Genomic DNA, 57,671 nt, shown 5'->3' with positions numbered 1-57,671 from the left:
GCGAGCTATGGTGCGCAACTCGTCGCGGCTCGCGTCGATACAGGTCAGGTGTGGCGCTGCGATGAGGCCGGTACGCTCCTTGATGTCCTTGATCACCTTGTGGGTGCGATCCCGGGTACCCGAGTTGGCCCCATAGGTCACAGAGACAAACTTGGGCTCAAGCACCTTGAGACGCTCGATGGATTGCCACAGGGTCTGCTCCATGCTCTCGCTGCCCGGCGGGAAGAACTCGAAGCTGACCGAAATATCACCGCTCAGATCGGCGATGCTCTGGTTGAGGGCTTCAACCTGACGTGCGCTGTGAAATCCCATCTGCTCTCTCCCTGTACGACACGACTCAAAAATGGATGTTTAGACGTCCAAACGTCTTTATATCCTGCCCGGTTTCCCGGGGATGTCAACCTGTCTGTCATCTTTTCTCACCAGATTAACCCGCAAACGAAAGAAAAATTTTGCGTTATCTGATTGAACCCCATCCCCAAGAGTTCGGAATCCAGTTATGATGTGTGCAGAACGTTATACGTTCTGAATCTGCGTGTGATTGTTTGGCCGGAGTCTCTCCGGCCCTTCTTTTATGTAGAGCCGCCACTCCCTGCCGATAACCAGATTGGTTCAAGCTTGTGAGGAGTCCCCCCATGGAGACCCACCCCGCCATCTCCACCGATCTGCTGTTTGACAGCTATCAGGGTCTCATTCAGCGTCATTCCGACTACTGGGCCATCTCGACTCCGGAGAGCCCGGACTACTACTTCGGTAACTATCTGCTGCTGCCACGCCCACCCGATGACAGGGACAAGGGATGGCTGGAGCAGACGTTCGATCGCCTCATCGGTCAGGACCCCCGCATTCGCCATCGCACCTTCCTGTGGCCACTGGACGAGGGGCTGAGTCGCTGTCCTGGTGCCTTCGTCGCCTGTGGTTACCACTATATGGAATGTCTCGCGCTCTCTCTGACCCGAGAGCGTCTGATCCCCCCCGATGGTCCCCTGCCCCTCCCGGTTCGCCCCTTTACCCCGGATGACTGGCCTGCCTGGGTCGAACTCGAGTTAAGGGAACGCAATCCGGCCCATGAGGCGGCGCACTATCATGAGTTTCTCCTCTCCCGCGTGCGTCTCTATCGGGCCATGATAGCCGATGGTCTGGGCCAGTGGTGGGGGATGTGGGACGGTGTGAGCCTGGTTGCCAGCTGTGGTCTCTTCTTCACCGAGAGCCTGGGGCGTTTTCAGTGGGTCAGAACCCGGGAGGCCTGGCGCAACCGCGGCCTGTGCCGTCATCTGCTTCATGGTGTCGCTCGCCACGGGCTGGGGAGAGTGGCGGAGCTGATCATAGTGGCAGACTGCGACTATCACGCCCAGCGTGTCTATCGCCGACTCGGCTTCGAGCCTGTCGCCCGTACCGGCAGCCTCTGCCGCTGGGAACAGGGCTGAAACGAGAGCGGGGAGGCCAAGCCTCCCCGCTCTCGGGGTTACTGCGAAGGGAGTGGCGCTGCGCTTCGCTCCAGCTCCTGGGACAACGCCTCCTCAGTCTCACCCGGCGCAACCGGTGCGGCCTCTGTGGTCGGCGCCACGGCAGCCGGCGCGGGTTCGTTTGATGCCACGGCAGGAGCAGTGACCGGCGCCACAGGGGCGCAGTCACACTCGGCTGCGGCATCACGCTTGCCCTTCGGCTTCTGCTGCGGGCCATACCAGCTGGTCAACCCTTTCTGCAGTTGCTGCGCAGCCTCACCGGGGCTCTCCTTGCCCAGCAACACGGCCTGGCTCAGCTCGGCAAGCTGATCACCCAACTTGGGCGTCCCCCGCGAAAGGATCTGGGTCGCCACCCGAATGGTGGAGTCGCACTGGTCACGCCACTCCATCATGGCCTTGGCCGCCGGGTTACTCACCTCAAAGAAGTGATTGGAGAGGGAGAAGAAGCCAGGCAGGGCGTTGGTGTAGAGCTCCGCAAACTCTGGCGTGGTGAGCCACTGCAGGAACTGCATTGCCTCTTCCTTGTTCTTGCTGGCCGCATTCATCCCCATGCCGATGTCCGTGTGATCGGTGAAGAAGCAGCTATCCCCACTCTTGGCGACCGGCGGCCGTAGCACCCCGAAGTCCACCTTGCCGGTGAAGGGCGCAATCTCCCAGGAGCCGGCCACATACATGGCGGCCTTGCCCGAGGTAAAGAGCTGGTTGCTGGTCCCATAGTCGCGGCTCTGCGCCCCCTCACCCAGATAGGGTCGCCAGCGTGCCAGCTCCTCAAACACCTGCACGAAGGGACGGGCATCCATCCGCTCACTGCCATTGATGAGAGCCAGGCGCCCATCCTCCCCCTTCCAGTAGTTGGGACCTATGTTCTGGAAACCAAGTTCGGACGCCACCCAGCTCTCGCTACCACTCATGGCGAGTGGCAGGTAGCGACCATCGGCCTTCACCTTGTCGAGGGCAGCAAAGAAGGCATCCCGGGTCTGGGGAGGCTCGATGCCGAGCTCCTTGAAGATACCCTTGTTATAGAAGAAGCCGTGAATAACCGACGCCATGGGCACGCAGAAGGTCTGGGCACCGGAATCGGTCTGCCAGGGCGATTGGGCAAAACTCGGGAAGTTTTCCATCCCGGCCATTTCGGTCACCTCGGCCAGGTGGCCGGCCTTGAACAGCGCAAGGGAATCGTCGAAGGGACGACAGGTGATGAGATCTCCTGCCTTGCCTCCCTTGAGATTGTCGAGCAGGGTCGGCATGTAATTGACGTTTTGCACCGGATGGAAACGCACCTTGATCCCGGGATGGCTCGCCTCGAAGGTGGGAATGATCTTCTGCTCCCACAGGGCCTGGTCATCGGTACGCCAGCTCTCAATCACCAACTCACTGGCTACCAGCGGGGCCGCACACAGGAGCCCAAGCAGCCCTAACCATTTATTCGACATAGGGCCTCCTAGACCTTGAAGTGAGCGATCAGTTGTTGCTGTTGCGAGGCGAGATCGGCCAGCACCTCGCTGCTGTCTGCCGATTGACGGGCCTCACGCTCGGTGTCAAACGCCACCTCTGCAATCCCCGAGATGTGGCGGGCGACCCCCTGGCTGACGGAGATCTGCTCGGTGGCGGCATGCGCCACCTGATCGGCCAGCTCCTTGATAGTACTCATGCGCCCGGCGATGGCCTGGAGCGCCTCATCGAGTTCACGGGTCTGGGCCACACAACCCCGGGTCTGATCCTGGCTGCGCCCCATCACCTCCACCACATGGCGGCTGGATGCCTGCAGGTTCTCGATCATCGCCTGGATCTCTTCGGTACTGGTTTGAGTCCTATTTGCCAGCGCACGCACCTCGTCGGCCACCACGGCAAAGCCGCGGCCCGCATCACCAGCCCGCGCCGCCTCGATGGCGGCATTCAGCGCCAGCAGATTGGTCTGCTCGGCGATAGCACGGATCACGTCGAGTATGCTGCCAATGTTGTCGCTGAACTCGCCCAGCTTGTGGGTGATGCCAACCGCCTCCTCCATGGCCTGCTCCAGGGATTCGGTGATGCGCCGGGTATCGGCCACCTTGCGTCTCCCCGCCTGGGTCTCGTCGTTGGCCAGGGCAACCTCATGCTTGGTGTTGTCTGTGGTACGAGCCACCTCGCTGGCACTCACCTCCAGCTCGGTGATGGCGGCTGCCACCTGATCGGTCTGGCTCTTCTGCTCCTGCACCCGGGCCATGGCGCGCTCGCTGATCTCGGCGGCGCGAGAGGCCTCATCCACCAGATGGCGGGAACCGGCGTTGATCTGGGAGAGCAGATCGCCGGTCTTGCTGGCCAGCATGTCGATGGAGCGGGAGAGGGCACCAAATTCGCATCCACTCTGATAGTTGATACGGCGAGTCATGTCACCGGCGGCCATGGCGTCGAGCTCGCGATTGATCATCTGCAGCGGCCGCTGGATGCTGCGCGCCGTGGTATAGCCGATCACCAGCGCAACCAGCGCCGAGACGGCGGCCACTGTGATGATCCAGAAGCTGGCACTGCTGACCGCACCGTCGGCACTGCTACGACTGCTGGAAGCCAGCTGACCGGCGCTGGCGCTGAATTCGTCGAGCAGGTTCAACACCTGTGCCATGGAGGCATCGAGGCGTCCATTGAGATCGGCGAGAGAGGCGTCGAGTTGTTGCTGATTACGCATGCTGGCAAGCAGACCCTGGGGGCCGAGCGCCAGCTCCTCGAGCTTGCCGAGGTTGGCCAGATAGCGCGCCTTAACATCATCGGCGACGGCAACCCGCTCGAGACGTTTACGAGCCATCTCGATGTCGGTGGTGAGCACCTTCTCCAGCTTGGCCAGATCGGTTTGCCGGTCGGCACGCCGAATATTCTTCAGGTCCCGGGCGATCCCCGAGGTGATGAGCTCAGCCTTGTTACGCATGGAGCGCTGGCTGGAAGCCTGTTGCAACAGCAGATCGGCGGCCCACTGATAGGTATCTTCCAGACGGATGAAGCCCTTGTTGAGCTCCGCCAGACGATCCTGCGCCTCGACCGCGCGACGATGCTGCTCGAGCACCTGGCCGGCGAGGGAGAAGAACTGGTTGGCACCCTGCTCGATCTGACCGAAACGACCGCCATCATCGTGTCGTTGCAGCGCCTCGCGGCTCTTGTCGAAGCGCTGACGCTGCTCCTCATAGCGGCTGGCCAGGGCACTCAGTGCTCCCGCCTCCTCACTGGTGCGATACTCCAGCACCCAGCGGTTGGCATCCTGCAGATTGCCCTTGATGGTGGCGGCGGCCACCAGCAGGGGAGTAGAGCGCTCGGTCACGTCCGTCAGGCCCGCGTTGATACCGCGAATCTTCAGGGCACTGACGGTGCCGAGCAGGATCAGCAAGAGGAGCATCAACACGAAACCGGCAATGATCCTTTGCACAATGGAGAGACTCATGGAGCTGTCCTCAATATGGGGGGATGTGTTCAACATAGTGCTTATCGACCACCCACAGGGAAACTGGAGCCAGGAACGCTCTTATTCCATTGATGTAGAACACATTTTCGGGGTGATTAGGTAACGAAGTGTAAGAAGTTGGCTCCTGTCGAGAAAACAGGAGCCAATGAGGACCTAGCGATGTGCTGGATAGTGTTTGGCAACCCAGGCTTCAAAATCGGCGAACATGGCCGCCTCCGACTCACTGTTATCGGCGATCGGTTCATTGCCATGGACGACCCGGATCACGGCGTTGAGGGGCGCCCCCTCCCCCGGTGCCGAACGACCTGCAGCGGCGGCCATACAGGCCTGGGCCTCCTGCCACGCCTGCGCCACCGTCTGATTGCACGCGTCGGCCAAGTAACGGGCATTGAACCCCTCTCCGGTGAGGCTCTGCAGGGTCTCGTCATGGCTCTTGCCGTTACCGGGCGCCCAGTAATGAGCGGCCAGATCCGGCCCGATCTTCGGGTTATCGGTCAGATAGCCGTCGCGACGCAGGAAGAAGGCGCGGGTCTGCTCGACCGCCATCTGCGCCAGCAGGTAGCCGTGATAGGCGCAGGCCGACTCCTGGTTAAGCAGGTGCGGGATCGCCAACAGGGGACGCGGACTCTCGACCCCCAGGATGCGCAGCTCCCACTCCCGAGCCAGGGCAATCACCCGCTCACCGGTCAGAGCCTCCTCCTCCAGACGGTAGAGATCCCACTCGAAATAGGCCACCAGGGCGATCTGACGCTCGTTGAAGGCGCGCATCGGCTGGCTGGTCTCGATGAGACGGTGGATCAAGGAATCCGGAATCGCCTCCCCGGCGGCACTGCGGGCATAACGCTTGAGCCAGTCGGCATCTCCCAGCAGGCTGTCGCAGAACATGGACTGGGTCTCGGCATAGGCCATGGAGGTGGGCGGGAACTCCTGAGAGAAGCAAGGAGAGTTGCCGGTCACGTTGGCAAAGTGCGCCGCGTGCCCGCCTTCGTGGAACAGGGTGTTGAGGCCACTCCAGCCGCTACCCACCTGGTTCGGCTGGGCCAGGCTGGTGAAATTGACCGTGGCAGGAACCCAGGTATCTCCCTGCCAGTGGCTCGGAACCGGGCCGTGGCAGAAGCCATTCTCAAACTTGCCGCTGCGCTCGAGCAGATCCAGGGTCAGGGTCGCATCGCGGAACTGGATGCCGAGACGGCGGAAGCTCTCGACCCAGTCACGCAGGGCACGAGAGAAGGGCACATAGGCGTCGAGCTCCCGGATCACATCCCCTCTGGAGAAGTAACGCAGGTTATGGGGCAGCAGCGCGGCCTCCCCCTTGCTGTGCCTGAGCTCGGAAAGACTGGCAAAGCAGCGCTCGTCGGTGCGCGCGATAAAGTCGTCGAGCACGGCAAAGAGCTGCTCCGGGCTCATCTGCTCGTTCTTGTGCACCTTGTAGTCGAAGTAGTTGCGATAGCCCATGGCCCGGGCGAAGCGGTTACGCAGCCGCACTATGTCGAGAAAACCGTGGTCGACCACCCACAACTCCAGGCTGCGAAACAGGGTCAGGGCACTCTGGCGCGACGCCTCGCTTGAGCTGGTCCCAATCAGGGTGGAAGCGGTCGGCAAAGAGCCCGGCAGAGTCTCCCCCTGCTCGCCCACCAGGGTCAGAGCCAGCTCGCGGCGGGCGGCAAACAGTTGCGACTCCTCGACCACTAGCTCGTCCATCAGACGGGCGGCCTCCTCGTCCTCAATCACATTGCACTCGAAGAAGGCGAGCCAGCCCTTGAGGCCGGCCAGCAGTAGCGGGTCGTCACCCGCCTGCTCGATGGCCGCCCTCAGCTCGGGTAGCCGCACCGGGTTGGCGCAAAACCCCTTGTAGGCCTGTTCGGCCGCGGTGAAACCGGCGTGATCGTCGCTGGTGCCCATGTAGGTGGACCAGAAGAGCTCCTCCTTTCGTCTGTGCACGGCAAGGTAATCACGGTTCAACTGGTCAAAATAACTCCTGGCAGACATCAATTCCCTCTTTATATCTGTTGTTGTGAACCCTTGACCCGAGATGTGATCCTGCTCCCATCCCCGATTGGACACATGGTCGGACCATCATCAAGACTTAGACTCAATAGAGCAACAATCATCCAATAAGCTCGTCGACGGTTCTGCAGAAACCCAGTCAAGGAGGATCTATGTTAAGGCTCGGGAATATTGCCGTCAGCCACAAATTGTGGCTGATGCTGGCGCTGGCCCTGTTCGGCTTTCTGGCCATGCTGGCCATTTCGGCCAGCAGCCTGCACGACAACCTGCTGGCAGAGCGCCAGGCCCGGCTCTCCGCCGTACTCGACCTGGCTCGAACCCGCATCGCCCACCTGGCCGCCACCCAACCCAGGGAGATCGCCCAGCGCGAGGCCAGGGCCATGATCGACAACATGCGCTTCGACGGGAATAACTACCTCTTCGTCATCGACGAGCAGCGCCATATGCTGGTCCACCCCCTCAAGCCTGAGCTGGTAGGCCAGCAGATGGGCAGCGGCAGTGCGGCCACCCAAGGTGATCACTGGAATCAGATGGTGACCCTGGCACAGGGGGGCGGCTCCGGCACCCTGGAGTATCCCTGGCCCTCTCCCAACGGTGAATCCCTGCTCAAGATGAGCCGGGTCACCGGCTTCCCCGAATGGGGGTGGATCCTGGGATCCGGCATTCTGATCCACGACATCCAGTCCACTCTGTGGCATGAGTTCCTGCGCATGGGGGGGGCCGCACTGATCATCGCCCTCTTGATGGGATTACTCGGCCACGGCATCAGCCGCTCCATCGTCAATCCGCTGGCCGCCATCAACCAGGCCATGGCCCGGGTCGCCCGGGGTGATCTGGTGGTGACGGTACCGGTGCAGGGAAGCGACGAGCTGGGGCAACTGGCCACCTGCACCAATCAGAGCCTCTGCGCCATTCGTGGCGCCCTGCAAGAAGCCAGCCAGGGGGCCAGAGAGGTGGCGGATGCCGCCTTGCGGATCGCCTCCTCTGCCGAGCAGACCAGCCAGGCCGTCACCAACCAGCGCGATCAACTCTCGCAACTGGCCACTGCCATGAACGAGATGAGCGCCACCATCGCCGATGTGGCGGGTCATGCCGAGAACACGGCCCAGGACACCAAGGAAGCCACCGACGAGGCCGGTCTGGGTAACCGGGATGTGAGCGCCAGCGTCAGCGGCATCCAGAGCCTGGCTCGGGAGGTAGAGCAAGCCACTACCCAGGTCAACCAGCTCAAGGAGGGGGTAATGCAGATAAGCGAGGTCACCGCCGTCATCAGCGCCATCTCGGAGCAGACCAACCTGCTGGCGCTCAACGCCGCCATCGAGGCGGCCAGGGCCGGTGAGCAGGGGCGTGGCTTTGCGGTGGTGGCCGATGAGGTACGCCAGCTGGCCGGCCGCACTCGCCACTCGACCGAGGAGATACAGAGCACCATCAGCGAGTTACAACAACGGGCGCTGAGCGCCGCCCAGGCGATGGAGGCCAGTCGGACCCTGGCAGAGAGCAGCGTCACCCAGTCGGAAAAGGCAGGGGGAGATCTGGACCTCATCGTTCATCACATTCGTCATGTCAACGACATGGCGACCCAGATAGCGACGGCGGCCGAAGAGCAGAGCGCCGTGGCCGAGGAGATGAACCGCAACGTCCTCGGCATCAATGACTCGGCCCAGGAGATGGCCCAATCGGCCAGCTACCTGGCGCAAGAGAGCGAATTGCTGGCCGACCTCTCGCGTAATCTGGATCAACGCCTCTCGGACTTCCGGCTGCACGAGGATCAACCCGCCGCCCCTTCACACCACTAGGGCCAGGGGATAGAAAAAAGCCGTCACAGGGTGACGGCTTTGCTGTTTCAGGCTCCGAGTGCCAGCCCGACAGAGAGCAGCAGGCTGTAGAGGAACGAGCCCATGGCCGTACGCTTGAGGGCGCCGGTCAGCACCTCACCATCCCGGGTTTGAGAGAGGGTGCGCGCCGCATCGGTCAGTGGCTTGAGTGCCGGCAGGAAGATCCAGGGCCAGGCTCCGCCGCCATGGATCAACAAGAAGATCAGCGTCAGCAGCACGGCCCCTCCCAGCAGCACCCAGTGGTAGGCGATCGCCTTGTCACGGCCGAGGCGCACCGCCAGGGTAATCTTGCCGCTCGCCGCATCGCTCTCTATGTCCCGCACGTTGTTGATGTTGAGGACGGCGGTGGCGAGCAGACCGCAGGCAGCCGCCGGCAGCAGCAGCTCCCAATTCAGACTGTGGGTAAAGAGGTAGAAGGAGCCGAGCACCCCGAGCAGACCGAAGAAGAGGAAGACAGAGATATCTCCCAACCCACGGTAGCCGTAGGGGGTCTTACCCACCGTATAGGTGATGGCGGCAATGATGGCGAAGCCACCCAACGCAACAAACAGCAGCACATCAAGCCAGTTATGGCCAAAGGCGGTGATGAGCAGCCCCAGCCCGCTCGCTACCGAGCCCAGCGCCACCAGCGCCATGGCCCGCACCATCTCGCCCCGGGTAATAAGGCCCGAGACCACGGCCCGCTGCGGACCGATTCGATCCCCGTTGTCGGCACCCGACACGGCATCCCCGTAGTCGTTCGCCAGGTTGGAGAGGATCTGCAGCAGGATGGCCGTCAACAGGGCCAGCCCCATGATGGCCCCGTCGAAACTGCCACGGCTGGCCGCCAGGCCACTGCCCAGCAGGATCGAAGAACAGGCCAGGGGAAGGGTTCGCAGACGAGCTGCCATCACCCAGGCATTGATTTTTTTACGCATATTCGATGGCCAAACGACCGGTTCTTGATCCCGTCGATGTTCAGGGAGAGACCCCTTGCCTATACTGGGCACGCTCAGGATTAGATGTCCGGACAATTTACATGGAAGAATGGGCAGTTAATATATATGAATTGTCCGCCTTTTGGCACAAAGTAGGCCCTCGAATCGCTATCCATGTTGGCACCCACTCATCTCATGCAACAGCTGGACGCCTTGCGTCATGAGGCAACCTGCGGTTTCGTGCGGTTGCGCGTGCCGGCTCGCGTAGACTCTTTTCTCGGCTGGCTCTCGTCCCAGCCCCTCTATCCCCGCATCTATTGGCACGCCCGTGGTGACGATCGACCCGAGTACGCCACTTTGGGATGCATTAGAGAGATCCGGGATCCGGCCAGGCTGGACGCCCTCTGTCATCAGACGTCCCTCTCCAGTGCCGACTCTCCTCGTTACTTCGGTGGACTCGCCTTCGATCCCGACGGGGAGGGCTGGCCCGGCTTCGGCCCCTGCCGCCTGATCCTGCCGCGCATCGAGCTGGTACGCCGCGGGGAGGAGGTGAGCCTCTGCCTCAACCTGCTGCTCGACGAGGGGGAGCGGGAGCAGGAGATCGCCCGCGCCGAGCAGGCGCTGCAGGCACTCTGCCCGGAGCATCCCCTGACGCCGATGCAAGGCCAGGGCTACCTGCGGCACGACACCCCGGACTTTGCCACCTGGCACAACCTGGTAGAGCGGGTCACCGCCCCCGACTTTCAGGCCCACACCCCCAAGGTCGTGCTCTCCCGCGCCAGCCGGCTCGAGACTGCTCACGCCGTCGATCCCTGGCAGATGCTGGAGTCCTGGCGAGCCAGGGCACAGGGCTGCTTCCACTTCGGCTTTCAGTTTGAAAAGGAGCAGGCCTTTATCTCCTGCTCACCGGAGCGCCTCTATCGCCGTGAGGGGCATCATCTCTTCACCGAGGCCCTCGCCGGCACCATACGACGCAGCGGTGACGAGGCCATCGACGCGGCTCTCGCCCACGAGCTGCTCAGTGACAACAAGAACCAGCTGGAGAACCGGCTGGTTCACGCCGATATCCTGAGCCGCCTCGCCCCCCTGGCAGAGCAGACCAGCCTCACCGAGCCGCGCATCCTCAAGCTGCGCCTGCTGCAACACCTCAAGTGCGATATCGAGGCCGAGCTGCACCCCGGGGTGGAGGATTGGCAACTGCTGGCGGCCCTGCACCCGACCCCGGCTGTGGGCGGCGCCCCCCGCGAGGCGGCCATCGACTTCATCCGCCGCCACGAGCCCTATCGCCGTGGCTGGTACGCCGGCGCCTGTGGCATGCTCAGTCGCGACACCAGCGAATTCTCGGTGGCCATCCGAAGCGCCCTGCTCGACGCCAATGCCGTCACCCTGTTTGCCGGAGCCGGTATCGTCGCCGGCTCCGAGCCCTCGGCCGAGTGGGCCGAGCTGGACAACAAGATAGACAATGTCCTCTCCCTGCTGGCGCAGGACTAACCCGGAAATCATCATGTTCGATCCCTGTCACGCCACCTTTAACCATGTCTGGGCCGCCCTGCTGCTGGAGGAGCTCTACCGCCTCGGCGTCCGTGACGTGGCCCTGGCACCGGGTTCTCGCAGCGCCCCCCTGACCATGGTGGCCGCCACCCACCCGGGGCTGCGAACCCACCTCCACTTCGACGAGCGGGGGCTGGGTTTCTTTGCCCTCGGGTTGGCCAAGGGGAGCGCACGCCCGGTTGCCATCATCACCACCTCGGGCACCGCCGTGGCCAATCTCTGGCCCGCCGTGGCCGAGGCCCAGCTGACCGGGGTGCCACTGGTGATCCTCTCGGCAGATCGGCCGGCCGAGCTCATCGACAACGGCGCCAACCAGGCGATCGATCAGCAGGGGATCTTCGCCCGCTACCCCGTCTATCAGCTCAACCTGCCGAGCCCGACGCCCACCATAGCTCCCGCCTTCGTGCTGAGTGCCGTGGATCAGGCCATCGCCATCCAGCGGCAAACTCCGGGGGTCGTGCACTTCAACTGCATGTACCCCGAGCCCCTCTATCCGGATGGCGCATATGGGAACTATGGCGACTACCTGGCCCCCCTCGGTGACTGGCTGAACGGCGATGCGCCCTGGAGCCCCTGGCAGGCCCCGCTGCACAGGGTCGATATCCAGCCTGACTGGGAACACTTCGCCGGCAAACGAGGGCTCATCATCGCCGGCCGTATCGAGGATCCTGCCGAGGCGACTGCCGTGGCCGAGCTGGCCGAGCGGCTCGGCTGGCCTCTCATCGCGGATCTTCAGAGCCAGCTGCGCTTTCACCCCCACAGCCTGCTGCACACGGATCTCGCCCTGCACGATCCTCGCTTTCGCGAGGCGCTGGGACGGGCCGAGGTGCTGCTCCAGTTTGGTGCCCGCCTCATCTCCAAGCGCCTGGGTCACTTCGTGCGCGACCAGGCCTGGCAAGATTACTGGCTAATCGATCCCAAGCCCGCTCGCCTCGACCCCGACTACCGGCTGCGTCGCCGTCTGCACTGTACCCCCTGCGCATTTGTCGCCAGCCATCCGGTGACCACCCCAGCCCGGCGCTGGGACACCCTGAGCGAGCCCCTGGCGCGCACTGCCGCCCTGATCGATGCGGCCAGCCATCGCTTCTCCGAGCTCGGGGTGTGTCATCGCCTCAATGCCATGGTCGAGGGGCAACTCTTCGTCGGCAACAGCATGCCAGCCCGTTTGATGGACATGCTGGGCACCCCGGGCCAGGGCCCAACCAGGGTGATGACCAATCGCGGAGCCTCCGGCATCGATGGCCTCATCGCTACCGCCTGCGGCTTCGCCGAGAGCTTCGATGGACCGACCACCCTGCTGATCGGGGATCTCAGCGCCTTGCACGATCTCAATAGCCTGGCCCTGCTCACCAAGCGCCCTCACCCTTTCGTGGTGATCCTGCTCAACAACGACGGGGGCAGCATCTTCAACATGCTGCCGGTCCCCACCGAGGCGGGTCTGCGCGACACTTACTATCGCCTGCCCCACGGGCTCGACTTTGCCCACGCCGCCGCCATGTTTGGCCTTGGCTATCATGCTCCCGAGACCCTGGCCAGCTTCGAGCAGTTGTATCGTGAGGCGCTGCGTGGCGGCGTCACCCTGCTGGAAATCAGGGTGCCGAGCGACGAGGTGAGCGAGGATCTCAAGACTCTGGGGAGCCGGCTGCGTGGCTGAGGTGAGCACGGTTCTGCTGCACGGCCTGCTGGGCAGCGGTGACGACTGGTCGGTCGTCACCGCCGCACTCCCCGGCCCGCTACTTCCCCTCGACCTGCCGGGGCACGGTGCCAACAGAGGGGTGCGCGTCGCCGGTTTCGCCGAGTTCGACGACTGGCTTTGCCAACAGTTACGCCAAGCCGGTGTCGAGCGCTACCGGCTGGTCGGCTACTCCCTCGGAGGACGCCTCGCCCTCTATCACGCCAGCCAGGAGCCGAGCGGGCTCGAGGCCCTCTGGCTCGAAAACTGCCATCCCGGGCTCGAGCTGGTGCGGCGCCCTGACCGCCTGGCCCGCGACGAGGCCTGGGCCAGACGCTTTGAGGAAGAATCCCTGACCCGCGTGCTGGACGACTGGTATCGCCAGGGGGTGTTCGCCGATCTGGACGAGACGGCGCGCACCGCCCAAATAGCCCGGCGCCGCCATAACGACGGCGTCGCCATCGCCGCCATGCTGCGGGCCACCTCTCTCGGCCAGCAGCCGGATCTGCGTCCCTGGCTGTCGACCACCCGTCTGCCGGTCACCTACCTCTCGGGGCGGCGGGATCACAAATTCCATACCCTGGCTTGCCAGCTGGCAGGGCCGGGCTCCACAATCGACCATCGGACTCTGGAGGGCGGGCACAACCTGCACGCCACCCTGCCCGAATCTTACGCCCGCGAGCTGGCTCGCTGGGCTTCACCACCAGAAGAGAAGAGCCATGATTGAAGGTCTGACCGAAGCGCAACTCTATGCCCCCGTCGAGTGGCAGGACTGCTCCAGCGGTTATGAGGACATCCTCTACCACAAGTCCAGCGAGGGGATCGCCAGGATCACCATCAACCGTCCCCAGGTACGCAACGCATTTCGCCCGCTGACGGTGAAGGAGATGATTCAGGCCCTGAGCGACGCACGCTACGACGACCAGGTGGGCGCCATCATCCTCACCGGCTTCGGCGACAAGGCCTTCTGTGCCGGCGGTGACCAGAAGATCCGCGGTGACTACGGTGGCTACCGTGACGACACCGGCGTGCACCACCTCAACGTGCTCGACTTCCAGCGCGACATCCGTACCTGCCCGAAACCCGTGGTGGCCATGGTCGCCGGCTACGCCGTAGGCGGCGGTCATGTGCTGCACATGATGTGCGATCTCACCATCGCCGCCGAGAACGCCATGTTTGGCCAGACCGGCCCCAAGGTGGGCTCCTTCGATGGTGGCTGGGGTGCCTCTTACATGGCACGCATCGTCGGCCAGAAGAAGGCCCGGGAGATCTGGTTCCTGTGCCGCCTCTACGACGCGGCCCAGGCTCTCGATATGGGGCTGGTCAACACGGTCGTGCCCCTACCCGAGCTGGAGCGTGAGACGGTACGCTGGTGCCGCGAGATGCTGCAACACAGCCCCATGGCACTGCGCTGCCTGAAGGCGGCCCTCAATGCCGATTGCGACGGTCAGGCCGGCCTGCAGGAGCTGGCGGGCAACGCCACCATGATGTTCTACATGACCGACGAGGGTCAGGAGGGACGCAACGCCTTCAATGAGAAGCGCCGCCCCGATTTTTCCAAGTTCAAACGGAACCCGTGATCATGCTGGCCCTGTATCGCTACCGCCTCGCCTTTACCCAACCCCTGACGTTCCATGGCCGGGTCGAGACGGCACGTCAGGGCCTATTGGTGCGCATCGGCAATGGCTGGGGGGAGATTGCCCCCCTGCCCGGCTTCTCCCGTGAGACCCTGGATGAAGCGCAAGAGCAGGCCCTGGCCTGCCTCAAGGGAGTGGCTCGGGGTGAGATGGTGACCGCCACCCTCCCCTCGGTGCAGTTCGGTCTCGACTGTGCACGCCGCAGCTGGCCCGATGCCGGGCAACCCCTGCCCGAGCCCTATCCGCTGATCCAGGGCTCCCCCCAGGAACTGCTCAAGCATTGGAAGGAGTGGCTACACAAGACACCGGCCAAGGCCAAGCTCAAGGTGGCTCGTTACCCCATGCGCGACGAGCTGGCCCTTATCCACTTGCTGCTCGATCGCCGCCCGGATCTCAAACTGATCCTCGATGCCAACCAGGGGTGGAGCCGGGAGGAGGCCTGGGCCTTCTGCCAACATCTCGACCCCGCGCGCATCGAATATCTGGAAGACCCCTGCGGTGATTTCGACGATATCCGCTTCGTTGCCGCCCGCACCAACATGCCGATCGCCCTCGACGAGCTGCTGGCCCAGGGCAAGCCGTGGGAACCCATCCCTCAACTGCGTGCCCTGGTGCTCAAACCCACTCTGCTAGGATCCCTCTGCCGCTGCGAGGCGCTGGTCAGCCGGGCCAGTGAACTGCGTCTCAAGGTGATCGTCTCCTCCTGCTTCGAATCGGGCCTGGGCCTCGGCCAACTGGCCCGCCTCGGGCAGCAGTGGGCCCCGCAGCAGGCTCCCGGCCTCGATACCCGACGCTGGCTGGCCGAGGATCTGCTGGCCGCTGACGGAACCCTGGACCTCACTCGCCTGACCCAGGTCTGGCAACATGACTGAGTGTTGCCCGGTACGGCGCTGGGCTCAGGAGTGCCCGGCGCAGCCGGCCATCCTGGGCCCCGAGCCTCTCGACTATCGACACCTAGATCGCCGTCTCAATGCCCTGTGTGCCCGGCTTGACGCTCAGGGCATGCATCGTGGCATGCGCCTCGCCGCACCGGTGCGAGGCAATCTGGAGGACGTTCTGCTGGCCTGGGCCTGCGTGCGTCTCGGCCTGATCTTCTGCCCTCTCAATCCCGCCTTCCCCCCACTCCGCCAGCAGGCGTTGGCCGAGCGACTGCGCGTCGACGGGGTCTGGGGAATCGACGCGATGGGCCCATGGCGTAAGCTTCGGCTCGACGTCGAAAGCGAGCGGGAGGAGAGCGGCGACTGGCCCCTCGACCCCGAGCAGCCGAACAACCTGATCCTCACCTCGGGCTCCAGCGGCGAACCCAAGGCGGTGCTGCACCGTCTCGCCAACCATCTCGCCTCGGCCCGGGGGGCGAGCCGGCTTCTCCCCCTCGATCACGACTGCGGCTGGCTGCTCTCCCTGCCTCTGTTCCACGTGGGGGGCTACGCCATCCTGTTTCGGGTCTTCCTGGCCGGCGCCACCCTGGTGCTGCACGATCGCAACCGTCCGCTCAAGACTCGCCTGGAGTGTGAGCCCATCACCCACCTCTCTCTGGTGCCGACCCAGCTATGGCGACTGCTGGCGGAGGGGTTCGATCCCGCCAAGACCCGGCTGCGCGAGCTGCTGCTGGGGGGAGCAGCCATCCCCGCGCCATTGGTGGCACGCCTCACGGCTCTGGGGCTCACCCCCAGGGTGAGTTACGGCCTCTCCGAGATGGCGAGCCAGGTCTGCACCGCGACCCCCACCCTGCCGGGTCGGGTGGGCTTCCCCCTGCCGGATCGGGAGGTCAAGATCGAGGAGGGGGAGATCTGCGTGCGCGGGGAGACCCTGTTTATGGGCTATGACACGCCCGATGGGATCGATCCTGCACGTGATGACGAAGGGTGGTTCCATACCCGTGACCGGGGCGACCTGATCGACAGCGGCGAACTGGTGGTGGAGGGGCGACTCGACAATCTCTTCATCTCGGGAGGAGAGAACATCCAGCCCGAGACCATAGAGCAGCGTCTGGTGGATCACCCTGCGGTAGCCCAGGCGCTGGTCGTGCCGGTGCCAAGCGAGGAGTGGGGGGAGCGCCCCGTCTGCTTTATCGAGTGGCGAGACGCCCCCGCCCCCCAGGCCGAACTGGAAGAGTGGATCCGCGGCCAACTGCCCGGCTTTATGGTGCCGGACCACTGGCTCCCCTGGCCTGACGGCGGAGGAGAGCTCAAGCCCAGGCGCAATGAATGGCGGCTAAACGCCCTCGACGTCCTACGACACAAACTGTCATAACATGCCCGTATAAGGGCACCCCGATCACACTGTGGGTGCCAATTTATCCCTTTTCGCTTCTCTCACTCCTCTCGACAGCCCATAACACTTACTATTCCGGGTCATGTCGCTCACTTTACGAGCGAATATCTGTCTATTTAGGTTGAGAGAATAATCACTACAGAGTGAAAGATTGTAACCAATTGAAAAACAAAGTCTTTATAGAATAACCAACATTTGAACAACCTAATTACGATGGTAAAATGTGCGCCTTGGTAGGAAAAAGAGTCACTGATGATTAACACCTTCTACAAAATTGCGGAGGATATTCTGTTTTTCCCCGCAGTATTCAGGTTGGCCAAGGGAGAGCGAGAGGTAAAACTCAGTAACAAAGAGACTGAGCTTCTGGAGATCCTGTGTAATGAAGCGGGCGCTGTCGTCCCGAGAAACCAGCTGCAAGAGGCCTTGTGGCCCAATCAGGAGAGCACGGACACCAATCTGAACCGGCAGATCCTCTCCCTGCGCCGCAAATTTGAGGCCTTCGGGGTGATGGATGCTATCGATACCATCCCTCGCGTGGGATACCTGTTTACCGCCGCCGTCGAACCCGGTTACAGAGAAGAAGAGACACCTCAGGAAGATCCGGCGGCACCTGTAGTCTATCGTCGCCGCAAGAGCGATCGCCTCTTCTCTCGCAAGCGGATCCTCATGGCGTCGCTACTCTTGCTCACCCTGTTGCTGGTCGCCTATTCCGCCTATCGGGTCGCCACCGCCAACAGCCTGAAGTCGATCGATATCAGCAACGTCTCGCTCTACATGACTCGCTATGCAGAGCAGACCCATGGCACCTCGATCGATCTCCTGGCCAGGCAGCTGGGCCAGGGCACAGGCAAGAGGGCCTCGATCCTGATCGGGCAAGAGGCCATCTCCTATGTCACTTTCGATCCCCAAGGCAGGCTTCGCAACGAGAATGTCTTCTTGCTGCGCGACGGCAGTAAGATAGATAGCGAGTTACGCTGTGTTCTCGATACCATGGCGGCGGCAAGTGATGCGGTCAGCGCCGATTACACGGCACTCACCACCACCACCCTGCGTTTTCATCAGGAGTGCCGGGCGGGTGATGAATGGGTGGAGATCAGCCAGCGCAGCCATCTGCTCAAGGGAGGCAAGGGACGTGAGATCATCGTCGCAGCCCTCAGCGCGGTGGATAGTCAGGGTCGCCGCCTCTTCACGGTCGATACCGTGGGCGATGTGGATAAGATCGATGAAGACTTTGTGGTGGAGATCAGCAACACCACCCTCGGCAATATCAATCATGAGGTACTGCTGAGCAGCCCGCTGGTCGCCACCATGATGGCCGCCTTTCGTTCGCCCAAGCAGAAGGCACACTACATCTTGTTGCCTGACGGCCTCTACTTCTCCAGCTACCTGGGAGGGGTGCTCACCTGGAGCAGCCAGGAGAGCCTGAAGGGACCTGAACCTCACTCATAGGCGACGACAAAGTTCGCCACTGCGCCGTAACTGCCCGGTGTAATGGTGCGGTTGATGATGGCATCCGGGTGTCCCTCTACCCTGGCCGAGAAAAGCAGCTCGTTCTCGCTCCCTCCCGAGAGGGTGTAACCATGGGTCGGCTGACCCAACTCTATCTTTCCCTGTCTGTCGTCATAGAGACGCAAACCGGCCCCGGCCGCACTGCCCTGGGTAAACCCGAGCGCACCGCTCATCACCCCGTCCTCCTTACCGCTGAAGGTGACCCTGGCAGCCTTGAAGATACCGGGTTTGCAGTTATCGAGCCGAATGGTAAAGGGGATATAGGCGCCACCACCGTTGGCATACAGCTCTCGCACATCGACCACTCCCATATCCACCGTCTGATCGAGCGAGTCGGGCGCTATGGTACAGGGCTGATCGATGATTCTGCCGTGCAGCCTCACCTCGTTACCCAGCAACTCCAGATCATCGCTCCTGCCACTCATCGCCATCACGGCAACAGGCAACAACACCAACCCTATCCAGAAAATACGCATGCGGGCCCCCTACTGAAATGCGGCCACTATGGTGGCGGTTGCATAGAAGTCACCGGCAGCCACGGCCCCATTGCCAACCGGGGCGGCGATAAAGCCCCAGTCACCGATGTTGCCTTGCATGGAGACAGGGTAAAACTGGTTGATATTCAGAGGAGAACCGTCGAGTTGACGAAATTTTATCCCCAGATTGTCGATGACGCTGGCGCTCTGGTAGCCATCCTTGGTGGTACGCAGGTAATCCTGATTGAACGAGGCGCCACGCCCCGAGATCCCCAGGTTGATCTTCATGCTGACGCTGCTGTCAAAAGCGCCCCCTTCACAGCGAAAGCTCAGGGGCACAGTACGCTCGTAGTTATTGCCATCGAGCCCGGTACCCGGCATGTCACCGAACTCGACCTCAATCGTCTGGCCACCGTTGATGATGCACTTCTCCGGTACGTAGAGGATGGCGGAGGTGATGGTGATCCGTGACATGGGCACGTTGTTGAAGTCACTCACCGTATTCCCCAGGCGGCCAAACATCTCTACCACCTGGCGGTCGGAGATCTGTACCCCGTTGATGATGGGCTTGCGCACCCGGAAGGTCACCATGCCCTTGCTGCCGCTCTCAAAATTATTGATCCGGGTCGAGCCCCCCTGACGACAGCTGTACTGACTACTGAGGTTACTCACGTTCTCAAAGGGAGCTCCAACGTACTGATTGCGCTTTCCCGCGATCCAGATCTCCACCTTCATATCGAGAAAGTCGTTAAGCTGGACGAAGCCTCCACCCACTGGAGGCAGGCCACTGCTCATGATGGCCTTGTAGTAGACGGGGGATTGGGGGATCGATTGCTGCGGGCAGGTTACAGTACCAGCATATTTGCCCTTTAGATCCCACTCTAAAGGTGGTTTGGTCTCATACCCCGCCTGGTTCTGGATATTGGTCTTGTCGAGATCGATGTAATAGTCGTGGGTCGAATCGGGCACCACATAGCCGTTGGCCAGCGCCTTGCCAGCCAACAGCAATCCGGCCATCAAGAGAGAGTGACGCATAGGGTTTACTCGCTCTTCATCGCGCGGCAGACACTGGCTGCACACTGGTAGGTGACATCCATATAGCCGCCGTAATCATTCACATAGCTGATGATAAAGCGGCTGCCGAGCGGTTCGGGGCTCTGCACGTCGAGTGTCGACTTGGGCTCAACCATAAAGGCGGAGAAGCTCTTGATGGGGCGCTTCCCCTTCCCTTCAGGGTGAGCCAGGCTCACGTAGGTGATGTAATAAGGGGTCGGGTTCTCCACCTTGAGGCCACTGCCCTGTTTGGTGATCACCACCTGATCCTGCCACACGGCATTACGCTCTGGAACGATGGCCTCGGGGCGATAGAAGAGCTTGATCTTCGACTGAACGGCGATCTGCAGCACGTTGCTCTTGTCGCTCTTGGGAGGGATTTCGCGCAGATTGAAGTAGTAGATGGACTCGCGATCCTTGGGCAGCTTCTCCACATCGGGCACGCTGGCGATGCGCACGATCGACTTCTGGTTGGCGTCGACCCGCTGCACCGGTGGCAAAACCACGAACGGAGAGGTGATCTTCTGGCCCCGGGTATCCTCAATCCAGGCCTGGGCCAGATAGGGGAGCTTCTGATTCTCGTTCTTGATGTTGAGGCTGATCGACTTGGCTCCGCCCGGATAGATGGCCCGGGTGCGATCCAGCACGATGGCTGCCGAGGCATCCAGTGCGGTAGAGGAGAGCGCCATAACACAGGTGAAGGTGAGTAACTTTTTCATCGGTATCCCATTACTGACAGGTGATTGTCTTCGTCGACAGGTCGGTCACATCGTGTGGCGCCACAAACTTGCACTGGCGGGCACCACTCCAGGAGAGCACAAAGGATTCATCGGGCTTGACGCCGGTCAGGTAAACCAGCCCCTCTTCGTCGACCACGGCCGCCATCTTGCCACTCTCCTTGAGTACGGTGGCACCAAAGGGAGGAACGTTACCATCGCTCAGTCGCAGGGTGGCCAGCAGCTTGAAGCCCTGGGCAATCTCAAACGCGCTGTAGCCGATGGCCCCCTCGGTCAGGGTCCCCTGCCTGATGGCGTTGACGGCGTCGATGTCGTCTCTTAGTGAATCCACATCGACCCGGGTGTCACTCTTGCGATAGTCGGTCACATCCCCCAGCACCGCCACACCAAAGGCGTTGGTGACGCTACGACCATTGTTGAAGGAGACACCGCTCACCTCACCGGTATCGACCATCATACGGGTGCCACCACGACGGGTAGCCTGGTGCAGTGCCGCGCCGTGTTCGGTCACGGTGAGGCCACCGCGCAGACTGCCACCGATCGAGGTGTACTCGCTCTGTACGCTGTAGGCATTGAGGCTCAGGGCACTCAGGGCGCCGTCATGGTTGTAGTAGCCTCGCACCACCCCGTGGCCATTGCTCTGTACTCCGGCCCCCAGCTGATAGGTGTCATTGGGACGGCTGTAATCCTGATAGGTCGCCAGATGGGTGACATTGCCATTGGAGGATTGCACGCTATAGCCTGCGTTCTTGCGATCCCCGATAGGCACGCTGAAGGTCAGGGTCACACTCTTGTCATCCTCATAGTTCTCATTCTTGGTCTTGTAGGCCGAGACATAGAGAGAGATATCCTTGAAGTCACCCAGATCGAAGGTCTTGTTGATGGTCAGCCCGTAGCGATCTTCTGCATCGTGGCTCCAGTAAGTCCTGTGGGTGTAGTCAAGGTAGGCGGTCAGGGCCTTGGCCGGCTCGTCGGCCCAGAAGGTCTTGTTGGCCGTGATGGTGTAGAGCTCCTTGTCACCCCAGGTGTTGTAGTCATCGCTATCCACCAGACTCTGGTTGTTCTCGAGCCGCTCCTTGTTGTTGAGGAACTGGGACATGGTCATGAAATTGTGCTGGGAGAAGCGATAGCCGGCGAAGGTGATGGCACTGTCATACTCGTCGAACTGCTTGGCATAGTTCAGGCGAAACGACTGGCCAATCTTGGTCGAGAGACCGGGCAGCTTGGCGATAGACTGGCTGATATCGGCCGAAACGGCCCCCAGGGCATAGAGATCGCGGCCGATACCCAGGCCCCACAAGTTATATTCGCCACCGATCAGGGTTCCTCCGTAGAGAGACCAGGAGTTGGCCACCCCCCAGGAGAAGTCTCCGGTCACGAAGGCAGGCCCATCCACCTTGTGCACGTCGTCGCTCGATTCGGAAGGTGCGCCAACTGCCAGGTTATAGCGCACATAACCCGGGCGGGTCAGATAGGGAATGGTCGCGGTATCCACCTGAAAGGTGCTGACGCTGCCATCTTGCTCCTCGACGCGCACGTCGAGACGGCCCCGGGTCGAGCTGTCGAGATCCTGAATGCGAAACGGACCGGCCGGCACATTGGTCTCATAGATGATGCGGCCAGACTGGGAGATGGTGACCTTGGCGTTGGTCTTGGCGATACCGCTCACCTCGGGGGCATACCCCTGCAGGCTGGGAGGCAGCATCCGCTCGTCATTGGCCAGGCTGATCCCGGTGTAGCGGAAACCATCGATGATCTGGGAGTTGAGCTGTTGCTCACCCAGAGTCAGCTTGGCGGCCATTGAGGGCAGGGGGCGGAAGGCATAGATACGGTTCAACTCGTTTTTGCTGCGGCTGTCGCTGCCCCAGTAGGAGGCGAGTTGATAATCCCCGCGCAGGCGCCATGCCCCATGGTTGAACCCCAGGGTGCCATAACTACTGACGCTGCCGTTGGACGTATCGCGCCCCTCGGTGGCCTGCACGTTGAGGTTGTAATCCAGCATCATGCCGGTCACCCCGTGCTCCCACTGCTCCGGAGGAATCCAGTTGGGGTCGCTGTACTTGAGCCAGGCCTGGGGCATGGCAATCCTCAGCACCCCTTCCCCAATCCGGTTGGAGATGACGACCCCGTCCAGCGCCAACAGATCGGCACACTCACCGTCATGCCAACGGCCCACCCTGGTCCGGGCATCATCGGTCAGCGCCATCTTCTCGACCGCTTCGGGAGAGATGCAGGCGACACCTCCACTACCGGCACCTTCCCGTTCGTAGAAAGGTACCTTCTGCAGGGGCAACTTATTCTTGTTGATCTCGATTTCGAGGTAGTAATCCCCCGGCAAGATATACCCGTCCTGGGCAAACTGGGAGAGATCTATCTTGGTCCGTTCATCAAGATCGAGCGCATCAATATTAAACTCAGTCTCGGCACATACGTTCTTTGCCAATAACAACAGCGCAGCCACCCCGATCAAAAGTGCCGCTTTAATTCGCTGGTGCTCAGTGACAAAACTTAATATTGAATGACTCATACATCACTCTAAACACATAATAAGACTCACATTTCGTGGTATCTACACAAGCCGGAAGGCTTACAAATATCGAACTTCGAGCAGGGCCGTATCGCCTTCGAATGTCTCATCGAGGTGAACCTCGAGCCGACGCTCATGCTGGGACGTTCTCGGAGATTCGGAGATATTCCCCCCCCGCGGGTCTCTGCGCTGCAACTTGACCATAAAAGGGAAAACACCACCGGCATTCTGATCGATGCGGCAGCCACTCACCCCCAGAACCAGATCAGACGGGTTGACCTGCTCCAGGATCAGGGCACAGGCGGGTTCTGTCACAGTACCGCTCAACTCCTCGGCCGCCAGAGGCAAGGCCAGCAGACCAAGCAGCGTGACAAGAGTCATCTTCATGGCGCAACTCCGGTAATGACGGGTGAAGCGCAGTGGCCAAGCCACTGCACCCGGTATCACACGTCAGAAAGAATTACTCGTAGGCCAGAGTAAAGTTGGTGGTCGCGGTGAAGGCGCCAGCCTGCAGCGGGTTGGTGGTTTGATCCTCATAGCCCTTCAGCACGGCGCTGAAGTCCAGTTGGTTGTCACCGTTTACCAGCTTGTAGGCAGCAGTCGGAGTACCCAGAACGATCGGAGCGCCGCCCGGAGCGGTCATCTTGATGCCGGCACCGGCAGCCTGGCCGCCGCCGATCACCAGCAGGCTGCTGTCGACCGGATCCTGGGCACCGCTGAAGGTCACCTTGACGGCATCATCGGCCTCGGTGATCTCGCAGTTTTCCAGCTTGATGCTAAACGGCTTGGAGTTGGACTCGCCACCCTTGACCAGCTCCTTGGTGCTGATTTGGCCCATTTCAACGACCTGGTCAACAGACTCGGGAGCCACGGAGCAGGGGGCATTGATGATTTCGCCATTGAAGGTGACCTTGCCGGAACCCTGGCCTGCAGCAGAGGCAGCGCCAGCCATCAGCAGGACACCCATCGCAACTACAATCTTATTCGCTTTCATTCGTTGATACCTTTTTATTCATGACTTACGTGTCGAAGCCGAAAAAAAGGGGTGGCCTGGAGTCACCACCCAAATTTTGAACGGCTGTATTGGGGCCAAGCCCCGCGAAACGACCTGTCATCGGCATCAACACAGGGGGAGTGAAAACCGCTCCCCAAGCCCGCCGAAGACATCCCATAGCGTCGTCTCGGGGGCAAAGTTATCCATCACCTTGATGCGTATCAAATACATTTTAATTAATAGAGATTCTTTTAAATTCGCTTTAAAATCAAGATGATATAAACATCATGAACATTGTTGTTGCGGCCTGGAGCCTGACTGTCATCGCACGCAATTTGTACACATCGCGAACGAAAAGCAGGATTAAAACACTCCGGCAACAAACCAGAAACAACTAGAGTTATTGCTCAATGCACACCCAAATGCCTCCCTCCCCCGCAAGTAGCTCCCTCATCCACCAGAGCTGAAGCAGAGCGCACTCACTCCGGGACAGTCACACATTTATTGCTCAATTGATTTCTCAAATGGGGATGATATGCTCTAGACATGATGTAAAGGGCAAACCGATTGAAAAGTCGGGACGCAAAGCCACCGGTCTAAGGGTAGCAATACCTAAGACAGCGGAGCCGCCATTAGGAAGACGAGTGTGCTTCTGATCTCTTTGTCTTTCAGATTGCGTTGCCCTTTTCGAACAACGACTTGTATCGAAAAGGACAGACTATGAATATCCAAACCGCACTGAAACGCACCGTTTCACTCTCCCTGCTCACCATGGCAGCCTTTGCAGCCCACGCCGATAACGGCACTGTGACCTTCAACGGTTACATCAACGAGGCGCCCTGCTCCATCACCAGTGACAGCATTACCTGCTACTCAGGAGCCAAGCGGCAAGATCTGGATATGACCATGCTGCAACACTCTGGTTCACTGGCAACCATCAGTAGCCAGATCGACTATCGCGTCTCCCCCACGAACAGCAATGTGGCCATAGTGACGGTGAGCTACCTCTGATCGTGACGAGGCAGAAGCCCCTCTCTATCCAAAGGGAGGGCTGGTGTGATCCATGTCAGGTTTTTTATTTCCGCCTGTTGCTTCCCACCCGAATGGGGAGAGGGGCGATAACCCCAAGGAGATGGGGTGATACCAGTTTCGTAAGGGGTCTGACCCCTTTCCTCTCTTCTTTTTCCCCATTGCGATCCAATTGAAGCCAAAATAGAGTGCAACTCCTTCCCACCTCATTCAAGGAGTTACACTGTGCGAACCCTGATCGGCAGCCTCTGCCTGCTCGCAGCGCCCCTCGCCGGAGCCTATAGTCCCTCCGACTGGCACCAATATGGCGCCAGCGCCCCCGAGACCCGCCAATTCGAATCGACGCAGAGCACCCAGCTCTTCCGCCTGACGGCCACTACGTCGTCGGCCCGCTGGCAGCAGATGCACATCTACCGCACCTATCGCTGGCAAATCGACGGCCTCAAACAACAAGCCGAGCGCCAATGTGGTGACAAGCAAACCCGGATAGAGCAAGGGTGGCGGATCCGCACCCAGCTGTGCGAATTGAGCCTCAAGGCCGGCACCCTGATTCAGGCCGAGAGCCAGGACTTCGGCTACGGCCTCTCATCGTCGGGATGGAGTGCGCTCCCCGACACACCGACCGGGTGGCGCGGCGATCGCCTCGCCCTGCCGCAAGCCCTCGCGCTGGGTCAGGAAGAGGTGGAGCTGGATCGCTGCCAGCTGGATGCCAAGGGGCGCTGCCCGAGTGACGAATGGCACTACGATCCCAGGCAATGGGAGCAGCTTCAGGTGATGGAAGAGAGCCCCAGTGAGCGGGATGGTCGCCTCGATCACATCTTCTATCGGCTCTCACCCAAGAGTGAGAGCACCGCCGCCAAGATGGTGCGCGAGCTGCATGTGTGGCGCCAGCATCAATGGCAACCGGATCCGGCCCAGGCCATTGAGGAGTGTGGCGAGCCCAGGACCCGTGAAGAGGCGGGAAACACCCTCACCGTCCGCACCTGCCGCCAGCTGCTGCCCATCGGCAGCCAGATCAATGTCACCCTGCATGACACCGGCTATATGATGCCAGCCGACAAAAACGAGTGGCAGCCACTGCCAGAAAGTGACAGCTGGCAAGAGGCCAAGACCCTGAGCCAGCCTCTGGTGCTGGCCACCACAGAGGAGCAGCTCGACTGCCGCAAGGCCAATGGCCTTCCCTGCGCCGAACCCACAGAGCCGGACCTGGACCTCCTCGACGCCGAGGCCGCACGACTGGTCGCCGACGTGAGCGGCGCCGACAAGCCTGCATGGCAGGCAAACTATGGCCACGACGATGCCAAGCTGATGGCCGCCATTCGGGGAATGCAAGCCCTGCTGGACGCCAACCGGCCGACTCACCCCGCCATGGACAAGTTGCTCTACTATGTGCGTGCCCACAACTACTTCGGTGGCGTTGCCAGAGAGAGCAACGAGACCGCTCGCGCACTGGCCCGGGTGATGGTCGCCCTGCTCAACCACCCGGCTCTGCTGGGGAATGAGCCGCAGGATGAGGCTGGCACCGTGCTGGAGGCCTGGAGCGTCGCCGCACAGGGGCAACTCGGGCAAATGGCCTTCCGTCAGGCTGCCACCCCTATGCCGGCCCAACTGATCCGCGCCCTCGACTACGCGGTACAGCATGCGGCCGTCATCAATGGCCACAAGCCGTGGGCCGATGGGCTGTTTGAGCTGCTCAATCTGATCGACTATGCCAGCTCCCACTCGCGCGATGCCGACTTCGGCCCCGCCCTCATCGGGCAAGAGCCCGCTCTGCGCCGTGCCATGCTGGCGCTGGGGGAGAGCGAGCTGGCCCTGTGGAAGCGCCGGGATGGACAGGCTGATTTGTTTGTATTCAATAACATACTCGATACCTACACCCGCCTCTACCGCATGATGCAGGACCAGGACGCCAGCGGCAGTGAGGCCTATCGCGACAGTCTGGATCGGGATGTGATCGCCCTGCTGAACCGACACGGCCTGGTGCCCGGCGGCGCCCAGAGTGCCCGCCTGCTGGAAGAGGTCTCGCTCACCCTCTCGACCTACTACCTGCGTCACACCAATCGCAGCGCCGCGGCGTGCAGCGAAGGCCCCTTGGCCGGCTACTGCACTCCCATCCGGGTCGAGGAGATATTGCCGTTCAGCCACACCTGCTCGCCGACCCTCTCACTGCGTGCCCAGGATCTGGATCAGGCACAGGCCGAGCAGATCTGCCGCGAGCTGGGTGATGAGGAACAGCGTTTCCATCGGGTGATGGAGACAGGTTGGCAACCGGTTGCCGACGATAACAACCGCTCCCTCGAGCTGGTAATCTTCGACTCTTCCGATGATTGGAACCGTTACGGCGGTGCCCTGTTTGATGGGGTGTCGACGGACAATGGCGGCATCTATATCGAGGGGGAGCCGGCCCGTCAGGACAACCAGGCCCGCTTCTTCGCCTATGAGGCGCAGTGGAAGCGCCCCGCCTTCCAGGTGTGGAACCTGCGCCATGAGTATGTTCACTATCTGGATGGCCGTTTCAATCTCTATGGAAACTTCGGCCACTACCCGCTCAACCGCACCACCTGGTGGGCCGAGGGGTTGGCAGAGTACATTGCCCATGGGCAATGCTTCGCCCGCGGCCTCAACGCCGTCACCCAGAGCCCGGCCGGACAACGCCCGTCGCTGCAATCCATACTGCACCTCGACTACGAGAGCGGCAGCGAGATGGTCTACTCCTGGTCCTATACGGTGCACCGCTTCCTCAATGAGACCGGACGCCGCGACAGCTGGCTGGCGATGGCCCGGGCCCTGCGCCAGGCCGATCGGAGCAAGGCGATGGCCGACTACGAGCGGGTGATGGAGCAGCTGATTACCAACGACAGCCAGGCCTACCGCGACTGGGTCGATGGGCAGCTCATTCCCTGGTGGGCGGCAAACCGCAATAGCCCTGAGTGCCAGTCAAACGACTCGGCTCACTAAGCGAGAGGCGGCCACGGGCCGCCTCTTCTTTTCCCGTCGCTGACGCTGACGGACAGTTGTAATAGAATGCCCACCTGTTGTTTCGTAACCGATCGGTCGCACATGAAGAAGTTTGCCCTGATCCTGCTCGCCACCCTCAGCCTGCTGCTGGCCCTCTGCCTGCTGCTGCTGACCTATGGGGAGTGGCGAGTCTCCAAGGCCGGGCGCCTCACCTATGACAGGGTGGATGATCTCCCCTACAACCGGGTCGCCGTGGTACTCGGCACCTCCAAGTATCTGGTGGGGGGAGGACGCAATCCTTACTTCAGCAACCGCATCCAGGCTGCTGCCCAGCTCTATAACAACGGCAAGGTAGACTACCTGATCGTCTCCGGCGACAACGCCACCGTGCAGTACAACGAGCCGCGCCTGATGCGCCGGGCCCTGATCAGGGCAGGTATTCCCGCCTCGGCCATCTATATGGATTTCGCCGGTTTTCGCACCCTCGACTCCGTGGTCCGCGCCAAAGAGGTCTTTGGCCAGAGCAGCTACACCATAGTCTCCCAAAAGTTTCATAACGAGCGCGCCATCTTTATCGCCCGTCGCTTCGGTATCGAGGCCATCGGCTTCAATGCCCCGGATGTGGCCCCCAACGAGGGGATCAAGACCCGGGTGCGGGAGATTTTCGCCCGCTTCATGAGCCTGCTCGATCTCTATGTGCTGGACAAAGAGCCCAAGTTCCTCGGTGAACCCATCGAGATCGGCGCCCCCATCCCCTGCCTGCCCCTTAGCACAATCGGAACCCCTCAGCCCTGTATCCAGCACAAATCTTGACCATTTGGGGGGCCTGACGCCAGGCCGCCCTAAAGAGTGATCCAGGGCACAGTGTCGTTCGAATCGGAGCCTTCATACTGGTCCGACCCCATGACGGGGCCCAATGAACGCAAGGAGGTGTCCATGATCCGTCAATTGATGTTGTTGCTCCTGTTGCTACCCGGCCTGGCGCTGGCCGACAGTCACACCCGCTACCCCATAGTGCTGGTCCACGGCCTGTTTGGCTTCGACAAGCTGATGGGGGTCGATTATTTCTATGGTATTCCCCAGGCCATGACCCGGGATGGCGCCACCGTTTATGTGGCGCAGGTCTCGGCCACCAATAGCTCCGAGGCACGTGGAGAGCAGTTGCTGAGCCAGGTGCAACAGGTGCTGGCCATCACGGGTGCCGAGAAGGTGAACCTGATCGGTCACTCCCACGGCGGACCGACCGTACGCTATGTGGCCTCGGTCGCTCCCGAGCTGGTCGCCTCTGCCACCAGCGTGGGGGGGGTGAACCAGGGTTCAGCCATCGCCGATCTGGTGCGGGTCAATGCTCCTCCCGGTTCCGCCGCAGAGACACTGGCATCGAGCGCGGCCCAGGCCCTCTCGGGCGTGATCTCGCTGCTCTCCGGCGGTAGCAAACTGCCCCAGGATCCCATCAAGGCACTCGATGCCCTGACCAGCGCCGGTGCTGCCGAGTTTAATAGCCACTATCCGGAAGGTCTGCCCACGACCCGGTGTGGCGAAGGGCCTATGCAGGCCAACAATGGGGTCTACTACTTCTCCTGGAGTGGTCGGGGCAACCTCACCAACATCCTCGACCCGGTCGACCCGGCCCTGGTCCTCACCGGTCTCTTCTTCGATGAGCCCAACGATGGCCTGGTCGGGGTCTGTAGCAGCCATCTGGGCAAGGTGATTGGCACCGACTACAAGATGAACCATCTGGATGAGGTGAACCACTCCTTCGGCATTCGTCACCTGTTCGAAGTGGATCCTGTCTCCCTCTATGTGCAGCATGCCCGCCGCCTCAAGGGACTCGGCCTGTGAGAAAGGTGTGGCTGGGGACTCTGCTGCTCCCTCTGCTCATCCTGGGTTGGCGTCACGTCAGCGTGACGCCTTCTCTTCAGGAGGCGCCCGCGGCCCGGCCCGCCCCCCCTGCGGTGCTGGATCAACGCTATGGCGCTTTCCGGGAGGCCGAGGCGCGCCTGACCATCCCGGAGGGGACCGATCTGGCCAGCCTGGAGCAATTGTTCGAACAGCGGGAGCAGCTGAGACGCCAACGCTTCTCTCCTGCCGAACAGGAGCAGTTGTTCGCCGACGAGCGACGCCAGGAACAATGGACCCTGAGGCGCAAGGCACTGCAGCAGGCCTCCCTCGAAGAGCAGGCAGTGTTGCAAGAATCGCTTGAGATCTGGCTGAGCGAGCAACCTGAGTGGTTTCAGCGCTCGGTAGAGAATGGGCGCGTGCTGGAACGGCTGCGCCAGCATCAGGAGGACAGGCAGTGGCAGTTGGAACAGCTTGGCCCCGAGGCGGCAGATCGCCTCGCCGAGCTCAAGCAGAACCAGCAGGCCTTCGACAAGCAGTTACAAGGCTATCTGAAGGAGCGAGCCGCCCTGAGCGATGATCAGCAGATCGCCCAGCAGCAGAGCCTGCTCGAGCACTGGTTCCCCGAAAGTCAGTGGCGACGGGTCAAGGCCCTGACCCGCATCACTCAGGAATGAGAGCGGGGCCTGCGGCCCCGCCTTTCAGTCATGTTTTGGGCGCCCTCCAGGTGAGACTCACGACCCGGTATCCCTGTGCCACCTTGCACTCCATGTCGAGATCCTGCCATCCCCCCGGCGTCACGATACGCACCGCGCCCTTCACCTCTGCTGCACTGGCATCTAAGGGACCAAACATGACCCTGGTCGTGCCGGTCAGCGACTTGAGACGCTCACCACAGAGCCACTCACTGCCCTTGGCACCCGATCCATTATGGTCTCGGGCGCCATCGAGACCCAGCTCGGCCTGGCTCGGCTGGAACACCCGTTGCAACTGGGCCGCCCGCCGCTTCAGCCACTGCTCGCGCTGCTCCATGCTCACCTTGCTGATGTAGGCCTGCGGCTTGCCGGTCTCGTCGAGCCAGGCGGTCAACTTGCCCTTCTCGAAACCGAAGCGGGACTCGGGCTCGCGCACCCCGAACAACTCACCCCCCTTGAAGTAGTAGCGGCTCTCTCCCTGATCCTGCCCCTTCTCATCGCGCCGCGGCACGGCGATGATCACCGGCATGTCACCATCCAGCCAGCCGGTCACCGTCACCCCGTCCAGGGTGAACTGGCGAGTATCCAGGGCTGTCGCCGCCCCCTTCTCCATCAGGTCGAACTGTTGATCCAGGGTCATCAGAGGTAACGCCATCACGGGTAATGTGGTCATCAAGGGTAACAGGGCAGACAGCTTCACTCACTCGCCTCCAGAAGCCAGCGTCCCAGCCCCTCCCTCTGCTCATGGGTGAGCGGGAGTGCCTTGCGGGACTGATAATCGAAGTGGATCAGGGTGGTCTCGGCGGTCACCGCCAGTTCACCCCCTTGCCAGGCCTCCTGCCAGACGGTGAAGGAGCTCCCCCCGATCCGCTTGATCGCGCTCTTCAGGGTCACCACCTCGCCGTAGAAGAGCTCCCGCTTGAACTGAACCGAGTAGCCCGCCAAGATGAGGCGCCAGTCGCGTACATCCAGATCCGGGGTGAAAACACGGAACAGGGGATCCCGCGCCGACTCAAACCAGACCGCCGGCACCGTATTGTTGATATGGCCGAGGGCATCGGTCTCCTGAAAGCGGGGGTGGATCTGCATCTCCAGCATGATTGCATCCTTGTCATCAAACCGCGCTCAGGCTACAGCGCGGCCGGGGCCGACTCAAGTCACCGGAAAAGAAAAAGGCCCGAACCAGTCGGGCCAAGGAGCGTGCCGGGCCAAAGGCCCATTCACAAGTGCTTAGAAGCGGTAGCCGACGCCAACCATAAAGGCCATGGGATCGACCTTGGTCTTGATGGTGCCGATGGCGGTATGAACGTCGGTATCGATATCAATGATCCAGGCGGAACCGTTAACGAACCAGCGATCGGTGATAGCCATATCGATACCCACCTGACCGGCAATGCCCCAGGAATCGTCCACGCTCACATCGGTCCCTTGCAGCGGGCCACGACCCTCTTCACTGAAGAAAGTGGTGTAATTGACGCCGACGCCCACATAGGGGCGCACCTTGCTCTGGGCGTTACCAAAGTAATACTGGGCCATCAGGGTCGGCGGCAGGTGTTTGATCTTGGCCACCTCGGTATCGCCCAACTTGACCGAGTGGGAGAAGGGGGTGGCAGCCAGCAGCTCGACGCCCCAGTTGTCGGTGATCATATAGCCCAGGGTGAGACCCAGCTGCATGTTGTCGTTGATTTCGAGCTCGACGGGGGTACTGCTCTCCTGAGGAGAGACAAAGGCCAGCCCACCACGGACCAGGATATCACCGGCCTGATGGGCCATGGCGAAGGGGGAGGCAAGGGCGCCGGCGATCAGCAGAGGAAGCATCTTTTTCATCGTTATAATCCCTTTTATTGTGTTCGTTTGGTGCTGTAAGCGGCGACCACTTTAAGGGATCGTAAACGCCCGGTTATTGACATGGCTCAATTGTTACCAACATTTTAGCCATATGCACCATACACCTTTGAGTCTCTTTTTCTCTGCGAAAGGTGTTGGCTACGGCCATCATAAGATGGCTCGCCTATCTCTCTTTAAGAGGCGCCTCGATCAGGCTGAGAGCCCCCTGACGCAGCAGATCATCGGGGTTCAGGGAGGGCAGTACACCACCATGGCGGGAGACCAGACCGGTCCAGGTATTGCGACCTCGCGCCTTGGCGTTGTAGAGGGCCATATCGGCCAACTTGAGGCACAGGCGCCAGCCAGGATCGTGGCGCTCCTCCCCCAGAGGAAAGAGAGAGAAACCGATAGAGGCCGTCATCGGGAAGGGAGCCTGCTCCTCACCAAAGGGGGTCTGTGCCACCAGCCGCCGCAGACGCTCGGCCAGGGCACTGGCCTGGGATGCGTCTGAGCACTCTGACACCACTAAAAACTCCTCACCCCCAACCCGGATCAGTAATTCGTCGTGACGCAGGTGGCGACGCAAGCGCTCCGCAAACTGCACCAGCACACGATCGCCTGTGTCATGACCATGGGTGTCATTGACCTGTTTGAAGTGATCGAGATCGATGGCCAGCACCGCCAGCTGCAGCTCGGAGGGCTCCAGCACCTCGAGCCAGGCATCCAGATAGCGACGGTTAAAGCAGCCGGTCAGCGGATCACGATTGGCGGCCTCCTCCATACGCTGGCTGTGAGCCTGTGCGGCCTTGTGCTGAAGACTGAGACGGGCTGCCATCTCGCGAAAGCGACGGGTCAGGATCCGCATCTCACGACTCGATTCTATGAGCGGCAGGGTGGCCGAATTACCATCCCGCTCGTAGCGCTGTACCCCCTGGATCAACAGCCCCAGAGGCTGCAACACCATGACCTGCAAGCGGAAAAAGGCGAACAGGCCACACACCAGGCAGATGAGCAGAGTCCCCGCCAGGGTGAACAGCAGCACCCGCCCTCCCCCCAACATCAGCTCACGCTGGGACTCCAGTCGCAGCAACAGGCCAGGGTGACCTGTGCTGTCGAGCATGACTATCTCCCCCCACTGGGTATCAAGGCCGCTGTACCCCATGCGGTAGAGATAGCCTCGCTGCAACGCCTGGAAACGGGTGAGATCCACCTCTCCATGCAGACCCCGCATCGTGATGGGCATGGCCACCCGATGGGACAGCTCGCTCAGGTAACTCTCGTCGATCCAGCGCGCCGCCAGTAGATAACCCCTGACCCCATGCTGCCGCTGCGAGTCGGTGATCGGATGGAAGGCGAACAGCAGCGGGCCCCATTGGGAGTCCTGCATCCCCTGGATGCCGTGTTCCTGAACACGCTCCAGTAACGCCTTCTTCAAGTACTCCATGAAGAGGGGGTAACTGATGAAATGACTCTGTTGGATATCGGGCAGGCGGGAGCGGCTCCACACCTCGTTACCCCGCAGATCCATGAAGCTGAGCAGGTGAAGGTCAAAATCATCCATCGGGGTAGAGGAGACCAGGTTGGCATCGATAAAGGCGCGGCTTCCTTTGCCGGCGATGAAGTCATAGGCATCGTCCCACTCCCCCCAGTCGCGGGCAAAAGCGCGCATCCGCTTGAGATCGGCCTGGACCAGACTGATGGCGCGCACCAGATGTTCGCGCATCTGTCGCTGCTCCACATGACGGATCTGGGGCACCAGCAACATCACCAGCATGGCGACCAGCAGCCCCATGGCGACCAGCCAGACCAATGCCATGGAGAAGGCGACCTGATAGTTGATGGTGCGATCCGAACGATGCATGACAACAGTTCCTGATGACTCGTCTCAATTATGGTGAAGGATAGAGGACAAGGGGCGGATTGTGTCATGAGCACGGGAAAAAGTGAGGGGGCTTACGCCCCCTCTTTGATGCAGATCGCCTATCGGCTCAGGATGGGCGCCAGAAAGCGCGCCGTATGGGACTCTTTGTTCTCGCAGATCGCCTCCGGCGTGCCGGTGACCAGGATGCGGCCGCCCCCCGAGCCCCCTTCGGGCCCCAGATCGACGATCCAGTCGGCGGTTTTGATGACGTCCAGGTTGTGCTCGATGATGACCATGGTGTTGCCGCGATCCCGCAGCTGGTGCAGCACCTTGAGCAACTGCTGGATGTCGTGGAAATGCAGCCCTGTGGTCGGCTCGTCCAGGATGTAGAGGGTCTGACCGGTGTCACGCTTGGAGAGCTCGCGCGCCAGCTTGACCCGCTGCGCCTCGCCCCCCGACAGGGTGGTGGCCGACTGGCCGAGGCGGATGTATGAGAGGCCCACATCCATCAGGGTCTGCAGCTTGCGCGCCACCGCCGGCACCGGATCGAAGAAGGCGCGGGCGTCCTCCACCGTCATCTCGAGGATCTCGTGGATGTTCTTGCCCTTGTACTTCACCTCCAGGGTCTCGCGGTTGTAACGCTTGCCCTTGCAGACGTCGCACGGCACGTAGACGTCCGGCAGGAAGTGCATCTCCACCTTGATGACCCCATCCCCCTGGCACGCCTCGCAGCGGCCCCCCTTGACGTTGAAGGAGAAGCGGCCCGGCTGGTAGCCGCGCGAGCGCGCCTCCTGGGTGCCGGAGAGCAGCTCGCGGATCGGGGTGAACAGGCCGGTGTAAGTCGCCGGGTTGGAGCGCGGGGTGCGGCCGATGGGGCTCTGGTCGATGTCCACCACCTTGTCCAGATGCTCCAGCCCCTCAACGCTGCGATAGGGGGCCGGGGTCGACTCGGTCGCCTTGTTGAGCTCCCGATGGGCGATGCGAAACAGGGTGTCGTTGATCAGGGTCGACTTGCCGGAGCCGGAGACGCCGGTAACGCAGGTCATCACCCCGATCGGCAGATCCAGGTTGACGCTGCGCAGGTTGTTGCCGCTCGCCCCCTTGAGTTTCAACCACTTGCCGGTAAGCGGCGTGCGCTCGGTGGGGATGGCGATCTGCTTGCGACCGGAGAGATAGTCGCCTGTCAGCGAATCCGGGTTGTCGATAATCTGCTGGGGAGTGCCCTGCGCAACAATTTCGCCACCGTGCACCCCGGCCCCCGGTCCGATATCGAGCACGTGGTCAGCAAGGCGAATGGCGTCCTCGTCGTGCTCCACCACGATCACCGTGTTGCCGAGATCGCGCAAGTGAGTAAGCGTCCCCAGCAACCGCTCGTTGTCGCGCTGGTGCAGGCCGATGGAAGGCTCATCCAGCACATACATAACCCCCACCAGACCGGCCCCGATCTGGCTGGCCAGCCGGATCCGCTGGGCCTCGCCGCCGGAGAGGGTCTCGGCGCTGCGCGACAGGCTCAAATAGTTGAGGCCGACGTTCACCAGGAAGCCGAGCCGCTCGACGATCTCTTTGAGGATCTTCTCGGCAATCTGGGCGCGCTGGCCGGTCAGGGTCAGGCCGGCGAAGAAGGTGAGGGCATCGCCGATAGAGTCCTCGGCGATGGCCGGCAGGTTACGGTTCTCGATGAAGACGTGGCGCGCCTCTTCCCGCAGCCGGCTACCGCCGCAGCTGGCGCAGGGCTTGTTGGCGATGTATTTGGAGAGCTCTTCGCGTACCGAGTTGGACTCGGTCTCCCGGTAGCGCCGCTCCATGTTGTGCAGGATCCCCTCGAACGGGTGCTTGCGCACCACCACATCGCCACGGTCGTTCATGTAACGAAACTCCACGTCGCCGCGCCCGGAGCCGCGCAGGATCACCTCCTGCACCTTGGGCGGCAGATCTTCCCAGGGCGCCTCCAGATCGAAGTCGTAGTGCTCGGCCAGGGATTTGAGCATCTGAAAGTAGTAGAAGCTGCGCTTGTCCCAACCGCGGATGGCGCCGCCGGCCAGGCTCTGGCCCGGATCGTGGATCACCTTGTCCGGATCGAAGTACTGCTGCACCCCGAGCCCGTCACAGGTGGGGCAGGCGCCGGCCGGGTTGTTGAAGGAGAAGATGCGCGGCTCCAGCTCCGAGACCGAGTGGCCACACTCGGGGCAGGCGAAGTTGGCCGAGAAGGTCAGGGCCTCCCCTGCCTCCCCGTCCATGGGCGCCACCAGTACGATGCCGCCGGAGAGGGTCAGGGCCGTCTCGAACGACTCGGCGAGGCGCTGGGCCAGGTCACCCCGCACCTTGAAGCGGTCCACCACCACCTCTATGGTGTGCTTCTTCTGCAGCTCCAGGGTCGGGGGATCCGAGAGATCGCACACCTCCCCGTCGATGCGGGCACGAATGTAACCCTGGGCCGCCAGGTTCTCCAGCAGCTTGACGTGTTCCCCCTTGCGGTTGCGCACCGCGGGGGCCAGCAACATCAGCTTGGTGCCTTCCGGCTGGGACAGCACCTGGTCCACCATCTGGCTGATGGTCTGGGCGGTGAGCGGGATGCCGTGGGTCGGGCAGCGCGGCTCGCCGACCCGGGCGAACAGCAGACGCAGGTAGTCGTAAATCTCGGTGATGGTGCCGACCGTGGAGCGCGGGTTGTGGGAGGTGGACTTCTGCTCGATGGAGATGGCCGGGGAGAGCCCCTCGATGTGGTCCACGTCCGGCTTCTCCATCAGGGAGAGGAACTGGCGGGCGTAGGCGGAGAGGGATTCCACGTAGCGGCGCTGCCCCTCCGCATAGAGGGTATCGAACGCCAGGGAGGATTTGCCCGAGCCGGAGAGGCCGGTGACCACGATCAGCTTGTCGCGGGGCAGGGTCAGGTTGATGTTTTTGAGGTTGTGGGTGCGGGCACCCCGGACCAGGATCGTTTCCATCTTGCGCGCTCGTTTCGACACATCAGGCGGTTGAGTATCGCACAGAGCATACTGGATGAATAGACAGTTGTTTCGGGTGGAGGAGAGGTCTATCCCTCCACCTGGAGGAGATGCCGGCTACTGCCCCGCGCTACGAACCGAGGCAGGCGCTCGCCCGTTAAGCTCGTCGTCGGGCCAATACTTGTACCCCTGGGCGGTGGCCTGGAGCGCGATACCATGCTTGGTCATCTGGTAGACCCTCACCCCTTTTAGATCGGCGCTGGCCGCCTCGGAGATGATCGCGGCCCCCTTGTCATCGGAGCGGGCGGCCACATCGGCCTGCCCCCCTGCCTCCCAGCCACTTTCGAGGAAGCGTTGCAGGGCGACGCGATCCTGAAACAGGATCAGAGCCCTGAAGTCCTTGATCCCGAACCCAAGCCCCACCCCGGCCATGGCCATCCGCATATAGGTGTCCTTGCCGGTTCGGTTATCCCGTACTACCCCAAACCCACTACCGGCACTCACCAGAAGCAGGTTATTGTTAAAGCTCGAGAAAAGAGCATAACCCTGTGCGGCCGACACCTCACGGCGCAGTTCGGGCTTCTCCCGGTAGAACTCGCTCAGGGCCTCCTGGCGCATCTGCTGCACATAGCTGCGCTTCTGGGCCGGCGTCTCCCCCTTGGCGGCACAACCTGCCAGCAAGAGGATCATCAGCAGCATCCCAATCCGTCTCATCACCCCTCCCCAACGGAAATTCACCCATTGTCAATAGCAGGATCTGTCAATTGTTGGTCAACACTCACTGACCAAAAATGGCGCGGATTGTCCGCTACTGCAAGCGGGCATGCACCGAGTAGTTGGTAATCACTACCTGTTCCAGATTTGGGCGAACTATGCCCCGGTTGACCCCCTTCGCGATAGCCTGATAACGGTTCATCGTGCCCATCTTGCGAGTGACCTGGTTGAGATGAAAGTTCACTGTGCGCTCGGCAATGCCCAGGATGCAAGCGATCTCCGCCGAGGTCTTGCCCTCGCTGGCCCAGAACAGACACTGGGTCTCCCGCTCAGTCAGGGCCTCCTGCGTCTCCTGCTCCAGACAGACCACCCTGATGGCTGCCTCGAAGATGTAGCTGGACATCCAGGCCAGCAGCGGTGCGCTCTCCAGCAGCAGGTCCGTCGACGCCGACTCCTTGCTGATAAAGGAGAGGATGCCGTTCTCTCCGTTGGCGCCATGCAAAGGGAAAGAGATGCCATTGCGCAGGCCGAAGTCGGCCGCCAGTCGCATCACGTCCAGGCTGCCCTGCTGCAGAAAACTGGCCCGCTCGTCGAGACGGTTCCAGAAGATGGGCAGGTTTTGGGTGCGAGCCAACTCGATGATGGGGTCACGGGCCAGCATATGGTTCTCGGTATAGGCCCTGATCCAGCTCTCGGGACACTGATTGAAGAGCACCACCTTGGGGCGCTGCATCGACATGGGCAGGATGACGGCAAACCGGAAATAGTCGAATCCGATCTCCCTGGCCAATCGTCCTATCAGGGCAGACAACGCATCGGCACTGGTCACCTGTGTGAACTGTTCCAGGAATGCCAGTTGAACGTCTTGGCGCATGCGCCCTCCTCTCTCCTCCAAGCTATCCCTCGCATTTTGCCATCATACAGGAGCAAAAACATGTTCATTTACAAAGGTAAAACATCGCAACACCCCAATCGGTCCCTGATCCGGCAACTCTACCAGTTCCGCAAGAGTGTCTTCTCCGACCGCCTCGGCTGGGATGTCGAGCATCATCAGGGTCTGGAACAGGATCGCTACGATGGTCCCGATACCCACTGGGTGCTGGTTGAAGACGAACAGGGGCTCTGTGGCTGCATCCGTATGCTGCCGACCGAGGGGCCCTATATGTTGCCGGAGATCTTCCCCACCGCCCTGGCCGGTGAGCAGCCCCCACGCCAGTCCAATGTCTGGGAATTGACGCGGCTGGCCATCGATGCAGAACGCGCTCCGCGCCTCAACAACGGGGTCAGCGAACTCACTCTGGTGATCTTTCGCGGCGTTTACGAGTTTGCTCGCCAGCAGGGGATCGACGAGATGCTGGCCGTGGTCAGCCTGCCGGTAGAGCGGATCTTCCGCCGCATGGGGTTACCGGTCGAGCGGATGGGTGATGGCAAGCCGGTCGATCTGGGCGCCGTCAACGGGGTCGGCATTCGCTTTATCATGGATGAGCGTTTCGCCCGCGCCGTCGGCATCCCCCTGCAGGGTAACTATGAGCACCGAATGCATCTCCCGCTTATCGAGTCACCTCAGCCTCGCCAATCCCATCTCTCCATGGCGTCGTGAAATTCACACACCATGAGGTCACCTCCCATAGTTCCTTTCAGCCTGGTTTCCTCAACACGATGAGCCGGGCTGCCCCTTGAAAACCAAAAGAATAAAAAACCACGTATCACACGAAAAGCAATATAACCAACCAAACAATCAGCGATTAACAACCATGATAACGACACCATCCCGCAGATGGTAATATCGAGCCCCATCCCGGGCCACCAAAGATCCTTACGAGGCCAACCTCAGGTTATTCTCCTCTGGCCGGCCCGGCGTACCCTCTATCCGGCCTGACTCCAGGGAGTTGCCCCATGGCTAGCAAGAAACTGAAACTGGGCGCCTTTATCCTGATGATCCTCACCTCGGTATTCGGTGTCACCAATATCGGGATAGGCTTCTATCGGATGGGCTACGCCGCCATCCCCATGTTTGTTATCGGCGGTCTCTTCTTCTTTATTCCCTTCATCCTGATGATGATCGAGTTCGGCACCGGCTTTCGCCGGGAGCAGGGGGGGATCTTCACCTGGATGCGTCACTCTGTCTCCACCCGCTTTGCCTTTATCGGGCTCACCATGTGGTTTGCCTCTTACATCATCTGGATGTTTGGCAAGGCCCTCTCCATGTGGGTGCCCCTCTCCTTCATGCTGTTTGGACGCGATGTGACCGTCATTCCCCTCACCCTGGGCACCCTGGATGTGGGCCCCTTCCTGCTCGGGGTCGTGGCCATCGCGCTGGTGCTGATAGTCAGCCGACTCATCACCCTGGGTAGTGCCCGTTTTGCCAAGGTTGCCGCCATCGGCGGTCTCTCGGTGGTGGCGCTCAACATCTTGCTTCTGGTGGGCGGCGTGCTGGTCTTTGCCCTGAGCGGCATGACCCTGCAAGAGCCCCTGCAGCAGGCAGCCCTCACCACCTCACCCAACGCGGCGTTCAACGAACTCATCCCCTTTCTCGGCTTCATGGTCTTCGCCATCTTCGCCTATGGTGGAGTCGAAGCGATGGCCGGGGTGGCCGACGAGCTGGAGGATCCGGAGCGAGACCTCAAGCGCGGCATCTTCCTCTCCGGCGCCTTCATCGTGCTCTGCTACGTCATCGGTTTCCTGGCGGTGGGGGCTATCATGCGCTGGAGCGACTTCCCGAGCGAGGGGATCACGTCCCTGTCGGCACTCTTCATCATCATGCTGGAGCTGGGCCGCCACCTGGGCGGTGAGTGGCTGGGGCAGGTGCTGATGCGCTTCGCCGGATTGGGGATGTTTCTGAGTTATCTGGGCGCCTTCATCGCCCTCTCCTACGCGCCCCTGCGCCAATTTATCACCGGCACTCCGAGCTACTTCTGGCCGGAGCGCTTCCAGCGCGAGAACGAGAACAGGGTGCGCACCGAGGCACTCAAAGTACAGGCCCTGGTGGTATGCGCCTTTATCGCGGTCAAGTCGATCTTTACCCTGATCAACCCGGAAGGGGCGGCCGCCCTCTATGAACTCATCATCACTATGACCAATGTGGGGATGACCATCCCCTACATGTTCCTCATCTACGCCTGGTATCGCTATCGCCAGAATCCGGCGCTGGAGAAGGATCTCATCTTCTTCCGCAGCCCGGCCTCGGTGCTGGGGGCCACCCTGGTCAGCCTGCTGCTGGTCGCCTTCGGCAACCTCTTCACCCTGGTCTCACCCTTCCTGGCGGGAGACATCTCCACCGGAGTCTGGACCATGGTGGGCCCCCTGCTGTTTGCCCTGATCGCCATGCGCTTCAAGATCCACCGGGGTGACGAACACTGATCCCCCACGGGGCCATCCTGCCTGTTTGCTGAATGGCCCCTTCAATCACGATTCAGCCGACAACGCCATACTGCTTCTCATTCCATACAGCAGGAGGCTCTCCATGTCATTGCTCAACCGCCAACACGTCCTCGCCCTCGTCCTGTTCGGTGCCAGCACCAGCCTGAGCGCCACCGAGATCAGCAACCGCAATATCAGTGAAGAGGAGGTCAAGGCAGCCCAACAGGCCTGGGGCAAGGCCCTGATCCGCATCAGCGATGACTACACCAGCGGTGGCATCGAGAAAGCCCGGCAGAGTGCCGGTCAGGTCATCGACGACGCCTATGCCTACCAGTCTGGCCCTGTGCTGTTCAAACCCACCCTGGCCAGCGGCGATCAGACCTTCCGCCTCACCCGTGCCGGCGCCCTCGCCTACTTCGTCGGCAACGACCCCGCCTTCCCCATCGACAAGGGGTTCGCCCTCAAGGGGTGGAAGGATTATCGGGTGGATAACGCCGCCATCCAGATCGATGGTAACAGCGCCTATACCATGGGCAAGGTTCATCTGACCGACGCCAAAGGGCAGGTGACGACGGTTGACAAGAGTTGGGGCTTTCGCAAGGGGGAGGATGGCAAGGTCCGCATCACCCTGCATCACTCCTCACTTCCCTACGCTCCCTAGCAAGCAAGCGGCAGCAAGGATGCCAGCGCAGTGGCGGCCATTGGCCGCCTTTTTTCATTACCACACCAGAGAGGGGAGCCACCGGCTCCCCTCTTTCACGTACGAGCGTTACGGTACCAGGGCCCAGGGGCCACCCTTGGTCGGATCGTCCCCCTGGGTCCACCACTTGGCCTGATAGATGGCCCCCTTATGGCTCACCTTGTTGCCGGCGGTGTAGACCTTGGTCGCCTCCCAGGCCGGAACGCCGCCGACGGGGGGATCGGTCGGGTCAGTCGGGGGAGGATCGAGCTTCTCTACCACTCTCACCTTGGGCCAGCTGGCATGAGAGCCGTAGAAGTTGGTCACGCACTTCTCGTAATCCCCCGGGACCAGGGCCGAGTAGGCGGTCTGAAACCCCACCAGCTCACACTCGAAGGAGTAGCCGCCCGGGCGATCCGGATAGTATTTCCAGTTGCCGTCCCAGTTGGTGTAGAGCACATCGGTGGCACCGTTGAGGTTGAGGCTGCCGTACGGAGTCTGCTGCCAGCAGGTGTTCTTCTCGTCAGGCAACAGGGGAATACCGTAGTGGGCGGCCAAGCCTTCCCAGTAGCGGATACGATTGACCGGCTGCCCCTTGTCCTTGTTGTGCTCACCGCACTCGATGCCACCGTTGATGATGTTGATGGTGGTGCCGAAGCCGTAGCCGATGCCGGCATCCAGTTCGCGCTGGGAGGGCTTCCAGGTACGGTCCACCACGTGCAGCATGGAGGGTTTGGGCGCCTGGGGGGTGAGGAAGAACCAGATGGCGGAGGCGAGGTTGAGCCAGGAGTCGGCTACCCGGCCCGGATCGTTGAGCAGCACGGTCGCATTGCCGTCGAACATGGCCTCGGAGAAGGCACCGTAGTTGAAGTGATAGGAGAGCTGCTTGGCGCCACGCCCGAAGTAACCCTGACCGGTGGCACAGGGCCACTTCTTGTTCTGCCAGTCGTTCTGACCGCAGCCCGTGGTGTAGCCACTCTGCCCTTCCGACCACCCCATCTCGCGCACGTGCACCAGTGCCTGTTGCCACTCCTCGAGCCCCTGCGGGTTGTCAGAGACATTGTCCTTGGCGATGTGACCGCCGGTCTCTTGAGCAAAGTGGGCAAACATGGTGACGATGGATTGTTTACAGATGGCGTCGGCGTTGCGCCCGTCTGTGTAGTCACCGCAGAAGGCGGGGAACTTGCCCACCGCCCGCAGGAAGCGCACATAGGTGTACTCGGGCGCCGCCATTTGGGTCAGGAACTCCCACTCTGAGGCGGGGAAGACCCGCTCGGCCCGTTTCACGTTATCCGGGTTGGAGACCAGCCCAGGCTCGATGGCATCAACCACCGTATTGGGACGGGTCGCGAGGGCCCTGGACCAGGTGGCGTACATGGGATTGGCAGTCTTGCCTTGCTCCGCCGCCTTGATATCGGCAGAGGAGACCAGATACCCCCCGGGATTCTGGGGGTCGGGCTGGATATTCATGGCATAGGCGGGCAGGGTACAGGCGGCCGCAACCAGCCAGGCGCAGCGGCTAGGTTTGATCATGGATAATTCCTTGTCGTTATGTTCTTGGCCCACCGAGCATAGGCAGAGGCGAGACTAAATTCACGACGAGAATTAAGATTGATGCCGATTTTGTGAGCGTCTTCACCTATTCATATGAAGCTGTGTTATCTGGCGCACAAAACCGTTCTATCCAACTGAAAATCCTTAATATTTACATCTTTCATCCGCCTTGAAACAAAAAAAGGGCCGGACATCATGCCCGACCCTTCTCTCACCCAAGGTCCGTCAGCCAAGCAGGCGCACCCGATAGCTCTTGCCCTTGATCTTGCCATCGCTCAGGCGCTTGAGCGCCGCCTTGGCCTGGGCACGTCGCACCGCCACATAGGAGAATTGATCCTGCACCTGGATCTTGCCCACCTGATCCCCAGGCAGACCGGTCTCGCCGGTCAGGGCGCCGAGAATATCCCCCGGGCGCAGCTTGTGCTTGCGACCGCCGCCGATGGAGATAGTCGCAAACTCGGGCGCCACCGGGCGCAGCTCGCTGCCGAGTGCCGCCAGATCCCCCTGTGGCATCGGGCTGCCGAGGTACTCTTCGATCAGAGTCACACGCTGGGCTTCGTTCGGCTGATACAAGGAGAGTGCCAGACCCTGCTGACCGGCACGACCGGTACGGCCGATGCGGTGCACGTGCACCTCGGGGTCATAGGTGAGCTCGTAGTTAATGACCGCGCCGAGCTCCTTGATATCGAGGCCACGGGCCGCCACATCGGTCGCCACCAGGATGGCGGCGCTGCCGTTGGCAAAGCGCACCAGCACCTGGTCGCGCTCACGCTGCTCGAGATCGCCGTTGAGGGTCAGGGCCGAGAAGCCGCGATTCACCAGGTAGTCGCTCACCTCGCCACAGGCGCGCTTGGTGTTGCAGAACACCACGCAGGAAGCAGGGCGGTAGTGGCTGAGCAGGCGGGCCAGCGCCTCGGGGCGAGTACCCGGCGCCACCTCGAACAGCTGCTGGGCGATGGCGGCGTCCTGGTGGATGGCCTCGACGCTCACCTCGACCGGGCTGCGCTGCACGCCACGGCTCATGCTGGCGATCTCTTCCGGATAGGTAGCCGAGAAGAGCAGGGTCTGGCGCTCGCGCGGGGCAAAGCGGATCACCTTATGGATATCCTCGCCAAAGCCCATGTCGAGCATGCGATCCGCCTCGTCCAGCACCAGGGTGGTGAGGGACTCCAGACGCAGGGTACCCTGCTCCAGGTGCTTGAGCACCCGGCCCGGGGTCCCGACGGCGATGTGGGCGCCAAAGCCCAGAGTGGCAGACTGGGGCGCGGTCGGCACGCCGCCACACAGGGTCACCAGCTTGACGTTGGGCATGGCACGCGCCAGACGGCGCAGCTCGCTCGCCACCTGATCGGCCAGCTCCCGGGTCGGGCAGAGCACCAGGGATTGCACCGACAACTGACCCACATCCAAACCGGCCAGCAGGCCCAAGCCAAAGGCGGCGGTCTTGCCACTACCGGTCTTGGCCTTGGCGAGCACATCCCTGCCGGCCAGCACCAACGGCAGGCTCTGGGCCTGGATCGGAGTCATCTCCTTGTAGCCGAGGGCATCGAGGTTATCTTGCAGGGCGGCAGGCAACCCCAGTTGGGCAAAGTCGGTGTGGTTCACGGCTGGCATCTCGCTGGACAAAAATAGGAGGGGCGCGGAGCATAGCAGACTTGGCGGGAAAACGCGCAGGTTTCCTGGTGACCGGTCCGACAGCGGATAAGCGAGCCCCCCGATGGCGCGGTTGCTTCGCAGCCCAAAGAGCGGATGGGTTCCTCGGCATGACGACACTGGATGTGGCCCAGGGAGCGCATCACTGCAACGGCGAAATGTAGTGGCATAGTGCATTTGGCCACCAGTGTACCGCCATCCAATCGCTCACTCCCCCAACCTCTGTGCCAATCCCGAATAACGCTCGGTCTTCTTGCGTACCGCCTGTGCCAGCAGGGCGCGATCGCCATAGAGATCGAGTCGCCCCTTGGCGCGGGTGATGCCGGTATAGACCAGCTCGCGGGTCAGCAGGGGGCTGGGAGCATCGGGCAGCACCAGCACAGTGTGGGCAAACTCCGAGCCCTGGGACTTGTGGATGGTCATGGCAAACACCGTCTCGTGGGGCGGCAGGCGGCTCGGCAGCAGGCTGCGCACGCCGCCGTCGGCCTGCTCGAACCACACCTTGAGGCGCCCCTCCTCGTCCGGCAGGCACAGGCCCATGTCGCCGTTGTAGAGGCCGATGCCGTGATCGTTTTGCACCACCATGACGGCGCGCCCGGCGTACCACTCCCCCTCCCTGGCAATCAGCCGTGCCCGGCCGAGCGCCGCCTCGATGCGATCGTTGAGCCCCTCGACCCCGAACGGCCCCTCGCGCAGGGCGCAGAGGATCTGAAAGCCGTTGAAGGCCTGGAATACCGCCTTGGGCTCCTGCCCCTCCTGCAATGCCGCCAGATAGGGGCGATAGCCTTCCACCGCCTGCTGGATCAGCGCCTCGTAGCGCTCGGCGCTCCAGGGGTGCAGGGCGATATCGGTAAAGCCCTCCCCCCACACCCGCTCGACGGCGGCCGGATCGCCGCCGTTGCAGGCGCGCGCCAGCCGGCCGATGCCGGAGCGCTCGTCAAAGCGCCAGCTCTTGGTGAGCAGGCAGAGGCTGTCGCGCAGCGGAGCCCCCGTCGCCGAGCCGCTGACCCGGTAGCCGCTCTGGGCCGACAGCCATTCGGCCTGGGGCTCGCTCACCCCCTGCGCCACGAAGCTGCAGATATCGGCGAGCACGGCACCGGCCTCGACCGAGGCGAGCTGATCCTTGTCGCCGAGCAGGATGAGGCGTGCCTTCGCCGGCAGGGCCTCGAGCAGGCGCGCCATCATGGGCAGGTCCACCATGGAGGCCTCATCCACCACCAGCACGTCCAGGTGCAGGGGGTTGCCGGCGTGGTGGCGGAACCGGGTACGCCCCGGGATCACCCCGAGCAGCCGGTGCAGGGTGCCCGCCTCGGTCGGGATGGCGCTCACCACCTCGGGGGAGAGCGGCAGATCCTGCAGGGCGGCGCCGATACTCTCGGTCAGGCGCGCCGCCGCCTTGCCGGTGGGGGCCACCAGCCGGATGGCGGGCGCCGCCCCGGCGCTCAGACCGGTTTCGACCAGGATGGCGAGCAGCTTGGCGACCGTGGTGGTCTTGCCGGTGCCGGGGCCACCCGAGATGACCGCGAAGGGGCGGCCGGCGGCGGTGGCGGCCGCGAGTTTCTGGCCGTTGCAGCAGGCCGACAGCGGGATAAGGGCATCGAGGGCGGCGAGATCGGCGCCGCTCTGGGCCGAGGCGAGCAAGCGCTCAATGTCGCCCCAGGCCAGTTCGGCCCCCTCGACCAGATCCAGGTACTTCTCGAGGAAGTGGCGTGCCGAGAAGGCCGGCGCGGTGCGAAGGGGCAGCAGCGCCGCAAACAGGCGCCCGTAGTCGCGGGCAAACAGGCGATCCAGCGCGGCACGAATGTCGGGAAACTCGGCCCGCGCCGAGAGGGCGCGCAGGCGCCCCGCCACCGAGCGCTCGAAGTCGTGGTAGCGGGTCAGGTAGAGCCGTTCGCGCCAGAGCACCAGCGGCGTGTGGGGGGTGTCGTGGCTACCATCCCCCACCAGGGGCGAGGCGGCCAGACGCACCGGCCACGCCTTTGCGGGGGCCAGCCCCTCGAGCAGGGCGGCGCGCTCGTCCCCATCCAGCCCGAACGGGCGTTCGATGGCAGCCAGGGGCAGGCAGATATGGCCACGGCCGAGCTCGAAGCAGGCCATGGCGGCGGCCAGCACCAGCTCCTGCTCGCCCCCCAGGCTCTCGATCAGGCGGGCAAACTGCACGTCGAGCTGGCGCACCCGGCCGGCGTCGGCCAGGGCACGCAGCCGGGTGAGCAGGGGGCTGTCGGTGGAGTGGATGGATGCGCTCATGCTGCCTCCTCGCCGGCAAAGAGTGAATCGAGGGCGCGCACCAGCGCAAGGGAGGGGGCGGCGTGGAAGACGCCGGCCTCGGGCATGCCGCGCAGGAAGAGATAGAAGACTCCGCCCAGGTGGCGGGCCGGGTCGTAATCGGGCAGGCGGTGGGCCAGCAGTCGGTGCAGCGCCAGGGTGTAGAGCTGGTACTGGAGATCGTAGTGGTGATCGAGCATGGCCTGCTCGAGGGCCGCGCCGGCGTAATCGAGGGGGCTATTGCCCAGCCAGTTGGACTTGTAGTCGAGCACGTACCAGCGCCCCTGCCACTCGAACACCAGATCGATAAAGCCCTTGAGCATGCCCTGCACGCTCTGAAAACCGAGGGGCTTGCCGCGCGCCGAGAGGGGATCGTGGGCCTTTCGCACCGCATCGAGCCCCTCTGCCGTCACCCGCCCCATGGGCAGGAAGAACTCGAGCTCGGCCTGATGGTGCGCCATCTCCCCCAGGCGCAGCCCGGGCAGCAGCTCGGTGCCGAGCACGGCGGCCAGGTGCGCGGTCAGCACATCACTCCACTCGGGGTCGAACCCGTCGCGCTCGAGCAGGGCCGCCACCCTGGGGGCCACCTCGCCGTGGCTGGCGGGGTCGCGCGCCAGCGCGAAGGGGATCTCCTCAAACAGGGTGTGCAGCAGGGTGCCGGGCCGGGCGCCGCGCGGGAAGGTGAAGATGGAGCGCTCAGGCGCCGCCTCTTCGCCGCGCTCGCGGGCCACCTCGGCATCGAACCCCGGGGTCGCCAGCACGCCCCGGTCGTGGTGGCTGCCGGAGGTCGAGAGCGCCGAGTAGGAGCTGACCCACCAGTCGCGCTCGATGCGACCGCCGAAGCGGCGCACCCGGGGCGCAGACGCTTCCCCATGCTCGTCGACCAGCGGGGCCGGGCGGGTGAGTGACGGCTCACCGACCACCACCCCCGGCACCTCCCGCGCCAGGGCGGCCAGGGCCTCGGCCATGAGCTCGGCCTCCCCCTCCTCGCCCCGTTGCAGCAGGTAGCCGATGGCGGTCTTGTGCAGGTCGGTCTTGCTGGACTTGCCCGCCCCCGAGCGCACCGGCGCCAGCCCCAGCCAGGTGGCGTAGACGCCCCGGGTCAGGGCCACGTAGAGCAGGCGAAGATCTTCGGCCAGCCGCTCGCGCTCGGCCTGCTCCAGCGCCTTAGCAGAGCGGGTGAGATCGAGCAGGGTGCGGCTCTCCTCGTGATAGAGGGGGGTGTCGCTCTCGCGGTGGGAACAGATAAACGGCAGGAACACCAGCGGGTATTCGAGCCCCTTGGACTTGTGGATGGTGACGATCTGCACCAGTTTGCGCTCGGACTCGAGGCGCAGCACCTGCTCCTCGGCCTGGCCGCCATCCCGGGTCGCCTCGGCCAGCCAGCGCAGCAGGGCATACTCGCCATCGAGCTCGCCCGCCGCCTGCTCCAGCAGCTCGGCCAGGTGCAGATAGTTGGTCAGGCGCCGCTCGCCGAACGGGCCGGCGAGCAAGCTGGCGGCCAGCTGGCGCCGGTGCAACAGGGCGCGCAGCATGGCCAGCACGCCGACCCGGCGCCACTGGCGGCGGTAGTCGGTGAACTCCTGCACCGTGGCTTCCCACAGCTTCTCGTCGCGGCTGAAGGCGTCCAGCGCCTTGGCGTCGAGGTCAAACAGGGAGGTGGCGAGCGCCGCGCGCAGGGCCCGCTCGTCGCTCGGGTGCAGGCAGGCGTGCAGGATCAGCAGGATCTCGCGTGCCTCCGTGCTCTCGAGCACGCTTTCGCGGTTGGAGAGATAGACAGAGGCGATGCCGAGCGCCGAGAGGGCCTGCTGCATCACCCGCCCCTCGCTGCCGGTGCGCACCAGCACGGCGATGTCGCCGGCACGCAGGGGCGCGTCGCCGATCGAGGCCTCCCCCTGGCGCGCCAGGGTCAGCAGCCGGTGGATCTCCGCCGCCGTGGCGTTCGCCATGCGCGACTGATAGCTCCCCTTGTTGATGGTGGGGTCCTGCCCCAGCCACCAGCAGCACAGGGCCGGCGCCTCGGCCCCCGCCAGCGTCAGGCACTTGCTCTTGCCCTGGGCCTCTACCGGCAGGAAGGGGATGTCATCGTCATAGATGAAGGGGGCACGGGCGCGCTCGAACAGGGCGTTGACCGCCCCCACCAGGGGCCGACTCGAGCGCCAGTTACGCCCCAGGGTGTAGTGACTGCTCACTGCCCGGCGCGCCTGGATATAGGTGAAGATGTCGGCGCCGCGAAAGCCGTAGATGGCCTGCTTGGGGTCGCCGATCATCAGCAGGGCTGTCTCCTCCTGCCCGCCGTAGAGGGAGCGGAAGATGCGGTACTGCTGGGGGTCGGTATCCTGGAATTCGTCGATCATGGCCACCCGGTAGGTGGCACGGATGCGATCGCGCAGCCGCTCTCCCAGAGGCGAGGCAAGCGCCCGGTCGAGATCCCCCAGCAAGTCAGAGAACGAGAGCTGATAGGCCTCGCGCTTGGCGCGCCCCATGCGCCTGTGCACCTCGCGGGCGGCCCGCTGCAACACCAGATCGTCGATGGCGGGGGGGCGGGTCACCAGCGCCTCGATGGCGTCAAACAGCGGCAGACCGGGGGCATCCCCCCCCGTCTTGAGGTGCTCGAGCAGGGTCGAGCGGGCGAAGCGGGCCAGGGGCTCGGGCAGGGCGTAGCCGTGCTCGTCGCTGTGGGCCCACTGGCCAATCTTCTCGAGCCAGCCCTCGTAGTTCTTGCCGGTGTAGCGGCTCACCACCCCCTCGGTCTGGGCGCGGATGGCATCGAGGTGCTCGCGCCACTGGGCCTTCACCGCCGCCACACGGGCCATCTCCCGCTCGTGGCGATCGAACAGGGTCTCATCCCCCACGGGGGGCAGGATCTCGAGCTCGGGGTTGTCGAGCCAGCCGTTGATGGCGGCGAGCAGCTCCGCCGGGCTCTTCCAGTGTTTACGCAGGGCGCGGGCCAGGGACTCCCCGGCCGGATAGAAGTCGGCGCGCCAGTAATCGCTCACCGCCTGCAACTTGAGCTGGCTGTCGTCGGTGAGAAACTCGGTCTCGAACAGGGCGCCCGACTCGAAGGCGTTGCTCTTGAGCATCCGCTGGCAAAAGCCGTGGATGGTGAAGACCGCCGCCTCATCCATCTGCCGCTCGGCGGCGAGCAGCAGGCGCGCCGCCTGCTGGTGATCCGGCACCTCGTCGAGCAGCTGGGCCAGCAAAGGGTCGCCGCTTTGCCCGCGCAGGAAGGCCAGGCGCGCCTCGTGGATGCGGGCGCGAATACGGCCGCGCAGCTCGGCGGTGGCGGCCTCGGTGAAGGTCACTACCAGAATCTCGGTCACGCTCAAAGGCCGGGCGTGGGCGGTGACCCACCCCTCTTCATCCGCCGGGCCGTGGCCGAGCAAGAGGCGCAGATAGAGGCCGGCGATGGTGTAGGTCTTGCCGGTGCCGGCGGAGGCTTCGATCAGGCGCTCGCCAAACAGGGGAAAGCGCAGGGTTTCCAGGGTGCGGGACATCAGTCGAACTCCTCCAGCGCCTGATACAGGGGTTGCAGATGGGTGCGCGCGAGCGCCACAAGCTGGCTCATCAAGGCCTCGTCCAGGGCGGGGAAGCAGCGCCGGATGTAGGGGTCCTCCCCCTCCCCCGTGAGCTGCCACCCCCCTTCGAAGCTGGTGCGGGCGGCGCGCTGGGCCTTCTCCTCGTCACCGCTCTTCGCCTGCTCGGCCAGCCAGCTCCAGGCGCTCTTGGGAAAGAGCGGCAGCGGACGGCGCAGCCCCACCACCCAGTCATCGACCAGGGCGAGCAGGTGGCTGCGGGCCACCTCGGGTGCGAGCACGGGCAGTCGCCAGCTCTTGGTCCCGTCGAGCAGCAGGGTCTCACCCGCAGAGCGCGAGAGACACAGGCACAGATGCCTGAGCCAGCCTTGCAACCAGTCGCGGCCGTGGAAGCTGCCGGGTTTGACGATGAGTTGATTGCCCTGCTCGGTGTCGAGCCAGCCGAGCAGCCGCCCCTGGGGCAGGGGGATGTCGATCTCCACCGGCGTTTTTTCCGATCGCAGGGGGCGCACCCGCTCGGCGAGCCCGGCCATCTTGTCATCGAGCTCATCGAGCAGCAGGGGGCCAAACCAGCTCTGGGGCAGCTGGCCGGCCAGGCGCAGCCGCTCGCGCAGGCGCGCCGTTCCCCCTTCCTCCAGGTGGGCGGCCAGCAGCCGATCCTTGAGCTGGTAGTTCTCCAGCCCATCGAGGGCGAAGGGCTCGCTCTCTTCGAGCCGAGTGTCATCCAGCTCGAACCACACCTTGAGGCGGCGGTTGAGGAAATAACGCGCCGGGTTGCGGTAGAAGCGCAGCAGCTCGGCCAGCTCCAGCTCGCCCCCCTCCATCTCGGGGGGCAGGGGCAGATCGCCGCTCTGGAAGTTGCGCGCTCCGGCTCTCGGGGTCAGCGCCGGCAGCCAGTCGGCGGCGTAGGTAAAGAGGCGCTCGTCGCTTGGGAAGAAGTAGTCGCGGCTGTAGGGGGTGAGCGGGTGGGCCGTCACCAGAGCCTGCAACAGGCGCTGGCCCGATTCGTCGTCGGGCAGCGCTTCGTCACCGGCCAGCACGAAGCCCTGGCGCAGGTAGTCGAGCAGCTCGGCCAGCAGCACGGAGGGCTCGCGCTCGCTGTTGTCCTGCACGTTGAAGCCCTGATAGCTGATGTAGAGGCCGTCCTGGGCGCTCAAGAGCGCCTCGAGGAAGAGGTAACGGTCGTCATCGCGGCGGGATCGGTCCCCGCGCCGGCCGGCCAGGGCCATCAGATCGAATCCCATGGGCGGCAGGGTTCGCGGGTAGACGCCGTCGTTCATGCCGAGCAGGCAGACCTGGCGAAACGGGATGGAGCGCATCGGCATCAGGGTGCAGAAGTTGACCTGGCCGGCGAGGAAGCGCTGGCTCGAGCGCTGGGCGGCCAGGGCCTGGCCGAGCACGTCTTGCAGCAGCGCCGGCGTCACCGGCTCGTCGAAGCGCACCTCGCCGAGGGCCTGTTGCCAATCGGCGATGGCGTCGCGCACCAGCTGGATGTGGCGCTCCTCGTCTTCGTCAGGCTCGTAGCAGGCCCCCAGCAGGGCGTGCAGCAGCCGGTTCCACTCGGGCAGAGAGCGGGACGCGTCGAGCAGCGGCAGGAAGTGGGCCAGGGTGTCGACGAAGGCGGCGAGCTTGCCGAGCGTCACCCCCTGCTGACCCTCGATCTCGGCGTAGGGGAGGATGCCGGCCACCGGCTCCCCCTCCCCCATGGCGTAGCCGAGCAGCATGCGGCGCAGGCCAAACAGCCAGGAGTTGCCCGACAGGGCCGGCAGGTCGAAGCGCTCCGGGTAGGCATCGTCGAGCCCCCAGCGGATGCCGCTCTCCTGCACCCAGACCCGCAGGGTGTCGAACTCCTCCACCGTCAGGGCGAAGCGGCGCAGCACCGCCGGCACCTCGAGCAGGGCGAGCAGCTCGCCCGCCCCGAAGCGCTGGCGCGGCAGGCGCAGCAGCGCCAGGAAGCTTTGCAGCAGCGGGCTCTCCTGGCTGGCGGCCCGATCCGAGATGGAGAAGGGGATCTGGCCACGGGCGCCGAACACCGCCTGGATGAAGGGGGCGTAGCCGGCCACGTCCGGCATCATCACCACCACCTGTTTCGGGGTCAGGGTCGGGTCGCCCTCGAACAGATCGAGCAGGCGATCGTGCAGCACCTCGAGCTCGCGCACGGGACTGTGGCAGGCGTGGATCTGCAGGCTGCGATCGCCAGGCAGCAGCGCCGTCTTGTGGTGGCTCGCATCGGGGTTGTCGAACACGGCGCCTCGATCGCGCTGCTCCAGCACATCGGATTGCAACCGATGCAGCAGGGTGTCTTCGGCCATGTCGACGAAGGCCTCCACCTCCGGCGGCTCCAGCCCCATCAGGTGGTGCAGGTAGTCGCGCCCGAGCTTGCCCATGGAGGCGAGCAGGGGATTGGTCTCCCCTTGCAGGGTCTCAAGATCCGTGCCGGGGCGCAGGCGCCGCTCGAGACGGGCCATGGTCTTGCGATCGAGCAGGTCCCCCCAGTAGTAGCGGCAGGGGTTGGTGACAAACAGGTGCACCTCGATGCGCTCACCGAGCACCCGCAGCGCCTCCACATAGCCGGGGGGCAGGGCCGAGATGCCGAACACGAAGACCCGCTTGGGCAGCTTGCCCGGCAGAGGGGCGCCGCCCTGCAGCGCCTGAATAAAGGATTCGAACAGGTTCGCTCTGTGATAGCCGCTGTCGGCCAGTTGCAGGGTGCGGGCCACCAGCTCGCGCCACAGCACGGGCTGCCAATCCTGACCGGTCACCTCGCCGAGCTCCTCGGGCAATCCCTCACCGCGCTCCCAGCGCTCGATCCAGTCGGGGCGGTAGACCAGATACTGGTCGAACAGGTCCGCGACCTTCTGGCACAGCTGCCACAGTCGCACCTGCTCGGGGGCCTCCCCCTCAGGCGACAGGTAGCCGCGCAGGGGGGCGAAGTCGGGCCGCTCGAGCAGGGTCGGCAGAATCATCATCAGCTGCCAGCTCATGCTCGGCTTGTTGTAGGGGCTACGCGCCGGCACGTCCCCCAGCACCTCGATAAACATCTGCCAGATGAAGCTGGCGGGCAGGGGAAAGTCGATGTTGGCGGCGATACCGAAGGCACTGGCCAGCTCGAGCTTGAGCCACTGGGCCATGCCGGGGCTCTGGACCAGGATCTGCTCGCGCTCGAACGGATCGGTCAGCGGGTCGCGGCGCACCAGTTCCACCAGCAGGGCCTTGAGCACGTCGAGCTGGTTGGAGTGATAGAGAGTGAACATGGACAATCCCCGTCGAAGGCAATGGCAGGATTGTCCGCGATTGGGGCGCCGGATGCAAAAAAGCCGGAGCGGGTGCTCCGGCCAACATAGGTACGGAAACTACATTAAAACAGGGTGTTACCAGCACTTGCCCAGTTTGCCATCGACGCTGAAGGCGCCCGGACCGGCTGCGGCCAGCACCAGGAAGCCGCCGGCGATGGAGATGTTCTTCATAAACATGATCATCTGCATCTGATCGGCAGGCTGGTAGTGGAAAAGCAGGGCCGCCAGCACACAGAAACCGGCCAGCAGCAGTGACACCGAACGGGTCAACACGCCGGCGAGGATGGCCAGCCCGCCACCCAGCTCGAGCAGGATCACCAGGGGCAGCAACATACCGGGCACGCCCATGGCCTCCATATAGCCCTGGGTGCCGGCGTAACCGCCAATCTTGCTCCAGCCGGCCGAGACAAACATCAGGGCCAACAACACGCGCCCTACCAGCAGGGCGATATCTCTCATCTTGTCCATGTTCAACTCCTCGTCATCTCATGGCAGGTCAAAAAGGAGGGCGTCACTGGCGACATTGGCCACGAGATCCCATTTCACTTCATCGCGACTGAGCAGCCCGTCGCCGGGTCGGGCAGTCAGGCCGCCAGCGGCCAACTCCCCGGTAATCAGGTGCAGGTAGCCGTGGCGCCCAGAAAGGGCCCAGGTGAGACTTTCACCCGCCGCCAATTGTAGTCGCCATACTCGGGCCTGCTGGCGGATCCGGAAAGATCCACCTTCGCCGGTTGGCGAGGCCACCAGGGTCAACCCCGGCTGCGCCCCAATGCGTTTTTGCTGATAGCCAGGGGCAGTGTCCTGTTCATTCGGCTCGATCCAGATCTGCAACAAGGAGAGCTCCTCGCCGGGTGAGGGGTTGTACTCGCTGTGGCGGATGCCGGATCCCGCGCTCATCAGCTGAAACTCCCCGGCGGGGATCTGCTCCACGTGGCCCAGGCTGTCCTTGTGCTCTATGGTGCCGGTCAGCACACAAGTGAGGATCTCCATGTTGGCGTGAGGATGGGTCGCAAACCCCCCCTGCGGCTTCACATAGTCCTCATTGATGACGCGCAGGGCCGAGTGCCCCATCCACTTGGGGTCATAGTAGTGACCAAACGAGAAGCTGTGGCGGGTGTCGAGCCAACCGAAGTTGGCATGACCACGCTCCTCGGACCGTCTCAATGCAAACATGGCTCTCTCCATCCGATTCGATAATGAGAATCATAAAGAGGCTTGCTTCCCCTTGTTAGCGAGTTAATCTGAGGCGGACATTCAATATTTTTGAAGGAAATGATATGGGCAAGGAGCGGGCGCTGACCCTGGAGGCGATCAGGGCACTGGATGCCATCGAACGGCGTGGCAGCTTTGCCGCCGCCGCAGAAGAGCTGGGGCGGGTTCCCTCGGCCCTGAGCTATACGGTGCAAAAGTTGGAAGATGAGCTGGATGTGGTGCTCTTCGATCGCAGCGGCCACCGCACCCGCTTCACCCCCGCCGGCCGCATGCTGCTGGAGCGAGGGCGACAACTGCTTGAGGCGGCCGAACAACTGGTGGGCGAAACCCGCTCCCTGGCCCGCGGCTGGGAGACGGACATCACCCTGGTGGTGGATGCCCTGGTGCCCGTCGAGACGCTCTATCCCCTGGTCGAGTCTCTCGCCAGGGAGACCGACACCCGACTGCGCTTTCGTGGCGAGGCCCTGGCCGGCAGCTGGGAGTGTCTGGAGGATGGACGCGCCGACCTGCTCATCTCGAGCCTCAATCCCGGCACCATCATGACCGGCATCAAGTATCAGCCCCTGTTCGAAGAAGAGATGCTCTATGTGGCCCACCCCGAGCATCCCCTGCACAGTGAACCCGAGCCACTGGCCGATGAGACCCTGCGCCGCTACCGCGCCATCGCCGTCGCCGACACTGCCCTGCGCAAGCCACCCCTCACCTATCGACTGTTTGACAAGCAACCCAGACTCACCGTGAGCACCATGGCCGAGAAGCGCTCGGCCCTGCTGGCGGGGGTGGGTGTCGGCACCATGCCCCTGCGCTGGGTGCAGGAGGACATAACGGCCGGGCGGCTCAAGGTGATCAGCCCCGAATACCGTCACAGGGTGCAACTGGTCCTCGCCTGGCGACGCGACGTGATGGGCAAGGCCAAGAGCTGGCTGGTAAGGGAGATACCCAGGTTACTGGGCTAGATAAAAAGAAAGCGGAGCCCCGTCGGGATCCGCTCAATTTGCCAGGAAAGAATAAAAACCTTTCGGTTTAAAACCCTTAAATTGGAAGCAAACGGTCGACAACACAACCAGGAAGGCTTTGAAATCGACCACGTGAGAGAGTATGAACGGAGTTTTATTCATCACCAGCACTTTGTATTCGAGTAGAGGAATATGCACCAGCTAGTATCATATAGTGAGCCTGAGTAAGAGCACTGGTCTGGCCAATCCCTTGAAAAGCTTGGAATCTGAACAGTTATGCGATGAGATGGTCATTTGCAGTATCAAAAACTGCCTCCCTGCGGGGGAGACGAAAAAAGGGATAGTTTCATAAAAATGCACTTTAAGGGAGTGAATGCATGACCTACAGCCAAGAGTTGGCCAACAATATTCTGGAAACGCTCAAGAAAACCCTCAATGATAAAGGCATCCGCTATCAGACCCTGGCCGAGACCCTGGATGTCTCCATTGCCACCATCAAGCGGATGATGAACAAACCTTCACTCCCTTTCGATACCCTGCTGCAGATCTGCCATCTGGCCGGACTCTCCTTCGAAGAGCTGATGGAGCGGACCCAGGACGCCCAGAGCCGGCGCGCCGTCTTCACCAAGGAGCAGGACGACGCCTTTCACAACGAACCGGGCCTCTATGCCTTTCTCGCCAACATCTTCTGGCGCGAGAAGAGCCTTATCGACATCAAGCGCGAATACGGCCTGACCGATGCCTCCTGCTATCTCTATCTGCGCAAGCTGGAGAGGCTCGGCATACTTCAGCTTGGCATCGACAACAGCTACCACTTCCTCATCAGCGAACGGATCAGCTTCGAGCAACACAGTCGTTTCGCCAGGGCCCAGGCTCGACAGGCCATGACCATGCTGGGGGATTACCTGGTAGACAACATGCACAAGCCCAACAATTACATGGCGCTGTGCCAGCTTCATCTGGAAGAGCCGGAGGCCATGGCCCTCATCGAGCGGATGAAGGAGTACTGGCACAGCGAGCTCAAGCTCAATCGACCGGCGGTGGGTCAGCGAGAGGGGAGCAAGACCTACACCATGTCGCTGCAACTGGCCGACTGCGGCTATCAGAGCTTTGACGATCTGATCCCCAATATCGATAACTGAAGAGGCCGGTCACTGACCGGCCTCCCGTCAAAATTCACCCTCTTCGAGAAACTCGTCGGCGACCT

At 62.7% G+C, this 57,671-nt stretch carries 44 protein-coding genes, 1 pseudogene and 1 riboswitch (2 of these 46 cut by a window edge); of the genes and pseudogenes, 19 read left to right on the top strand and 26 right to left on the bottom strand.

Annotation, left to right across the window (positions count from 1 at the left end; translation table 11 throughout):
- Positions 1–312, bottom strand: partial view of a methylenetetrahydrofolate reductase gene (gene metF, locus AB5Y48_RS17305; protein ID WP_050667858.1) — the start only. 582 nt of this gene lie to the left of the window's left edge; only the first 312 of its 894 coding nucleotides appear in the window; its start codon is at positions 310–312; its stop codon lies off the left edge, out of view.
- A 323-nt stretch (positions 313–635) separates the two neighbouring features.
- Between metF and AB5Y48_RS17300 the strand changes: the two genes are divergently transcribed.
- Positions 636–1,427, top strand: a complete 792-nt coding sequence (locus AB5Y48_RS17300) for a GNAT family N-acetyltransferase (RefSeq protein ID WP_050667857.1) — start codon at positions 636–638, stop codon at positions 1,425–1,427.
- A gap of 38 nt (positions 1,428–1,465) precedes the next feature.
- On the opposite strand, the gene AB5Y48_RS17295 is transcribed toward AB5Y48_RS17300, so the two are convergent.
- From AB5Y48_RS17295 to AB5Y48_RS17285, 3 genes are all read right to left on the bottom strand, one after another.
- Positions 1,466–2,899 (bottom strand): ABC transporter substrate-binding protein, encoded by a 1,434-nt coding sequence (locus tag AB5Y48_RS17295; RefSeq protein WP_050667856.1) that lies wholly within the window; start codon positions 2,897–2,899, stop codon positions 1,466–1,468.
- 8 nt (positions 2,900–2,907) lie between these two features.
- A complete protein-coding gene (locus AB5Y48_RS17290; protein WP_050667855.1) occupies positions 2,908–4,875 on the bottom strand; it encodes a methyl-accepting chemotaxis protein in 1,968 nt (655 codons plus the stop codon).
- A 174-nt stretch (positions 4,876–5,049) separates the two neighbouring features.
- Positions 5,050–6,885 carry a M3 family metallopeptidase gene (locus AB5Y48_RS17285; RefSeq protein WP_368165268.1) on the bottom strand — a complete coding sequence of 612 codons (1,836 nt, stop codon included), beginning with the start codon at positions 6,883–6,885 and terminating at the stop codon, positions 5,050–5,052.
- 170 nt (positions 6,886–7,055) lie between these two features.
- Between AB5Y48_RS17285 and AB5Y48_RS17280 the strand changes: the two genes are divergently transcribed.
- Positions 7,056–8,699 carry a methyl-accepting chemotaxis protein gene (locus tag AB5Y48_RS17280; protein WP_368165266.1) on the top strand — a complete coding sequence of 548 codons (1,644 nt, stop codon included), beginning with the start codon at positions 7,056–7,058 and terminating at the stop codon, positions 8,697–8,699.
- Positions 8,700–8,746: 47 nt separating this feature from the next.
- Here the strand turns inward: AB5Y48_RS17280 and AB5Y48_RS17275 are convergent, their stop codons facing one another.
- Positions 8,747–9,655 (bottom strand): 1,4-dihydroxy-2-naphthoate polyprenyltransferase, encoded by a 909-nt coding sequence (locus AB5Y48_RS17275; RefSeq protein ID WP_136612761.1) that lies wholly within the window; start codon positions 9,653–9,655, stop codon positions 8,747–8,749.
- Positions 9,656–9,829: 174 nt separating this feature from the next.
- Here AB5Y48_RS17275 and AB5Y48_RS17270 point away from each other — a divergent pair, with 174 nt between their 5' ends.
- From AB5Y48_RS17270 to AB5Y48_RS17240, 7 genes are all read left to right on the top strand, one after another.
- Positions 9,830–11,146, top strand: a complete 1,317-nt coding sequence (locus AB5Y48_RS17270; RefSeq protein WP_368165264.1) for an isochorismate synthase MenF — start codon at positions 9,830–9,832, stop codon at positions 11,144–11,146.
- Between the two features lie 13 nt (positions 11,147–11,159).
- Positions 11,160–12,860 (top strand): 2-succinyl-5-enolpyruvyl-6-hydroxy-3-cyclohexene-1-carboxylic-acid synthase, encoded by a 1,701-nt coding sequence (gene menD / locus AB5Y48_RS17265; RefSeq protein ID WP_368165262.1) that lies wholly within the window; start codon positions 11,160–11,162, stop codon positions 12,858–12,860.
- Positions 12,853–13,605, top strand: a complete 753-nt coding sequence (gene menH / locus AB5Y48_RS17260; RefSeq protein WP_050667849.1) for a 2-succinyl-6-hydroxy-2,4-cyclohexadiene-1-carboxylate synthase — start codon at positions 12,853–12,855, stop codon at positions 13,603–13,605. Before menD ends, menH begins: the two co-directional genes overlap by 8 nt.
- Entirely contained in the window at positions 13,598–14,458 is an 861-nt protein-coding gene (gene menB, locus AB5Y48_RS17255; protein WP_050667848.1) for a 1,4-dihydroxy-2-naphthoyl-CoA synthase, read from the top strand. Before menH ends, menB begins: the two co-directional genes overlap by 8 nt.
- On the top strand, positions 14,458–15,387 hold the full coding sequence (menC, locus tag AB5Y48_RS17250) for an o-succinylbenzoate synthase (RefSeq protein ID WP_368165273.1): 930 nt from the start codon (positions 14,458–14,460) through the stop codon (positions 15,385–15,387). The genes menB and menC overlap by 1 nt, the downstream gene beginning before the upstream one ends.
- A complete protein-coding gene (menE, locus tag AB5Y48_RS17245; RefSeq protein WP_368165260.1) occupies positions 15,380–16,768 on the top strand; it encodes an o-succinylbenzoate--CoA ligase in 1,389 nt (462 codons plus the stop codon). The genes menC and menE overlap by 8 nt, the downstream gene beginning before the upstream one ends.
- A gap of 273 nt (positions 16,769–17,041) precedes the next feature.
- Positions 17,042–18,238 (top strand): winged helix-turn-helix domain-containing protein, encoded by a 1,197-nt coding sequence (locus AB5Y48_RS17240; RefSeq protein ID WP_082178054.1) that lies wholly within the window; start codon positions 17,042–17,044, stop codon positions 18,236–18,238.
- Here the strand turns inward: AB5Y48_RS17240 and AB5Y48_RS17235 are convergent.
- The 6 genes from AB5Y48_RS17235 to AB5Y48_RS17210 all read right to left on the bottom strand — a co-directional run bounded on the left by AB5Y48_RS17235 (position 18,229) and on the right by AB5Y48_RS17210 (position 24,085).
- A complete protein-coding gene (locus tag AB5Y48_RS17235; RefSeq protein ID WP_224161695.1) occupies positions 18,229–18,774 on the bottom strand; it encodes a fimbrial protein in 546 nt (181 codons plus the stop codon). The two genes, AB5Y48_RS17240 and AB5Y48_RS17235, sit on opposite strands and share 10 nt — an antisense overlap.
- Before the next feature lie 9 nt (positions 18,775–18,783).
- Complete coding sequence (locus AB5Y48_RS17230) at positions 18,784–19,809, bottom strand: fimbrial protein (RefSeq protein WP_224160725.1); 1,026 nt, start codon at positions 19,807–19,809, stop codon at positions 18,784–18,786.
- Positions 19,810–19,814: 5 nt separating this feature from the next.
- Complete coding sequence (locus AB5Y48_RS17225) at positions 19,815–20,546, bottom strand: molecular chaperone (protein WP_050667844.1); 732 nt, start codon at positions 20,544–20,546, stop codon at positions 19,815–19,817.
- Positions 20,547–20,556: 10 nt separating this feature from the next.
- Positions 20,557–23,091 (bottom strand): fimbria/pilus outer membrane usher protein, encoded by a 2,535-nt coding sequence (locus AB5Y48_RS17220; protein WP_368165258.1) that lies wholly within the window; start codon positions 23,089–23,091, stop codon positions 20,557–20,559.
- Between the two features lie 60 nt (positions 23,092–23,151).
- Positions 23,152–23,478 carry a hypothetical protein gene (locus AB5Y48_RS17215; RefSeq protein ID WP_368165257.1) on the bottom strand — a complete coding sequence of 109 codons (327 nt, stop codon included), beginning with the start codon at positions 23,476–23,478 and terminating at the stop codon, positions 23,152–23,154.
- Positions 23,479–23,551: 73 nt separating this feature from the next.
- Positions 23,552–24,085: a fimbrial protein gene (locus AB5Y48_RS17210; protein ID WP_050667842.1), complete on the bottom strand. Its 534-nt coding sequence runs from the start codon at positions 24,083–24,085 to the stop codon at positions 23,552–23,554.
- 547 nt (positions 24,086–24,632) lie between these two features.
- A riboswitch (cyclic di-GMP riboswitch) is annotated at positions 24,633–24,719 on the top strand.
- 86 nt (positions 24,720–24,805) lie between these two features.
- On the opposite strand from AB5Y48_RS17210, the gene AB5Y48_RS17205 reads away from it, so the two are divergent.
- From AB5Y48_RS17205 to AB5Y48_RS17185, 5 genes and pseudogenes are all read left to right on the top strand, one after another.
- Positions 24,806–25,096: a fimbrial protein gene (locus tag AB5Y48_RS17205; protein WP_224160728.1), complete on the top strand. Its 291-nt coding sequence runs from the start codon at positions 24,806–24,808 to the stop codon at positions 25,094–25,096.
- Between the two features lie 243 nt (positions 25,097–25,339).
- Positions 25,340–28,072, top strand: coding sequence for a collagenase (locus tag AB5Y48_RS17200; protein WP_368165255.1), 2,733 nt, complete (start codon positions 25,340–25,342; stop codon positions 28,070–28,072).
- A gap of 102 nt (positions 28,073–28,174) precedes the next feature.
- Positions 28,175–28,873 (top strand): annotated as a pseudogene (locus AB5Y48_RS17195) (vancomycin high temperature exclusion protein); the annotation flags it as partial.
- A 135-nt stretch (positions 28,874–29,008) separates the two neighbouring features.
- Positions 29,009–29,914, top strand: a complete 906-nt coding sequence (locus AB5Y48_RS17190; RefSeq protein ID WP_136612750.1) for a triacylglycerol lipase — start codon at positions 29,009–29,011, stop codon at positions 29,912–29,914.
- The gene (locus tag AB5Y48_RS17185) at positions 29,911–30,588 is read left to right on the top strand and encodes a lipase secretion chaperone (protein WP_368165254.1); all 678 of its coding nucleotides are present in this window, start codon (positions 29,911–29,913) and stop codon (positions 30,586–30,588) included. The genes AB5Y48_RS17190 and AB5Y48_RS17185 overlap by 4 nt, the downstream gene beginning before the upstream one ends.
- A gap of 28 nt (positions 30,589–30,616) precedes the next feature.
- Here AB5Y48_RS17185 and AB5Y48_RS17180 read toward each other — a convergent pair whose 3' ends face one another.
- The 7 genes from AB5Y48_RS17180 to AB5Y48_RS17150 form a co-directional block, all read right to left on the bottom strand.
- Complete coding sequence (locus AB5Y48_RS17180; RefSeq protein ID WP_317986312.1) at positions 30,617–31,306, bottom strand: hypothetical protein; 690 nt, start codon at positions 31,304–31,306, stop codon at positions 30,617–30,619.
- Positions 31,303–31,704, bottom strand: a complete 402-nt coding sequence (locus AB5Y48_RS17175) for a thioesterase family protein (RefSeq protein WP_050667837.1) — start codon at positions 31,702–31,704, stop codon at positions 31,303–31,305. Before AB5Y48_RS17175 ends, AB5Y48_RS17180 begins: the two co-directional genes overlap by 4 nt.
- Before the next feature lie 132 nt (positions 31,705–31,836).
- Positions 31,837–32,433 (bottom strand): OmpW family outer membrane protein, encoded by a 597-nt coding sequence (locus AB5Y48_RS17170; RefSeq protein WP_050667836.1) that lies wholly within the window; start codon positions 32,431–32,433, stop codon positions 31,837–31,839.
- Between the two features lie 184 nt (positions 32,434–32,617).
- Positions 32,618–34,294: a diguanylate cyclase gene (locus AB5Y48_RS17165; protein ID WP_368165251.1), complete on the bottom strand. Its 1,677-nt coding sequence runs from the start codon at positions 34,292–34,294 to the stop codon at positions 32,618–32,620.
- A 119-nt stretch (positions 34,295–34,413) separates the two neighbouring features.
- Entirely contained in the window at positions 34,414–37,239 is a 2,826-nt protein-coding gene (gene uvrA / locus AB5Y48_RS17160) for an excinuclease ABC subunit UvrA (RefSeq protein WP_368165250.1), read from the bottom strand.
- 117 nt (positions 37,240–37,356) lie between these two features.
- Positions 37,357–37,953: a hypothetical protein gene (locus tag AB5Y48_RS17155; protein ID WP_050667833.1), complete on the bottom strand. Its 597-nt coding sequence runs from the start codon at positions 37,951–37,953 to the stop codon at positions 37,357–37,359.
- Positions 37,954–38,047: 94 nt separating this feature from the next.
- On the bottom strand, positions 38,048–38,827 hold the full coding sequence (locus AB5Y48_RS17150) for a LuxR family transcriptional regulator (protein WP_050667832.1): 780 nt from the start codon (positions 38,825–38,827) through the stop codon (positions 38,048–38,050).
- A gap of 60 nt (positions 38,828–38,887) precedes the next feature.
- Here AB5Y48_RS17150 and AB5Y48_RS17145 point away from each other — a divergent pair, with 60 nt between their 5' ends.
- From AB5Y48_RS17145 to AB5Y48_RS17135, 3 genes are all read left to right on the top strand, one after another.
- Positions 38,888–39,553 (top strand): acyl-homoserine-lactone synthase, encoded by a 666-nt coding sequence (locus AB5Y48_RS17145; protein WP_060583760.1) that lies wholly within the window; start codon positions 38,888–38,890, stop codon positions 39,551–39,553.
- A gap of 296 nt (positions 39,554–39,849) precedes the next feature.
- Entirely contained in the window at positions 39,850–41,313 is a 1,464-nt protein-coding gene (yjeM, locus tag AB5Y48_RS17140; protein ID WP_368165247.1) for a glutamate/gamma-aminobutyrate family transporter YjeM, read from the top strand.
- Positions 41,314–41,416: 103 nt separating this feature from the next.
- The gene (locus AB5Y48_RS17135) at positions 41,417–41,974 is read left to right on the top strand and encodes a hypothetical protein (RefSeq protein WP_060583755.1); all 558 of its coding nucleotides are present in this window, start codon (positions 41,417–41,419) and stop codon (positions 41,972–41,974) included.
- A gap of 108 nt (positions 41,975–42,082) precedes the next feature.
- On the opposite strand, the gene AB5Y48_RS17130 is transcribed toward AB5Y48_RS17135, so the two are convergent.
- The 7 genes from AB5Y48_RS17130 to AB5Y48_RS17100 all read right to left on the bottom strand — a co-directional run bounded on the left by AB5Y48_RS17130 (position 42,083) and on the right by AB5Y48_RS17100 (position 55,469).
- Positions 42,083–43,525 (bottom strand): chitinase, encoded by a 1,443-nt coding sequence (locus AB5Y48_RS17130; RefSeq protein WP_368165246.1) that lies wholly within the window; start codon positions 43,523–43,525, stop codon positions 42,083–42,085.
- A gap of 246 nt (positions 43,526–43,771) precedes the next feature.
- Positions 43,772–45,160 (bottom strand): ATP-dependent RNA helicase DbpA, encoded by a 1,389-nt coding sequence (dbpA, locus tag AB5Y48_RS17125; protein WP_136612744.1) that lies wholly within the window; start codon positions 45,158–45,160, stop codon positions 43,772–43,774.
- A gap of 246 nt (positions 45,161–45,406) precedes the next feature.
- On the bottom strand, positions 45,407–47,446 hold the full coding sequence (gene recD / locus AB5Y48_RS17120) for an exodeoxyribonuclease V subunit alpha (RefSeq protein ID WP_368165244.1): 2,040 nt from the start codon (positions 47,444–47,446) through the stop codon (positions 45,407–45,409).
- A complete protein-coding gene (recB, locus tag AB5Y48_RS17115; protein ID WP_368165242.1) occupies positions 47,443–50,961 on the bottom strand; it encodes an exodeoxyribonuclease V subunit beta in 3,519 nt (1,172 codons plus the stop codon). The genes recD and recB overlap by 4 nt, the downstream gene beginning before the upstream one ends.
- The gene (gene recC, locus AB5Y48_RS17110; protein ID WP_368165240.1) at positions 50,961–54,254 is read right to left on the bottom strand and encodes an exodeoxyribonuclease V subunit gamma; all 3,294 of its coding nucleotides are present in this window, start codon (positions 54,252–54,254) and stop codon (positions 50,961–50,963) included. Before recC ends, recB begins: the two co-directional genes overlap by 1 nt.
- A gap of 117 nt (positions 54,255–54,371) precedes the next feature.
- Positions 54,372–54,764 (bottom strand): DoxX family protein, encoded by a 393-nt coding sequence (locus tag AB5Y48_RS17105; protein WP_060583743.1) that lies wholly within the window; start codon positions 54,762–54,764, stop codon positions 54,372–54,374.
- Positions 54,765–54,782: 18 nt separating this feature from the next.
- Positions 54,783–55,469, bottom strand: a complete 687-nt coding sequence (locus AB5Y48_RS17100; RefSeq protein WP_368165238.1) for a pirin family protein — start codon at positions 55,467–55,469, stop codon at positions 54,783–54,785.
- A 104-nt stretch (positions 55,470–55,573) separates the two neighbouring features.
- Here AB5Y48_RS17100 and AB5Y48_RS17095 point away from each other — a divergent pair, with 104 nt between their 5' ends.
- Positions 55,574–56,464, top strand: a complete 891-nt coding sequence (locus AB5Y48_RS17095; RefSeq protein ID WP_050667822.1) for a LysR family transcriptional regulator — start codon at positions 55,574–55,576, stop codon at positions 56,462–56,464.
- 377 nt (positions 56,465–56,841) lie between these two features.
- On the top strand, positions 56,842–57,606 hold the full coding sequence (locus tag AB5Y48_RS17090; RefSeq protein WP_060583741.1) for a helix-turn-helix transcriptional regulator: 765 nt from the start codon (positions 56,842–56,844) through the stop codon (positions 57,604–57,606).
- Positions 57,607–57,633: 27 nt separating this feature from the next.
- On the opposite strand, the gene AB5Y48_RS17085 is transcribed toward AB5Y48_RS17090, so the two are convergent.
- Positions 57,634–57,671, bottom strand: the final stretch of a protein-coding gene (locus tag AB5Y48_RS17085) for a hypothetical protein (protein ID WP_050667866.1). 424 nt of this gene lie beyond the right edge of the window; 38 of the gene's 462 nt are visible here — the last part of the coding sequence; its start codon lies beyond the right edge, outside the window — the gene reads right to left on this strand; the stop codon is at positions 57,634–57,636.

Source organism: Aeromonas sp. R6-2 (assembly GCF_040908155.1).
Taxonomy (GTDB): domain Bacteria; phylum Pseudomonadota; class Gammaproteobacteria; order Enterobacterales; family Aeromonadaceae; genus Aeromonas; species Aeromonas schubertii.
This window is presented reverse-complemented; position numbering and strand designations above follow the sequence as displayed.

Bases quoted from the DNA above. Each gene is read 5' to 3' on its own strand.
- yjeM (WP_368165247.1), top strand. From the start codon at position 39,850: ATGGCTAGCAAGAAACTGAAACTGGGCGCCTTTATCCTGATGATCCTC.
- AB5Y48_RS17135 (WP_060583755.1), top strand. From the start codon at position 41,417: ATGTCATTGCTCAACCGCCAACACGTCCTCGCCCTCGTCCTGTTCGGT.
- AB5Y48_RS17145 (WP_060583760.1), top strand. From the start codon at position 38,888: ATGTTCATTTACAAAGGTAAAACATCGCAACACCCCAATCGGTCCCTG.
- AB5Y48_RS17230 (WP_224160725.1), bottom strand. From the start codon at position 19,809: ATGCGTCACTCTCTCTTGATGGCCGGATTGCTGTTGGCTGGCAAGGCG.
- AB5Y48_RS17285 (WP_368165268.1), bottom strand. From the start codon at position 6,885: ATGTCTGCCAGGAGTTATTTTGACCAGTTGAACCGTGATTACCTTGCC.
- AB5Y48_RS17220 (WP_368165258.1), bottom strand. From the start codon at position 23,091: ATGAGTCATTCAATATTAAGTTTTGTCACTGAGCACCAGCGAATTAAA.
- recC (WP_368165240.1), bottom strand. From the start codon at position 54,254: ATGTTCACTCTCTATCACTCCAACCAGCTCGACGTGCTCAAGGCCCTG.
- AB5Y48_RS17155 (WP_050667833.1), bottom strand. From the start codon at position 37,953: ATGAGACGGATTGGGATGCTGCTGATGATCCTCTTGCTGGCAGGTTGT.
- AB5Y48_RS17240 (WP_082178054.1), top strand. From the start codon at position 17,042: ATGATTAACACCTTCTACAAAATTGCGGAGGATATTCTGTTTTTCCCC.
- AB5Y48_RS17100 (WP_368165238.1), bottom strand. From the start codon at position 55,469: ATGTTTGCATTGAGACGGTCCGAGGAGCGTGGTCATGCCAACTTCGGT.
- AB5Y48_RS17175 (WP_050667837.1), bottom strand. From the start codon at position 31,704: ATGCTGGAGATGCAGATCCACCCCCGCTTTCAGGAGACCGATGCCCTC.
- AB5Y48_RS17235 (WP_224161695.1), bottom strand. From the start codon at position 18,774: ATGCGTATTTTCTGGATAGGGTTGGTGTTGTTGCCTGTTGCCGTGATG.
- recB (WP_368165242.1), bottom strand. From the start codon at position 50,961: ATGTCCCGCACCCTGGAAACCCTGCGCTTTCCCCTGTTTGGCGAGCGC.
- AB5Y48_RS17275 (WP_136612761.1), bottom strand. From the start codon at position 9,655: ATGCGTAAAAAAATCAATGCCTGGGTGATGGCAGCTCGTCTGCGAACC.
- AB5Y48_RS17190 (WP_136612750.1), top strand. From the start codon at position 29,009: ATGATCCGTCAATTGATGTTGTTGCTCCTGTTGCTACCCGGCCTGGCG.
- AB5Y48_RS17225 (WP_050667844.1), bottom strand. From the start codon at position 20,546: ATGAAAAAGTTACTCACCTTCACCTGTGTTATGGCGCTCTCCTCTACC.
- AB5Y48_RS17165 (WP_368165251.1), bottom strand. From the start codon at position 34,294: ATGCATCGTTCGGATCGCACCATCAACTATCAGGTCGCCTTCTCCATG.
- dbpA (WP_136612744.1), bottom strand. From the start codon at position 45,160: ATGCCAGCCGTGAACCACACCGACTTTGCCCAACTGGGGTTGCCTGCC.
- recD (WP_368165244.1), bottom strand. From the start codon at position 47,446: ATGAGCGCATCCATCCACTCCACCGACAGCCCCCTGCTCACCCGGCTG.
- AB5Y48_RS17215 (WP_368165257.1), bottom strand. From the start codon at position 23,478: ATGAAGATGACTCTTGTCACGCTGCTTGGTCTGCTGGCCTTGCCTCTG.
- AB5Y48_RS17205 (WP_224160728.1), top strand. From the start codon at position 24,806: ATGAATATCCAAACCGCACTGAAACGCACCGTTTCACTCTCCCTGCTC.
- AB5Y48_RS17130 (WP_368165246.1), bottom strand. From the start codon at position 43,525: ATGATCAAACCTAGCCGCTGCGCCTGGCTGGTTGCGGCCGCCTGTACC.
- AB5Y48_RS17300 (WP_050667857.1), top strand. From the start codon at position 636: ATGGAGACCCACCCCGCCATCTCCACCGATCTGCTGTTTGACAGCTAT.
- AB5Y48_RS17170 (WP_050667836.1), bottom strand. From the start codon at position 32,433: ATGAAAAAGATGCTTCCTCTGCTGATCGCCGGCGCCCTTGCCTCCCCC.
- menB (WP_050667848.1), top strand. From the start codon at position 13,598: ATGATTGAAGGTCTGACCGAAGCGCAACTCTATGCCCCCGTCGAGTGG.
- AB5Y48_RS17095 (WP_050667822.1), top strand. From the start codon at position 55,574: ATGGGCAAGGAGCGGGCGCTGACCCTGGAGGCGATCAGGGCACTGGAT.
- AB5Y48_RS17295 (WP_050667856.1), bottom strand. From the start codon at position 2,899: ATGTCGAATAAATGGTTAGGGCTGCTTGGGCTCCTGTGTGCGGCCCCG.
- AB5Y48_RS17150 (WP_050667832.1), bottom strand. From the start codon at position 38,827: ATGCGCCAAGACGTTCAACTGGCATTCCTGGAACAGTTCACACAGGTG.
- AB5Y48_RS17105 (WP_060583743.1), bottom strand. From the start codon at position 54,764: ATGGACAAGATGAGAGATATCGCCCTGCTGGTAGGGCGCGTGTTGTTG.
- AB5Y48_RS17090 (WP_060583741.1), top strand. From the start codon at position 56,842: ATGACCTACAGCCAAGAGTTGGCCAACAATATTCTGGAAACGCTCAAG.
- menE (WP_368165260.1), top strand. From the start codon at position 15,380: ATGACTGAGTGTTGCCCGGTACGGCGCTGGGCTCAGGAGTGCCCGGCG.
- menD (WP_368165262.1), top strand. From the start codon at position 11,160: ATGTTCGATCCCTGTCACGCCACCTTTAACCATGTCTGGGCCGCCCTG.
- AB5Y48_RS17270 (WP_368165264.1), top strand. From the start codon at position 9,830: ATGTTGGCACCCACTCATCTCATGCAACAGCTGGACGCCTTGCGTCAT.
- AB5Y48_RS17210 (WP_050667842.1), bottom strand. From the start codon at position 24,085: ATGAAAGCGAATAAGATTGTAGTTGCGATGGGTGTCCTGCTGATGGCT.
- uvrA (WP_368165250.1), bottom strand. From the start codon at position 37,239: ATGGAAACGATCCTGGTCCGGGGTGCCCGCACCCACAACCTCAAAAAC.
- AB5Y48_RS17290 (WP_050667855.1), bottom strand. From the start codon at position 4,875: ATGAGTCTCTCCATTGTGCAAAGGATCATTGCCGGTTTCGTGTTGATG.
- AB5Y48_RS17280 (WP_368165266.1), top strand. From the start codon at position 7,056: ATGTTAAGGCTCGGGAATATTGCCGTCAGCCACAAATTGTGGCTGATG.